The sequence below is a fragment of the Burkholderia sp. AcTa6-5 genome (assembly GCF_017815075.1).
In the GTDB taxonomy this organism is placed as follows: Bacteria; Pseudomonadota; Gammaproteobacteria; order Burkholderiales; family Burkholderiaceae; genus Burkholderia; species Burkholderia sola.
Map to the genome: position 1 here is coordinate 228,224 of NZ_JAGIQE010000002.1, position 55,208 is coordinate 283,431.

Consider the following 55,208-nt stretch of genomic DNA (forward strand, 5'->3'; position numbering starts at 1 on the left):
GCGGGCGTCACGCCGAAGGACACGCGTCGGTTGCGCGCGCAACTCGAACAGGTGCTCGGCGCGCGCGAAGACTGGGATGTCACGCTCGCGCGCGAACTGTTCGACGCATTGCTCGCGCGGGTGCGGCGGCGGCGGCGCTCGGCCGATCACGAGCGCGCGTGGCTGAATCTCGCCGGGTATTGCCTGCGTCCGGGTTTCGGCCATCCGCTCGACGCATGGCGCATCGAGCAGCTGTGGCCGCTGTTCGACGACGGCATTCAGTATGTGACCGATGCACAGGTGTGGTCCGAGTGGTGGACGCTGTGGCGGCGCGTGGCCGGCGGCCTCGACGACGATGCGCAGACGCAGGTGCGCGACGCGATCGCGTTCCTCGAGCCGTCCGACGACAAGCGGCGCAAGTTGCCGTTCGATCCGGCTAAGGTCGGGCCGGCCGACATGACGCGATTGTCCGCGTCGCTCGAACGGCTGCCCGTCGCGCGCAAGGTCGAGCTGGCCGAGCGCCTGATCGCGCAATTGCAGAAGCCGGCCGATCGCGCGTTGTGCGCGTGGGCGCTCGGGCGGATCGGTGCAAGGCGGCCGTTCTATGGCAGCGCGCATAGCGTCGTGCCGGCGGAAATCGTCAACGGCTGGCTCGATGCGCTGTTCGCGCTCGACTGGAAGCAGGTCGAACCGGCTGCGTTCGCGGCCGCACAGATCGCGCGGATGACGGGCGACCGCTCGCGCGATTTGCCGGACGACACGCGCGAGGCCGTCATCAAGCGCCTGTCGGCCGCCAACGTGTCGGCGGCGTGGATCGACATGGTCCGTGAAGCGATCGCGTTCGACGAAGCCGATACGGTGCGCGTGTTCGGCGAAACGCTGCCGGCCGGATTGAAGCTGCTGGGTGATTGAGAGCAGTACGGGGTGCTTCGATCTCGTTCGCAGGTCGAAGCGTCCGTTCCCGGTCGACGTCGCGCCACCCATGGCACGACGTTGAAGCCGGCTTCATTCAGGCATGCGACACTCCTTCGCGACGCTTTTCCGCTGATCCGGTTTCTGCGCCATCGCGCGCGGTTACCGAACGGGAATCGCCAACACCGAGACGAGCATTTTGTTGTCGACGCACAAGGCGTGACGCGGCACGGCCGCGCCACGTTCCTGCGTGCGGTCAGGCGCCCGCCGCCGATTCCGGGAACACCGGCTCGCCAAGCGTCAGCATCAGCCGGTTCGCCCACGCGAAGATCGCGATCGCGTGCGACAGGTCGAGAATCTCCTCATGCGTGAGCCCTTCGGCTTCGAGCGCGGCGATATCGCTGTCGTCGATCGCGTCGGGCCGTTCGGTCAATGCAATCGCATAGCGGACGATCGCGCGTTCGCGCGCCGTCGTGCCGGCCGTCGCCGGATCGTCGAACACCTGCTCGATCGCATCGGTGCGTTTCGCGAGCTGCGTGAAGCGCTGCGCATGCACCGACGCGCAGTACACGCAGCCGTTCACGCGCGACACCGCCGTGCTCGCCAGTTCGCGCTCGGCGCGCGACAGCCCGCCGGGGCCGTACATGATCGCGTTGAACACGCCCGAGCGCTGCAGCAGGATCTCGGGCAGATGGACGAGCAGCAGGTAATAGTCGGATGTTTTCGCTTGCGGGTGGCTCGCTTCGAGCACCGCGAGCTGATCGGGTCTCGCCGCGTCGAGCGATACCGTGTCGAGCCATGCGCGCCAGCCGAGCGTGTCGAACGTGAAGCCGTGGGCCGTAGTCGTCATGCGGCCTCCTTGGCGGCGCGCGCTTGAAGTGCCCGCGCGGCGGCGGCCACGCGCAACTGATACGCGACGAACGCGATGAGCTGCGACAACGCGACGATCGCGGATGTCGTGAGTCCGGCCGATTTCAACGCGGCGAGATCGGCCGCGCGTGCGTCGACCGGCGCGTGCGTCAGGCGCTTCGCGTGCAACAGGATCGCGCCGAGGCGGCGAGGCAGCGCGTCGAACGCATCGGCATCGGCTCGTTCGATATCGTCGAGCGTGCCGCCTGCGTCGAGCAGTCGCGTGCGATAGATGTCGGTCAGCGCGTGTGCGTTCGACTGTCGCGCGACATAGCGTGCCGCATGCAGCCGCTCGACCGGCGAAAGATCGGGCAGGGGGGGATCGAACAGCGCGGCTTCGCTCAGTTGCGTATGCAACAGCACCTTGCCGCGTGCGCGGCGCAGCGCGGCGACGGCGTCGCCTTCGCGCAGGCCGGCTGCCGCATCGATCGTATCCGGCGCGGCGGCCGGCGTGAGAGAGTCAGTCATCGTTTCGGTTTTCCTTCGTCGTCAAAGTGACCGATGGCGTCGGCGTCGCGCCATTCGTCGCCTTGCAGTTCGGCATTCGCGTACGCGACGAGCGCGTCGTAGTGGCGGTCGCGATCGGCATCGAACAGCCGGCTCGCAATGCCGCGCGCGAGCCGCTGCGCGCCTGCGCTGATGGCCGGAATGTCGCCGGACAGCTTGCCGTGGCTCAGGCTCGCCGCATGATTGAAGCAATGGATGCGCGTGACGGCCGGGCACGCACCGCGCTCGCGCTCCTGGAACGCGAACGCTGGGCCGAGATCGGGCGACTCGGCGAGCTCGTCGAGCCATCGCGCCGGTTCCGGCCGATAGCGATCCTTCCAGCGCCGCACGTGCGCGCCGAACGACGCGAATTCGTCGCGCGTCGTCCAGTCCGAATGAAAGCCCGTCGCGAAGATCAGGAAGTCGACCGTGTAGCGGCCGCGCGGCGTCGTCACGTCGAGGCCGTCCGCGTGGTCGGCGAGCGTCTCGATCGGGCTGCCCGCATGGAAATGCGCATGATCGTGACGCGACACGCGCAGCACGCTGTCGCGCGGCGGCGGCGTCTGCGACGTCAGCGCGTAGTGCATGAAGCGCCATTTCGTCGCGTCGTCGAGATCGGCGTAGCCGTGCACGAGGCCCGGGCTGCCGATGCCGGTCAGCTTGTTGATGCGTGGAATGTCCGCGCGGCGGAAGAACAGGTCGACGCGTGCGGCGCCCGCTTCGAGCGCGGTGCCCGCGTTGTCGAACGCGGACGCGCCCGCGCCGACCACGCCGACGCGCTTGCCCGCGAGCGCGGCGAAATCGATCGGCTCCGACGAGTGGGCCCAGCGCGTGCGCGGCGCGCGTTGCGCGACGGGCGGCACGTACGGGCCGCCGAGGCCGTCGCGGCCGGTCGCGAGCACGACGTGCCGCGCGAGCAGCGTCTGCGCTTCGCCGTTGCCGCGCACGTCGAGCGCGAGCAGCCCGTCCTCGCGCGGGCGCAGCGCGACGAGCGTCGTGTCGTTGCGCACCTGCAGGTCGAGCACGCGCCGATACCAGCGCAGATAGTCCATCCATTGCGCGCGCGGGATCTTGTACAGCGCATCCCACGCGTCGCGGCCGTATTGCGCTTCGAACCACGCGCGGAACGTCAGCGCGGGCAGGCCGAGCGCGGGGCCCGCAAGCTGCTTCGGCGAACGCAGCGTTTCCATCCGCGCGAACGTGACCCACGGGCCTTCGTAGCCGGCCGGCGCGCGATCGATCACGCACTGGTTGTCGATGCCGAGCAGGCGCAGTTCGGCGGATGCCGCGAGCCCGGCCATCCCCCCGCCGACGATCGCGACGTCGAGCACGCGCGCGCCGTCCACGTCACGTGGCGGCACCCACGACGGCGCGGGCAGGTCGAGCCAGCGCAGGTCCTGCGCGAGCCGTGCTTCGAGTGCGTCGAGCGGCGTCGTCATGCGGCCTCCGAGCGCGCGCGGCGGGTTCGTGTCGGGCGAGGCGGGCGCGCCGTGCGTTCGGTGCGCAGCCGGTCGCCGCGCAGCAGCGCATCGTGCGCGGCGGCGTCGTGAAAAATCACATCGTCGAGCAGCGTGCGCGTCGTGCGGCGCAGCGCGTCGAGCAGCGCATCGACGGCCGCCGTGCGCGCCTTGCCGGCCGGCGTCGCGACGCCGAACGCGAACGGGATGTCGACGTCGAGCGGGCGTGCGACGACCCCGTCCACCGGCAGCGCGACGCCGGTTGCCGGATCGACGATGCCGATCCCGAGGCCCGCGCGCGCGGCCATCACCGCATTCAGCGACGCATTGGTTTCGATGAACACGCGCGCCTCGACACGCGCGGCCGCGAACGCCGCGTCGATCCGCTGGCGCAGCCGATGCCGGTTCGCGACCGTCACGATGCGGCGCCGCGCGAGGTCGCGCAACGCAATGCAAGGTTTCGCCGCGAGCGGATCGCCGGCCGGCAGCACGGCGACGCACGGCGTCTGCGCGATCCAGTGCACGTCGAGCCCGGCATGCGCCATCGGCAGCGTGACGACGCCGACATCGGCCGTGCCGGCCAGCACCTCGTGCACCACATGCTCGGCCGATTCGCTGCGCAACTGGTAGTGCGGCGCATGCGTATCGTCGGGCAGCGCGGCGAGCGCGGTCGGCACGAGCGTGGCCGCGAGCGACGGCGTGGCCGCGATGCGCACGGGTTCGGCGGTGTCGTCGCCGAGCGCGCGGGCCCGCGCCTCGATCGCGCGCAGGCCGACCAGCGAGCGTTCGACTTCCTCGTACAGCAGGAACGCGCGCCGCGTCGGCGTGACGCGCGGGCCGTGCCGGTCGAACAGCGCGTAGCCGAGATCGGCTTCGAGTTCCTGGATCTGCCGCGTGACGGCCGGCTGCGAGCGGCCGAGCAGTTCGCCCGCGCCGGTGACGCTGCCGGCCGACATGACCGCGGAAAAGGCTTCGAGTTGATGCAACTCCATGACGCGTTCCGATGATGCGATTTGCGCATTGTAGGAGTGCAAGCATGCGCGATTCATATAATGATTTTTGCTATCGACAGCGGGAAAACTGCGAAGCGCGCGATCGTCGCGGCGGCCGGCCATGCGCGCATGCGCGCCGGTTGCGCGGGGTGACAAAAACGAAAGGCCAATCGAATCAACGCGATGCGACGCATGCCGGCATGTCGATCGAGGCAGCGGGTAGCCTGGATCGATCATGAGCGTCATCCGCTTCGCGCCGCGTGCGATATCGATATGCGCAAAACTTCGTTGGATCGTCCTGAACCCGATGGTTACATGCCCTCACTCTTTTCGATTGACTGAAGCAGGGGGACGCATGAACGTTTCGGGGAACGACGCGCGCGGCGCATGGTGGCGCGTGCTGGGCACGGTGGCGGCGCTCGCCGCCGCATGGGGCTTGTCGACAGGCGGTGCGCTCGCGGCCGGCGTGTCGGGCGAGCCGGTGGTGATCGGCGCGAGCGGGCCGCTCACGGGCCAGGACGCGCAATACGGCGAGCAGTGGAAGCGCGGCTTCGATCTCGCGCTCGACGAGATCAACGGCAGCGGCGGCATTCACGGCCGGCCGCTCGCGATCGACTTCCAGGACAGTCGCAGCGACCCGCGCCAGGCGGTGGCGATCGCGCAGAAGTTCGTCGCCGATCCGCGCATCGCGATCGAACTCGGCGACTTCTCGAGCGCGACGTCGATGGCCGCGTCGCCGATCTACCAGCGCGGGCAACTGATCCAGTTCGGCTTCACGAATTCGCATCCGGATTTCACGAAGGGCGGCGACTATCTGTGGAGCACCGCGCTGAGCCAGGCGGAGGAACAGCCGCTGCTCGCGCGCTATGCGGTGAGGGAACTCGGCTTCAAGCGGATCGCGGTGCTGTACCTGAACACGGACTGGGGCCGCACCAGCAAGGACATCTTCGCGAAGGCGGTGACGGGGTTCGGCGCGCAGGTCGTCGCGGCCGAAGGCTACCAACCGGCGGAGAAGGATTTCCGCTCGACGCTCGTGCGCATCGGCGAATCGAAGCCGGATTCGATCGTGCTGATCTCGTACTACGCGGACGGCGCGCAGATCGTGCGCCAGGCGCGCACGTCGGGCGTCGCGCTGCCGATCGCGGCGGTGGGCTCCGTGTATTCGCCGAAGTTCCTCGAACTGGGCGGTACGGCCGTCGAAGGCGTCTATACGGAATCGAACTTCTTCCCGGCCGAACCGCGCCCCGAGGTGCAGGCGTTCGTGCAGCGCTATCGCGCGAAATTCCACGCCGATCCCGATTCGTTCGTCGCGCGCGCGTACGACGCGCTGATCCTGTCGGCGGAAGTGCTGCGCCGCTACGGCACGACGCGCCAGGCCGCGCACGACGGCTTCGCGAAGATCAGCGACGTGCCGAGCGTGATCTTCGGCAAGGTGCGCTTCGATCCGCAGACGCGCCGCGTCGCCGGCGCGCGCACCGTGTATCTGGTCGTGAAGCAGGGGCAGTGGGCGCTGTGGGACGGCGCGAAGCCGCAGCTCGCGGCGCGCTGAACCCGAACCGCACGCACATGACGGACGCATCCTGATGGCTTCCTGGCTCGACTACACGCTCAACGGCCTCATCGTCGGCAACATCTACGCGCTGCTCGCGGTCGGGCTCGCGCTGATCTTCGGCGTGTCGCACCTGATCAACTTCGCGCACGGCTCGGTGTACATGGTCGGCGCGTTCATCGGCTGGCTGTGCCTGACGCGCCTCGGGCTGCCGCTGCCGGTTGCGCTCGCGGCGGTCGTGGTCGGGTGCGGCGCGCTCGGCATCGCGATCGACCGGATCGGGTTGCGGCCGCTGCGCCACGCCGCGCGCATCGCGCCGCTGCTCGCGACGATCGGCATCAGCTTCATCCTCGATCAGCTCGCGCAGCTCGCGTTCGGCGCGGACCCGCGCGCGGTGCCGACGCCGCTGCCCGACTGGCACGTGCGGATCGCCGGCGCGACGCTCGGCTCGCTCGACCTGCTGATCGCGGGTATCGGCATCGCGGCGGCCGCGCTGCTGTACGGCTTCCTGCGCTTCACGCGGCTCGGCTGGGCCGTGCGCGCGACCGCGCAGGATCGCGACGCCGCGTTGCAGATGGGCGTCGACGTCGATCGCGTGAACCAGACCGTGTTCGCGATCGCGTGCGCGCTCGGTGGCGTGAGCGGGCTGCTGGTCGGCATGTACTACAACAGCATCGATCCGGCGATGGGCTTCCAGGCGACGCTGAAGGGCGTCGTCGCGCTGCTGATCGGCGGGCTCGGCAACGTGCCGGGTGCGATCGCGGGCAGCCTGCTGCTCGGTCTCGTCGAAAGCTACGGCGTCGCGCTGTTCGGCACCAGCTATCGCGACCTGTTCGCGTTCGGACTGCTGATCGTCTTCCTCGTGTGGCGGCCGAACGGCTTGTTCAGTGCGAACCGTGCGCTGCCGCCGGAGCCGATGACGGGCACCTTCCTCGCTGCCGCGAAAGCCGTGCGCGTGCCGCGCCCGGTGCTCGTCGCGCTGATCGCGGCGGCGGCCGTGCTGCCGTGGCTCGGGGCATCGCCTTACGTGCTGCAGACGCTGACCAACGCGTGGCTGTACGGGCTGCTCGCGCTGAGTCTCACGCTCGTCGCGGGTACGGTCGGGCAGATCTCGCTCGGCCACGCCGCGCTGCTCGTGATCGGCGCGTATGCGTCGGCGCTGCTGTCGTCGGATCTCGGCTGGTCGCCGGCCGTGACGATTCCGTGCGCGGGCGCGATCACCGCCGTGTTCGGCACGCTGCTCGTCTATCCGGCGTTCCGCTTGCGTGGGCACTACGTGTCGATCGCGACGCTCGGGATCGGCGAAGTGGTGAGCCTCGTGATCCTGAACTGGGACAGCCTGACGCGCGGCCCGCTCGGCATCACCGGCATCGCGCCGCTGCCGTGGGCGACGACCGCGCGCGCCGCGTACTGGTTCACGTTCGCGGTGCTCGTCGTGTTCGCGCTCGTACAGGTGCGGCTGCTGCGTTCGCATCTGGGCCGCACGCTACGCGCGGTGCGCGAGGACGACGTCGCCGCGCGTGCGCACGGCATCGCGCCGAACCGCTACAAGGCGATCGCGTTCGCGGTCGGCGGCGTCGCGGCGGGCGTGAGCGGCGGGATCGCCGCGCATCTGTACAGCTACATCAATCACCAGACCTTCGATTCGCAGGTGTCGATCCTCGCGCTGACGATGGTGATCCTGGGCGGGCTCGGCAACGTGCTCGGCGGCATCGTCGGCGCGATCGCGCTGATCGGGCTGCCCGAGCTGTTCCGCTGGGCGGCTGACTACCGGATGCTGATCTACGGCCTCGTGCTGCTGCTGCTCGTCCGGTTCCGGCCGCAGGGCCTGCTCGGCACGGTGTGAGGAGGAATGCGATGACGACCACCCGATCCCTGCTCGACGTGCAGGGCCTGACGCGCCGCTTCGACGGCGTGACCGCGCTCGACGGCGCGAGCCTGACGCTCGCCGACGGCGAACTGCTGAGCGTGATCGGCCCGAACGGCGCGGGCAAGTCGACGCTGTTCAACCTGATCACGGGCGCCGACCGGCCCGATGCCGGCCGCGTGACGTTCGACGGCCGCGACATCACCGGCACCGCGCCCGAACGGCTCGCGGCGCTCGGCATCGCGCGCACGTTCCAGCACGGCCGCGTGTTCGGCAACCTGAGCGTGCTCGACAACGTGCTGATTGGCGCGCATGCGCGGCTGCGCGCGGCGCGGCCCGGCTGGCCGGCGCTCGGCGCGGCCGCCGAGGTGTGGCGCGCGCTCGTGCGGCCCGCGTCGGTACGCCGCGAAGAGACCGCGTTGCGCGAAGAAGCGCGCGCGATCGTCGCCGGCTTCGGCGAACGGCTCACGCCGCGCATCGATCATCCGGCGCACAGCCTGTCGTATGCGAACCGGCGGCGTGTGGAGATCGGCCGCGCGCTTGCGCTGCATCCGCGCCTGCTGCTGCTCGACGAGCCGACGGCCGGGATGAACGAGACGGAGACGGCCGAGATGCTGCAACTGATCCAGTCGCTGAAGGCGCGCGGGCTGACGATCCTGCTGATCGAGCACAAGCTCGAGCTCGTGATGCGCGTGTCCGACCGCGTGATGGTGCTCGACAACGGCGTGAAGATCGCCGAAGGTGCGCCGCGCGACGTGCGGCACGATCCGCGCGTGATCGAGGCTTATCTCGGCCGCCGCCATGCGGGCGGCACGCCGGCCGAGCGCGCCGCGCAGGCGGCCGCATGAGCTTGCAATCTTCCGGACCCGATACGACCATGACCGACGCGCTGCTGAAACTCGAACACCTCGACACGTTCTACGGGCCCGTGCAGGTGCATTTCGACGTGAATTTCGAAGTCGGCCGCGGGCAGATCGTCAGCCTGCTCGGCGGCAACGCGAGCGGCAAGTCGACGACGATGAAGCTGATTCTCGGGCTGATGCGTCCGCGTCGCGGCGTCGTGCGTTTCGACGGCGACGATGTGACCGCGCTCGCGACGCCGCAGCGCGTGCGGCGCGGGATCGCGGCCGTGCCGGAAGCGCGGCGGCTGTTCGGCGACATGAGCGTGCGCGAGAACCTGCTGATGGGCGCTTACACGCGCGGCGATCGTGCGGCGGTGGCCGACGACTACGCGCGTGTGCTCGATTTGTTTCCGCGGGTGCGCGAACGGCTCGCTCAGCGCGCGGGCACGCTGTCGGGCGGCGAGCAGCAGATGCTCGCGATGGCGCGTGCGCTGATGGCGCGGCCGAAACTGATCTGCATGGACGAGCCGACGATGGGGTTGTCGCCGCTGTACGTCGACAAGGTGCTGGAGCTGATCGACGCGATCAACAAGCAAGGCGTGACGGTGTTCATGGTTGAGCAGAACGCGAGCCTCGCGCTGGAGATCGCGCATTACGGGTATGTGCTGCAGACGGGGCGCGTCGTGCTCGAAGGGCCCGCAAAAACGCTGCTCGACGATGAGCGCGTGCGCGATGCGTATCTCGGTGGGGAGGCGGTGGCGGCGTAGGCGGCGCAAGCAGGCGCTGCCAGGCGCCGCGAAATGTGGAGTAGATTGGCGTTCTGTCGCGATCGATACCACGGAGAGCACCGCGCCATGTTGACCTATTCCATCCAGAAAGTCGGTTACGACTTCAATCAGCTCGATCAGCAGGGCGCGACCGACTATGCGTCGTTCGTTCATGCGTTCGATGCGTTCCCTTGGGCTGCTCAGCACGTCGAATGGAACGAGACGCAGGACGGCCCGCTGCCGGCGCTCGTGCTGCAGCATGCCGACGATCAGCGCGAGCTGTGGGTGACCGCGTTGACGGATGCGCATTCGGACGGCTTCCAGTTGAATGCGGTGTCCATGCGGATGAAGAAGGGGCTCTTCGGCATCGGCAAGGGCAAGCTGGAGCAGCACGTCGACACGATCGACGTGAGAAAGCGCGTCGATGTCGATGCGTTGTGCCGGTTGTTCTGCGAGCGCCAGTATGACGAGCTGGATCAATTGGTTGCGCGACACGCGCAGCGCAACGCCGACGACGATCGCGACAGCGACGACTGAACGCGTGTCGCGCGGCGGCGTTCGATCGAACGTGCGTGTGCCGGATCTGCGGTTGCCTAAGCGACGCTTGCGGCGTGCGTCGCCGCCGCGCGCGGAAACGTCAGCACCACCGCGAACCCGCCCGCATCGGGAAACGCAAACCCCACGCGCCCGCCGTGCGCCTTCATCACTTCCTGCACGATCGCGAGCCCGAGGCCGGACCCGGTACGCCGCTCGCTGCCGTCCGGCGCGATTCGCACGAAGGGCTGCAACGCCGCGTCCCAGTGCTCGCGCGGTATCCCGCGCCCGTTGTCGGTGACGGTCAGCGTCACCGTGCCCTCTGCATTGCCGGTGGTCGCGACCGACACGACGATGTCGTCCGCGTGGCCGTGCAGCAGCGCGTTGTGCAGCACGTTCGACAGCGCTTCCTGAAGACTGATCGCATCGCCGTCGATCCATGCGTGCGGCGCGTCGCTCGCGAACGCAACGGCCACGTCGCGTTCGCCGGCGAGCGGAATCGTGCGGCCCAGGACCTCTTTCGCGAGCGTGACGAGTTCGACCGGTTGCAGTGGCACGGCCTCGGTGCGATGAATCACCATCGCATGATTGAGCAACTGGCCGGTGAGCCGGCCGACGTCCGAAGAAGTCGCACGCAACGCATCGAGCCGCGCCGCATGACGCGCGGGATCCGATTCGCCGTCGAGCAGCTCGATCTGCGCATCGAGCCGCGCGAGCGGCGTGCGCATCTGGTGCGCGGCGTCGGCGATGAAGCGCTGCATCGCGTTGATCCGCTCGGCGAGGCGGTGCATCAAGCCGTTGATCGACCCGATGATCGCGTCGATCTCGCTCGGCGTATCGACGGCCACCGGCCGCAGGTCGGCCGGGTCGCGCGCGGCGATGATCGTGCCGATCTGCGCGAGCGGGCGCAGGCCACGCCGGATCGCGAGGCCGCTCGCGCCGATCGCGAGTACGCTCATCAGCAGGATCAGCGTCCATACCTTGATGCTCATGTCGTTCGTCAGCTGCTGGCGCGCGTTGGTTGTCTGCGCAACCGTCACGAGCGCCCAGCCCGGCGTGCTTTCCTCGGGCATGAAGCGCGCGATCGTCGCGGTGCGCACCCGATGCCCCTGGTAGACGGCGTTCGCGAACGCGGGGCCCTGCTTCGCGGCGGCGAGCGTCGCGGGGCTCGCGAGATCGTGGTACCCAGCCACGACCACGCCGCGCGAATCGACCACCTTGTAGTAGACGAGGTCGTAGCGCGACAGCGTCGACAGCGCGGCCACCGGCGGATTCAGCGCGAGCACGCCGCCTTGCACGTAGAGGTTTTCGGCGACCTGGATCGATGCGCCGGCGAGCAATTGGTCGTACGCGCGTTCGGCCGCGACGCCCGCGTAGTAGCGCGCGATCGCCGCGAGCGCGAGCGCGCCGGTCGCGACGACGAGCGCGATGAACAGCAGCGTGCGCCCGAACAGCGTCTTCGGGAACCAGTCAATGCGCGGCAATCTGATACCCCATCCCGCGTGCGGTGCGGATCTCGACCGAGCTGCCCTGCAGCTTCTTGCGCACGCGCGTCACGTACTGCTCGACCGCGTTCGCGGTCGGCTCGTTGCCGAAGCTGAACAACTGGTTCAGCAGTTCTTCCTTCGAGAAGATGCGTTGCGGGCGACTCGCGAGGATTTCGAGCAGCGCGAATTCCTGGCGCGACAGCGACAGCGGCTGGCCGTCGAGTTCCGCGAGACGGCTGCTGCGGTCGATCACGAGGCCGCCGAGCGTCAGCACGTCGTTCGCATGGCCGCTGTTGCGGCGCAGGAGCGCCTGCACGCGTGCGTCGAGTTCGCGGTAGTCGAACGGCTTCACGAGGTAGTCGTCGGCGCCGAGGCCGAGGCCGCTCACGCGGTCGTCGATCGCCGAGCGCGCGGTGACGAGCAGCACGGGCGTCGTGCTGCCCGTCGCGCGCAGGTTGCGCAGTACCGTGAAGCCGTCCATGCCGGGCAGGTTCGCATCGAGCACGACGAGATCGAAGCGCTCGACGCGCAGCAGCCCGTTCGCGGTCGCGCCGTCGGTTTCGAGATCGACGGCGTGGCCGAGCCGGGCCAGACGGCTGCGGATCGCCGCGCCGATTTCGGCATCGTCCTCCACGACGAGAATGCGCATGGTGCCGTTTGAAGGTAGGTGGGTTAGGGGTTTTCCCGGGGCCGGGATGTCAGCATTTTCTCAGACTCGGCCGATAACCTGTGTCGAGCCGGAAGCAGGATGCAAGGACGGCATTAATACCAGAAATATTCATGGAGACGGCAACATGCAGCATGTCACGGGCACGACGAACGCGCGCCGCGGCGCCACGCCGGCCTGCGCGTGGCCGCAGGCCGTCCGCTGCACGGCGGCGCGCGCATGACGACGTCGCCGCGCCGCCGCGCGTTGATCGCAGCCGGCCTCGGCGTGCTGGGCGTGCTCGGGGCGCCGGCGCGGGTGCGCGCGAAGCCGCGCACCGTGCGGATCTCGAAAGGCTATGGCGTGCTGTACCTGCCGCTGCTCGTGATGGAGAAGCAGCGGCTGTTCGAGCGGCATGCGGCGCGCCGCGGCGTGCGCGACGTCGCGGTCGAATGGGTGCTGCTCGACGGCGGCAATTCCGTCAACGACGCGATGATGGCCGGCACGCTCGATTTCGCGGCCGCCGGCGCGCCGGGTTTCATCGAGCTGTGGGCGCGGGCGCGCGGCATTCCGAACGTCGAGGTGATCGGCGTCAGCGGGCTGTCGACCACGTCGCTGTCGCTGAACGCGAACCGCGCGGGCCTCGTGTCGCTGCGCGACTTCACGCCGTCCGACCGGATCGCGGTGCCGGGCATCCGCACGTCGCTGTCGGCGGTCGTGCTGCAGATGGTCGCGAGCCGGCAACTCGGCCCGACGCATTTCGCGCAACTCGATTCGATCACCGTGAACCTGCCGCATCCGCAGGCGATGCAGGCGCTGATCCGCCGCGAGAACGGCGTGACCGCGCACTTCACGTCGCCGCCGTTCTCGACGCTCGAATTGCGGCAGCCGGGCATCCATCGCGTGGTGAATTCGGTCGACGTGCTCGGCCCGCTGACGCTCGACGTCGTGTTCGCGCCGAAGCGGCTCGTCGATGCGGAGCCGGCGCTCGCCGCCGCGTTTCTGGGCGCGCTCGACGAGGCGAATCGAATGATCGCGCAGGACCCGCGCGCGGCGGCCGCGCTCTATGCGTCGTCGTCGGGCGTCGGCGTGTCGCACGACGACGTGATGCGGATGCTCGCCGCGCCCGACACGCGCTTCTCGGTGTTGCCGAACCAGCTGATGGACTACGTCGAATTCCTGTACCTCGCCGGCACGATCAAGGCGAAGCCGCGCGCGTGGCACGAGATGTTCGCGCCGATGCTCGACGACTACCGGGCGGGTTGAGCCACGCGGGCCGCGATCCGAGTCCGTTTATCGAACCACGTGACGCCCGCGCGTTCATCAAGCGCGGCGCCGATTCAACCGACAAGCAACCGATATGCAACCGATTCACCCAAGGAGCCTGAAGTGAACGCTACCGACACTCTGGACCCCGCGTCCGCCGAAGAACAGCGCATCATGTCGAAGATGGCGCGGCGCCTGCTGCCCATCCTCGTCGTGATGTTCCTGATCGCGTTCATCGACCGGCAGAACGTCGGTTTCGCGAAACTGCAGATGGTGCACAGCCTCGGGATGACGGAAGCCGCGTTCGGGCTCGCGTCGTCGCTGTTCTTCATCGGCTACCTGCTGTTCGAGGTGCCGAGCACCCTTGCGCTGCATCGTTACGGCGCGCGCGTGTGGCTCGCGCGGATCATGCTGACGTGGGGGCTCATCACGGTGCTGATGGGCTTCACGACGTCGATGCCCGCGTTCTGCTCGCTGCGCTTCCTGCTCGGCATCGCCGAGGCCGGCTTCTATCCGGGCGTGATCTATTACCTGACGCTGTGGTTTCCGCAGAGCTACCGCGCGAAGGTGCTCGGCATCTTCACGCTCGGCAGCGCGCTCGCGAACATGCTCGGCTCGCTGGTCGGCGGCGTGCTGCTGAGCCTGAACGGCGTGTGGGGGCTCGCGGGCTGGCAGTGGGTGTTCGTCGCGACGGGCATTCCGGCCGTGGTCGTCGCGATCGTCGTGTTTCGCGTGCTGCCCGCGTCGTTCCGAGAAGCGCCGTTCCTCGACGCGCGCGAGAAGCAGATCGTCGCGGCCGCGCTGGAGCGCGAGAAGCCGGCGCAGGCCGAGCACGGTCAGCCGTGGAAGGCGCTGCTCGATCCGCGCGTGATGCTGTTCGCGGCGACCTACATGCTGATGTCGACGTCGCTGTACGGCGTCACGTACTGGCTGCCGACGCTCGTGAAATCGTTCGGCGTGTCGAGCACCACGAATGGCTTCTTGAGCATGCTGCCGTGGGCGCTCGCGGTGGTGCTGCTGGTGTGGCTGCCGGCGAAGCTGCGTCGCGCGAAGAGCATCCTCCGCACGATCGCGATCGTCGCGGCGCTCGGCGCGCTCGGCTTCCTGCTGAGCCTCGTGCTGCCGTCGACGCCGCTGCGCTTCATCGCGCTCGTGCTGGGCGGCGCGTGCATCCCGCTGCTGTATCCGTGCTTCTGGTCGATGCCGCCGCGTTACTTCACCGGCGCGCGGGCGGCCGCGAGCGTCGCCGCGATCAACTCGATCGGCAACCTCGGCGGCTTCTTCAGCCAGAACCTGATGCCGTTCGCGGGCAAGGTGACGGGCACCGCGTTCGGGCCGATGATCGTGCCGATCGTGTGCCTCGCGTTGCTCGGCGTCGGTGCGCTGGTCGCGTGGACGCGCTCGGAGCGGGGGATGGTCGCGGCGCGGGCGTGATGGCGTGCGGCGCTATCGCAGCGTCGGCCGGTTTTCGATGATCCTGAAACAGGACGACGCATGCCGGTTCGACGGCAAGTACTCGAGCGCATGCTGAAAGCGGCGCGCTCGACGAAGGCGGTCGACCAGGCCATCGTTGTCCGGCGTCTCCCGCCGCCCGTCTAGCCCCGCGAAACCCCGTGCCCGCCATGCGCGAGCGCCACGGGCGCCGGCACCCGCGGAATCTCGACCTCCACCGTCGTGCCTTCGCCGAGCGTCGTCGCGATCCGCAGCGTGCCGCCGACCAGATACGCACGCTCGCGCAACCCCACCAGCCCGAACGAAGCCGACTTGCGCGGCACCGCGGGATCGAAGCCCGCGCCGTCGTCGCGTATCGTCAGCGCGATCGCTTCGCTGCCGCACACGAGCTCGACGTCCGCGTGCGACGCGGCCGCGTGCCGGGCGACGTTCGCGAGCGCTTCCTGCGCGATGCGGAACACGGCCGTCGCATACGGTTCGTCGAGTTGCAGTTCGGGCGGCTCGACGTGCAGCGAACAGGCGATCCCGTGACGGTGCCGGAAATCCTCCACGAGCCATTGCATCGCCGCCGCGAAGCCGAGATCGTCCAGCATCAGCGGGCGCAGGTCCGACGCGATGCGGCGCGTCGCGGCCACCGCGCCGCGCGCGAGCGCATGCATCGCCGCGATCTTGCGTGCGAGCGACGCGTCGTCCTGCGGCACGCGGTCGATCAGCGATTCGAGATCGTTTTTCAGCGCCGCGAGCGACTGCGCGAGTTCATCGTGCAGTTCGCGCGCGATGCGGCGCTGCTCGGCTTCGCGCGCGCTGGCGCTGATCGCGGCGATCTCGCGCAGCTCCTCGCGCGACGCCTGCAACGCCCGCTCCGCGCGCACGCGCTCCTCGACTTCGCGTCGCAGGTCGCGGTTCGACGCGCTCAGCTGCGCGGTGCGCGCGGCGACGCGTTGTTCGAGCCGTTCGTTCGCGTCGTTCAGCTGCGCGCTTTTCTGCACGACGAGCAGATGCTGGAAGCGTGCGCCGGCCAGCGCGCGCACCGTCTGCGCGTGCAGCCGGCCGTTCTCGAACAGCATCGCGAACAGCACGACGCCCGACGCGACGAGGCCGTACGCGCGCCCGGCGTAGAAGCCGAGATCGAAGCGCCCGTGGTTCAGCATCGACGACAGCGCGATGTCGAACAGCCACGCGACGAGTACCGTCATCACCCAGAGGTCGAGCACCGAATGGCGGCGCCGCTGCCGCCACATCAGCATCAGCGCGACGAGATTCAACCCCCAGACGACCGTGATCGCTTTCGTCATCGTCGCGGTCATCCGGTTGCCGCTCATGATGCGCGGCAGCAGGTCGTGGCCGGCGGTCGCGAGCAGCGCGAGCGCGACCGTCGCGCCGATCGCGGCGGCGATGCAGAGGCCGACCGGAATCGCCGCGCGGTGCTGCGGGGCCGGGCCCGGGGCCGGATGCCCGCGCGACGTCGCGCGCAGCAGCGCGTACGCGGCGACCGACAGCGGAAAGCCGCCATGCCAGAACAGGTATAGCCATGCGGTGGTCTGTTCGCCGGCGCCGAGCAGGCCGGTCCGCGCGAACAGCCCGGGGAAGGTCAGCATGTGCGTGCCGGCCATGAACGCCGTGAACAGGTAGCCGCCCGCCAGCACGAGCAGCGGCTTCTCGCGCAGGATCGCGTACTGACCGAGCAGCAGGCCGGCCGTCACCATGTCGTTGATGACGATCGCCGACTGGTAAACGGGAATGAACGCCCAGCCCGGCGCGAGCGGCATCGCCGCGAACGGCGCGAGCGCGGCGAAGATCACGGCCGACACGAGTACCGTCGCGAGCGCGAGCCGCCTTTCGCGCCGGCCCGGCGGCAGCGACGACATGAACAGGCGCGACGTGTCCGGATCGTCGTTGTCCGACGGCGGCGACGGCGGTGCGGGCGGGAAGCGGAAGGCGGCCATCATGCGTCGTCGGCCCCGAGGTCGAGATCGTGGCGCACCGTGTAGCGGACCAGTGCGGCTTCGTGCGGCAGCCCCATCTTCTCGAGGATCCGCGTCTTGTACGTGCTGACCGTCTTCGCGCTTAGTGCGAGTTCGGACGCGATCCGCGTGACGGTCTGACCGGCGACGATGCGGCGCATCACGTCGAACTCGCGCGCGGACAGTCGCTCGTGCGGCAGCGCCTGAGCCGGTGCGCGCAGCGTGTGCGCGAGGCTTTCCGCCGCGGACGGGCTCACGTAGACGCCGCCCGCCGCCACCTTGCCGACGGCCTCGACGAGTTCGGCGGTCGCACTGTCCTTCGTCAGGTAGCCGGTGGCGCCGGCCTTGAACGCGCGCGCCGCGTACTGCGCTTCCGCGTGCATCGTCAACACCAGCGTGCGCAGCGACGGCGCCTGGCGCTTGACCAGCCGGATCAGCTCGATGCCGGTCGGCGCGGGCATCGACAGGTCGAGCAGCAGCACGTCGGCGGCCATGCGTTCGGCCAGCGCGAGCGTGCCCGAGCCGTCGCTCGCCTCGCCGACGATCTCGAAACCGCCGGCCATCTCCAGAATGTGACGCAGTCCGTCCCGCATGACTGCGTGATCGTCAGCCAGAATTACCCTGATCATCTTCCAGCGGTCCTCTTCGGGATGACGCCGCGCGTTGCCGTCGTGGCTGTCCGGTTGTCGCCGCGGCCGTTCTTCTGACCAATATATGCCCCCGAACCCGAAAACGGTACTCGTTCGAGAAATTTTCAACGAGAGTGATCGCGGAATGCGCACTGCGACGAAATAATTTATCGGCAAGCGTATCGTGCGCAGCGCACGCGAATCAGGGTATTCCCGGGTGATCGTTGTACCGGACGCGGGCCGGCGCGGCATCGACGGCTCGCCCCGCGAACCGCTCCGATTCGGGACTAAACTGGTGCCCGATGCCATCTGCGCGAACCGAGGAGTCCTGCAATGATCGAGCTGGCCGATATCCTGCCGTCCGCCCTGCCTGCCGCCGTTGCCTGGGCCGAAGCGGAGGCAGCGCGCGGGCTCGCGCAGGGCGCGCCGCTGACCCTCGGGCAGGCCGACGACGCGCGCACGGTGGGCGTCGCGCAGCCGGAGCGGATTCGCGTGATGACGGTCGAGCGCATGCCGTTTCCGGACACGCCGACGCTTGCCGCGATCGCCCGCGACACGGGGCTGCTGTCGCCCGGGACGATCGGCCTCACGCTCGGTCATGCGGTGTACGTGCTGCGCGGGCAGGACACGCGCCGGCTGCTGACCCACGAGTTCCGTCACGTGCATCAATACGAGGCCGCCGGCTCGATCGGCGCGTTTCTTGCGCGCTATCTGCACGAGATCGCGACGGTCGGCTACCACGACGCACCGCTCGAGGCCGACGCGCGGCAACACGAGTTCGATTGACCCCTGACCTCGACGCCGGCGCGAGCGTGCGCATGTCGCGATGAACGTATCCAATGCCCCTCCCGGCCCGCTGTTCGCGCATCGGGCCGCACCGTTCGGGAGTGTGCGATGAGCGACACGATCCATGCGTGGATCGGCGCGATCGGCGCGCATCCGCTTCTCGTGCTGGCGGTCGTGTTCGTGGCCGCGTGCGCCGAGGCGATCGCGCTGATCGGCACGGTCGTGCCGGCGGGCGCCGTGATGTTCGCGGCCGGCGCGCTGATCGGCGCGGGTGCGCTCGACGCATGGGCGACGATCGGCGTCGCGGCCGTCGGCGCGGTGATCGGCGACGGGATCAGCTACGAACTCGGCCGACGTTACCGCGGGATGATCCGCACTGCGTGGGCGCGCTTCGGCTCGGCGAACGCGTACGCACGCGGCGAGGAATTCGTGCTGCGTCACGGCATGAAGAGCATCGTGCTCGCGCGCTTTCTCGCGCCGGTGCGTGCGGTCGTACCGGTCGTCGTCGGTTGCGCGACGCTGCCGCGCCGGTTGTTCTATCCGGTCAACGTGATCTCGGCGCTCGTGTGGGCGCCCGTGCACGTCGCGCCCGGCATCCTGTTCGGCGCGTCGGCCGCGCTGGCCGCGGCGATCAGCGTGCGAGTCGCCGCGATCCTGCTGGTCGTGGCCGCGCTGGTCGCGCTCGTGTGGATCGGCGTGCGCGTCGCGCTGCGGCGCGGCTGGCCGTTGTTGTGTCGTGCGCTCGCCGAAGCCGTGCACGCATGCGTGCGCCGCTGGCCGCGGTTCGGCGCGCGGCTGCACGACGGGATCGCGTACCTGCGCGGGCTGCCGGGCGCGGTGCCCGTGCTCGCGCTGTTGTTCGTCGGCTGCGTGTGGCTGTTCGCGGGGATCGTGCAGGACGTCGTCGCGAACGATCCGCTGATGCACGCGGACATCGCGCTGTACGCGTTCCTGCAGCACCTGCGCACGCCGCCCGCCGACGCCGCGATGAGCGCGCTCGCCGTGCTGCACGGACACGACACGGGGCTGATCGTCGCGGCCGCGTTTCTCGTCTGGCTGATGATCCATCGCTGCTGGCTGACGGCCGCATGGTGGCTCGCGACGATCGGCGTCGCCGTCGTGCTCGTGCCGGTGTTCGGCGCGGGCGCGCCCGGCGCGACGCCTGCGAGCCTGCCGCCCGGCGCGCTGCACGTGCCGCTGCCGGACGGCGACGCCGCGTTCGCGATTCTCGCAAGCAGCGGCCTTGGCTGGGTGCTGGCGCGCGACCGGCCCGCGCGGTGGCGCATTCCGGTCGTGACGGCGGTCGTGCTGTGGATCGTGCTCGGCGGCTTCGCGCGGCTGTACGTCGGCGATACCTGGTTGTCGGGCTTGCTGGGCGGATGGAGCCTCGGGCTCACCTGGTTCGCATTGCTCGCCGGCGCCTATGCGTACTGGCGCGTGCGCGAGCACGTGCAGCCGCGCGGCGCGCTCGTCGCGGTCGTCGTCGTGCTCGCGACGGCCGGCGTATGGACGGTGCCCGCGCAGTGGCAGCTCGATCGCGCGGCGCGTCCGCATGTCGGCGACGTGGTCGCGATGACCGTCGACCAGTGGCTGCGCGGCGGGTGGCAGCGCGTGCCGGCGCGGCGCACCGAGATCGGCGGCGACCGCGAGGAATATCTGCCGCTGCAATGGAGCGCGACGTCGGACACGCTCGACCGCCATCTCGCGCAGGCCGGCTGGCAGCGCGCGACGCCGTGGTCGCCGGCCACCGCGCTGCGTTGGCTATTGCCGCAGGCGCCCGCCGATACGCTGCCCGTGCTGCCGCGTTATACGCACGGCGAGAGCACGCGACGCGTGTTCGTCCGCGTCGATCCCGCCCACCCGGAAAGCCGCTTCGTGCTGCGGCTGTGGCGTTATCCGTACGTGTTGCAGGATGCGCTCGGCATGCGGCCGCTGTGGTATGGCGCGTTGTATCGCGAAACGCTGCGCCGGCCGGCGCGGCTGATGACGATCGTGCACACGACGACGATCGACGATGCGGCGACGATCGCACACGCGTTGGCGGTCGAGCCGACGATCGCGCATCCGCCGGCGGGGATGACGGCCGCGCCGGATCAGATGCTGCTGGTGTGGATGGTTCAGCCGTGACGGGGCAGGTGTGACGCGCGCCCTTACGCGTGCGACGGCTGCGCGGGAACGACGGACAGGCGCAGGCCGACGGTCTTGAGTACCGCGAGCAGGGTTTTCAGCGTCGGGTTGCCGTTCGGAGACAGCGTGCGATACAGCGATTCGCGGCTGATGCCGGCTTCGGCCGCGACGGCGCCGAGCCCGCCGTACGCTTCCGCGACCGTGCGCAGCGCGAGCAGACCGGCCGCGCGGTTGTCGGGATCGTCGAGCGATTCCATCGCGACGCGCAGATAGGCGACCGCGAGCTCGCGGTCGGCGCCGAGTTCGGCGACTTCCGCATCGTGGTGCGATACCGCGCCTTTGAGCTTGTTCATGTTTGCCTCCGTTTCCAGTTCGACCAGTGTTCCTTGGCGCGCCTGATGTCGTCGGATCGACTCGCCTTGTCGCCGCCGGACAGCAGCAGCACCACGGCGCCGCCGTGCCGGCCGAAGTACACGCGATAGCCGGTGCCGACATGGACGCGCAGTTCGATCACGCCTTCGCCGACCGGCTCGCAATCGCCGAAGTTGCCGGTCTGCACGCGGCGCAGCCGCTCGCGGATTCGCGCCTGCGCGGGCTTGTCACGGACGGCGTTCAGCCATTCGGTGAACGGCTCGCGACCGTCGTCGCGTTGATAGCGAAGAAGTTCGAACTTGGAGAGCATTGTAACTTATAAGCTACAAAAAGGTAAATGGAGCGGGGCGGTTCACATCGCAATGGCTGGGCGGCCGATGAGCATGCGGCGTCTTCATCGTTCGGGATTCGAGGGCGTGGAGCGGGCTTCCCGGACGACGATCATTTTTTCATCCGGGATGGCGCGTGACGATTCGGCCAAATGGCCGCTACGGATGGTGCGACGGGACGCGCGTATCGCAGCGCAGCGCGGCGATAACGGCGACCGTCGATGAATCGCGGTACGATCGCTCGTTCGCCCGTCTGGCCTGCCGACATCACCTCACGAGAGACCCCGCATGATCACGATTCGCCCGATGACCGACGACGATTTCGCGCGCTTCTGGCCGACTTACCGCGCGATCGTCGCTGCTCAGGAAACCTATGCATTCGATCCCGAGCCGACCCAGGAAGCGGCGCGCGCACAGTGGCTCGACGCGCCGCTCTGCACGTGGATCGCCGAAGAGGACGGCGTGGTGCTCGGCTCGTATTTCCTGAAGGCGAACGCGGCCGGGCCCGGCAAGCACGTGAGCAACTGCGGCTACATGGTGAGCGAGGCCGCGCGCGGACGCGGCGTCGCGCGCCTGATGTGCGAACACTCGCAGCAGATGGCGCGCGAGCGCGGTTTCCTCGCGATGCAGTTCAATTCGGTGGTCGCGACGAACGCGGTCGCGGTCGCGCTGTGGCAGAAGCTGGGATTCGAGATCGTCGGCCGGGTGCCGCGCGCATACCGTCACGCGCGGCTCGGCTTCGTCGACTGCTTCGTGATGTTCAAGTGGCTCGGCGACGCGGCGGCCGCCGAAGCCTGAGCAACCCGCCGCCGCGTCAGACGGCGAACGCGCCGTCGAACACGATCCGTTCGTCGAGCGCGAGCGTGCCGCGCGCGAAGATCAGGTCGAGATGGTGGCTGCCGTTTTCGCCGCCGCCGAGCCCGAGATGCAGGCCCGGATGGCGTTCCTCGAACCCCGCGTTGCGGCCGTACAGGCCGCGAATGCCGAGGTTCGTGCCGATGCCGAATTCCTCGATCCGCCGATGATTCGCGTGCCGGTCGAGATAGGTCGCGAAATCGCGCCGGAAGCCCGCATCGTCGGTGTCGAAATCGACGATCGTGCTGTGCTCGACATGCAGCGTCGCGAGCTGCTCGGCCACCTTGTACTTGATCGCGAACGGCACGGTGCCGAGAAACGTGCCGCTGAACACGACGGTGCCGTTCAGGTCCGTCACGTGCGTCGCGATCTCGCCGGGCACGACGTCGAGGTTGCCCATGCCGTCCACGCTCGTCCATTTCTGGTCCGGCGCGAGCGAGCCCGTCAGCGTGTTGCCGGCTTCGTCGATGAAGCGGATCTGCGACGCGCGTGCTGCGGCCTCGATCAGCCGGCCGTTGCGCGCGGCGATGTCGTCGAGCGATTCGGCGAACGCCTCGTCGAGGTGCGGGCCGTAATCCTTGAATAAAACCGATTTGCCCCAGTGTTCGACGATCGCGGGGCGGATCGCGGCGAGAAATGGCGGCCCGCTCGGCGACGGCGTCGGCAGGCACGACGAGTCGTACAGCAGCACGAACAGGTCGGCGTCGTCGAGTGCGGCGGCGATATCGGCGGGTGCGGTGCTTTCGAGGCAGAGGGTGGTCGCGTCGAGCGAATCGGGCAGGGCGGAAAAGGCGCGCAACGCGGTGTCGCGGTTGCGGGTGTCATAGCCGACCAGCAGTTTCCCCGATTCGCCGCGTGCCAGCTTGTCGCGCAGCGCCGGGTGAAAACCGAGCGCGCGGTGCAGGTTCAGCATGCGTATCTCCGGAAGCGGCGGAAGGGCCGAGGCCCTTCCGCGAGAACGGGTGGCCCGCTCAGACCGGCCAGAGCGCGGTGCCGAACGGCACCACGGCGTCCTCGACCATCATGTCGACGGCCTCGGGGTGCGTGTCTTCCTGCATCCAGTCAAGCAATTCGATCTGCTGGGTTTCCTGCATGTCAATTCTCCTGTGGTGAACATGAGTGATTCAACATGAAAGCGCGGCAAAAACATGGCCGCTCCTCGTTCGGAATTTTTTGAATGCCGGGCGAGTGGCGTCGATATTAGTCTGATGAATTTACGAATGCAATGCGTCGCATTGTTTTTAGCTGAGGTGCGCTAAACACGGGCGTTTTCGATTCACATATTGGAAAAATGGATAAAACGAGCGACAGATCGCGCATCTTTTTTTAGTGAATTCAAATCCAGAACGCCGAATTGAATTCGGTAATTTTTAATTTGAGTTCAATTGAAATGATTGCTGCACTTTATGTCGTTAAAGAAAGCCGCATGCGAACGTCATCCGAGCAGCGCCTTTCCGATCGCCTTCGTCGGTTCCGAGCGCAGCACCAGCGAAGTCGTGACCGCGCCGAAGCGGGCAATCGCGTCGATCAGGGTTTCGAGCTGGCCCGGCGTCGGCACCAGCACCTTCAGCAGAAAGCAGTCCTCGCCGGTCATGCGGTGGACTTCGATGACATGCGGCATCTCGGCAAACGTGCGCAGCGCCGGTTTGATGTGCTCGTGAGTCGTTTTGAGCCGGATGATCGCCATCATGCCCAACCCGAGCGCGGCCGGATCGATCCGCGCGCCGTAGCCGGCGATGATCCCGCGTTCTTCCAGCCGCTTCACGCGCTCCGACGTGGCCGGCTGCGACAGCCCGATGCGCCTGCCGACTTCCGACAGCGGCGTCCGCGCGTTGTCCTGCAGCGCTTCGAGGATCGCAAGATCCAGGCGATCCAGTGCTTCTTCCGGCATGACGGTCCTCCGGTACCGTTGATTCATCGGCATTTTGTCCCAATAACCGATGACTTGCCATTCCATGCCGACTGATGCGTGGTCACACTCTGGGCTTTCGTCGATGGAGGGAGTGATGAATCGAGCGATCGTGATCGTGCCGGGTATCGGCAATTCGGGACCGGATCATTGGCAAAGCCACTGGGAGGCGGCGTTGCCCGGCGCCGCGCGCATCGCGCCGGCTTCATGGGACGCGCCCGACCTGGCCGACTGGACGGCGGCGCTGGACGAGGCCGTCGCGAACGCCGGGGTGCCTCCGATCGTGGTGTGTCATTCGCTGGGTTGTCTGTTGTTCGCGCATTGGCATGCCGTGTCGGCTCGGGCGGTGCGCGGCGCGTTTCTCGTGGCCGTGCCCGACCCGGCAGGGCCGCGCTTTCCCGTTGCCGCCGCCGCGTTCGCGAACCTGCCGAACAGTGGGTTCGGGCGCGTGCCTGTGCTGGCGATCGCGAGCGAGGACGATCCGTACGATCCGTCGGGGCGCGCGCTCGAATGGGCAACGGAACAGGGTGCGACGCCGCTTCTGCTCGGCGCGCGCGGCCATCTGAACGCGGCGTCCGGGCTGGCTGGATGGCCCGAAGGGCGCGCGCTGCTGGCGGCGTTTGCGGCCGGACTCGGGCGATAGCGCGCGCCCGCGCCGGCTGGTTTCCCGCGGTGTTCGGCCGTCGTGTCGGGGAGCGGGAACCGGGCGCGGCGGCCGTCGCGGTTGTGCCGCTGCCGCGCGTGCCGATTTCGTGGCGGCTCCAGTATGATCGACCGACGGCGGCGCAAGCCCCGGAATCGAACAACGAAGGAGACACCCCGATGCGTGCAGTGCCGCAACCGGAGCGTGACGGTCGCTCGCGGCCGGACGCCGGCGCCACCGATCCCGGCCGCATGGCCGCGTGGCGGCTCGCGATCTGCCTGTCGCTCGGCAGCGCGATCGCGCTCGGCCTCGCACGCTTTTCGTATGCGTTGCTGCTGCCGCCGATGAAGGCCGATCTCGGCTGGACGTTCGCGCAGGCCGGCGCGCTGAATACGGCGAACGCGGCCGGCTACCTGATCGGCGCGCTTGCCTTCCCGCTGCTGTCGCGGCGCCGGCGCGCGGGCACGCTGCTCGCGGCCGGCTGCGCGCTGACCGCCGTGCTGATGGCCGCGGGCGGGCTCACGCCGGACATGCACGCGTTGCTCGCGCAGCGGCTGGCGACGGGTGTCGGCAGCGCGTTGATCTTCATCAGCGGCGGCGTACTGGCCGCGCGGCTCGCCTCCGCGTCGCCGCGCGATGCGGGGCTGCTGCTCGGCCTTTACTACGGCGGCACCGGATGGGGCATCGTCGCGTCGTCGCTGCTCGTGCCGGCCACGCTCGTGTCACGCGTGCACGGCTGGCAGCCCGCGTGGTTCGCACTCGCGACGGCGTGCGTGCTGTTCTCGGCAGTCGCCGTGTCGGCCGCGCGCCGCATCGAGCATGCCCATGCGGCACCGGCCACGCGGGCCGACGGTGCGAAACCGGCGGCTGCCGCGAGCCCGGCCCGCTTCGCACTCGCGCTGGCCGGCTACGCGCTGTTCGGCGTCGGCTATATCGGCTACATGACGTTCATCGTCGCGTTGCTGCGCGGCGCGGGGATGAGCGGCTCGGTCGTCGCCGCGTTCTACGTGATGCTCGGCGTCGCGACCGTCGTGTCGGCGCGGCTGTGGTCGGGGCTGCTCGACCGGATGCGCGGCGGCCAGGCGCTCGCGGTGCTCAACGCGCTGCTCGGCGTCGCGACGCTGATGCCCGCGCTGTTCGTGCATCCGGCCGCCGCATTCGCATCGGGCTTGCTGTTCGGCGCGACGTTCCTGTCGGCGGTCGCGTCGACGACGGCCTTCGTGCGGCACAACCTGCCGCCCGACGGCTGGGCCAAGGGGATCAGCGCATTCACGACCGTCTTCGCATTCGGACAGATCGCGGGGCCGGTCGCGATCGGCTGGGTGTCGGACAGCGCGGGGCTCGCGCGCGGGCTCGTGTATTCGGCGCTCACGCTGTTCGCGGGCGCGGCATTCGCGGCCGGGCAGCGCGCGCTGCGCAGCACGTCCGCGTAGCCAAGCACCCGTCACCGCACGCATGCGGTGCGCGACACGCGATGAAACGCGCGGCTGAAGTAGATCAGGCTGTCGCCGTCGTCGCGCACGCGGATCGACGTCGCCTCGATGAACATCACCGAATGCGAGCCGACTTCCTTCATCTCGGCGATCGTGCCCTGCAGGCTCGCGAGCGCATCGCGCAGCACCGGCACGTCCCGTTCGCCGCGATCCCACACGGGGAGAGCGAAGCGCTGTTCCATCGGCAGGTCGGTGAGCCCCGCGAAGTGTCGCGCGAGCAGCTCGTGCTCGGCCGGCAGCACGTTGATGCAGACCTGACGGTTGCGCTCGAAGGTCGCATGCATCGCGCTCGACCGGTTCAGGCACACGAGCAGCGTCGGCGGCGCGTCGGTGACCGAGCACACGGCGCTCGCGGTGATCCCGCAACGGCCGTGCGGCCCCGCGGTGGTGATCACGTTGACGGCCGCGCCGAGATGGGCCATCGCCTGGCGGAAGGCCTTTTGCGCGTCGGTCGGTTCGACGCGCGCCGGTTGCGGGGTATCGATCGTGGCGGACATGGGCGCTCCTGGTTGGATGAAGGCGGCGATCGCGGGTGCTGTCGATGCAGCATCGCTCGGCCGACGATGACCCAAGCGTACGCCGCGAAAATGCGGCCGACCATTCGCACGAACGATGACGAAGATGGCGTTCGCGCCAACGCATCTAAAGGTTCTACCTAGATGCGCGGCACGCTGCGCGAAAAAATGAGCGGTTGTGCGTTCACGCGGTACGTGAAGGGGTATTCAGCGGATTTTCGGCTCGCTATGATGTGCCGCATACCCCCGACGAACGACGCGGGCTTCACCTCTGCGTCGCGCGTGATACCGATACCGATATTTTGCGAGACACCCCGATGACGTCACCCGCACCGATCGTATACATCGTCGACGACGACGGCGGCATGCGGACGTCCCTCGCGTGGCTGCTCGAATCGGTCGGCATCGCGTCCGAAGGGTTCGCGAACGCGGCCGATTTTCTCGCGCGCTTCGACGTGAACCTGCCTGCGTGCCTCGTGCTCGACGTGCGGATGCCGGAGAAAAGCGGCTTCGACGTGCAGGCCGAACTGAATGCGCGCGGCGCGACGCTGCCGGTGATCTTCGTCAGCGGACACGGCGACATTCCGATGTCGGTGCGCGCACTGCAGAACGGCGCGATCGATTTCGTCGAGAAGCCGTATAACTCGCAGCAGATGCTCGAGCGCGTGCAGCGCGCGCTGCGGCTCGCGCAGCAGCGGCATGCGGTGAGCCAGCGCCACCGCGAGCTACGCCAGCGGCTCGATGCGCTGACCGCGCGCGAGAAGGAAGTGCTGCGCGGCGTCGTGGACGGCAAGGGCAGCAAGCAGATCGCGTCGGACCTGTCGATCAGCGTGAAGACCGTCGACGTGCATCGCGCGAGCATCAAGGAGAAGCTCGGCGCGACGTCGATCGCCGCGCTCGTGCGCGACGTGATGGTCGTGTGGGGCGACGATGGGGAGGCGTCTCGATAGCGGTCGGGGCTGTGCGCGGATCGGCTTGCGCATCCGGGCCACGAGAAGCATGCAACGCACGCGACGCAGCCGATGTGCACGCACACCGCGCACACGCACCGCGCGTCCGATGCGTGCGTACCGTTCAGCGCATGTACAACCCGCCGTTGATGTCCCAGCATGCGCCGTTCGCGAAATGCGCGTCGCCCGACGCGAGCAGCACGGCCGCATCCGCGACGAAACCGGCCGACCCGAGCTTGCCGCCCGGCAGGCTCGCGAGCACCTGACGCAGCTTTTCCGGCGCGACGCTTTCGTACACGATCGGCAGATCGAGCGGCCCCGGCGAGATCGCGTTGACGGTCACGCCCTGCGCGGCGAGATCGCGGGCGAACACCTTGGTCAGCGTCAGCGTGCCGCCTTTCGCGGCCGCATAGTGCGCGCCCGTCGCCGAGCCGCCGTTCTGCCCGGCGAGCGACGCGATGTTGACGATGCGGCCCGCGCCGCGCTGCGCGAAATACTGGCCGAACACCTGGCAGCCGAACAGCACGCTGCGCAGGTTCACGTCGATCACCTGGTCGAACTGCTCGGCCGTGATCTCCATCGCCGGCACGACCTTCGATGCGCCCGCGTTGTTGACGAGCACGTCGATCGTGCCCCAGCGCGCGACGAGCGCATCGCGCGCGGCTTCGAAATCGCTTTTCGACGTGACGTCGAGCGGCAGCGCGATCGCGCGTTCGCCGCTCGGATCGAGCTCGCGTGCATGCGCGTGAATCGCGTTGGCGGCGATGTCGGCCAGCGCGACGCGATAGCCGGCCGCATGGAAGCGTTCGGCGATGACGGCGCCGAGCCCGCGCGCGGCGCCGGTGACGAGAACGACTCTGTCTGACATGGTATGGAGTTCCGTGGTTCGCGGGCGCACGCCGAGGGAAGCGGCGCCCGTATCGTGGTTCATGCGGCGAGCGCGGCTTCGAAGTGTGCCGCGATTGCGCAGACCCGTTCGTCCGCGCCCTTGCGTCCGACGATCTGCAAGCCGGCCTTCAACGGCGAACCGGCGAGCGGCAGCGGCAGGCTGAGCGCCGGATGGCCGCTCAGGTTGAACGGGCGGATCAGCGACGACATCGCGATTACCGAGACGCCGTCGCGTGCCTGCTGCAGCGTGATCGGCAGCGCGGGCAGCGTCGGCAGCACCAGCACGTCCGCGTGTTCGAGCGCGGCGTCGATCTGTGCGGTGAAGCGTGCGCGCACGGCTTCGGCTTCCTTCAATGCCGCAGGCGCGGTCGTTGCGGCCGCACGCAATCGCGCATCGAGGTCGGCACCGAGCTTGCCGGTCGCGACCAGGTGACCGAACGCGCGCGACGTTTCCGCGTTGATCACGGTGAGCCCCGCCGGGAACGCGGCCGGCATTGCATCGAGCACGATCGTATGCGAACGCAGGCCCGACGCGCGAACGGCCGCATCGAGCGCGGCGGCGATCGCCGGATCGGTTTCGACGGCGAGTTGGGCGACCGTGCCGCCTTCAACGGAAGCGGTCGCCCGCGCGCGATCGAAGTCCGGCGCGATCGCGGCCATCACCGCGACGAGCGTGCGGATCTCGCGCGCGAACGGCCCGACGCAATCGAGCGTGGTGTCCGCGGGCGCGACGCCGCGCCGCGACACGCGGCCGAACGTCGGTTTCAGCCCGGCCACGCCGCAGCACGCGGCCGGCCCGCGGATCGAGCCGCCGGTATCGGTGCCGAGCGCCGCGTCGACGGCGCCGAGGCCGACGAGCGACGCGGAGCCGCTCGACGAGCCGCCGGGAATGCGCGCGGCATCCTGCGGATTGACGGGCGTGCCCGTGTAGTCGTTGATGCCGGTCATGCCGAACGCGAGTTCGTGCATGTTCGCCTTGCCGGCGATCTGCCAGCCGGCGTCGAGCAGCAGGCGGACCACGTCCGCGTGTCGGACGGCCGGCGGCGCATCGGCGAGCGCGCGGCTTGCCGCGCGGGTCGGATAGCCCGCGATGTCGATCGTGTCCTTGATCGCGATCGTCGGGCCGGGGCCGCCGAGCGTGAAGGTGTCGATGAAGCCTGTCATGGTGCGATGGCGTGCGAATACGGTGGAAGGGTTCAGGACCGTGGCGCGGCGGCGAGCGGCCACGGGCCGTCGAGCACGCGTTCGGTGCGGAAATGGCGGATCAGCCAGGCGGCGCCGTCGGCGGCCGGCGCGAAATCGATCGTGAGCCGCGCGGCGATCAGCTCGGCCGAATCGTCTGCGTAGCGCGACGCCTGGAGCATGATCCAGCGGCCGCGTGCGCTTGCATGGTCGACACCGATCTCGATCGACTCCGACGTCAGGAAGTGCAGGTTCGCCGAGAAATGCGGATCGGGCGGAAGATAGCGGCCGAGCATCGCGACGATCGCGGCCGGGCCTTCGAGACGGCCGAACTTGCGCGCGTACAGCGGGCCGATGCCTTCCCACACGGCGTCGGACGTGAACAGTTCGGCCAGCGACGGGCCTTCGCCCGCATCTTCGGGTACGTCGCACAGCGCCATGTAGCGCGTGATCGTCGCGCGCACCGCGCGCTCGGCGTCGAGCGCCGCGACGCGCTGTGCGAGCGCGTCGATCGCGGCCGCAGACAGATCGGTCATCGCGCGCCTCACGCCGCGGGCTTCGTGGCCGGCGGCACGGTCAGCGCGCGGCCGACGCGTGCCTCGATCTTGCCGTAGCGCCACAGGTTGTATTCGCCGACGGGCGTCGTGCGGTACAGGTTGCACACGGCGACCGTCGTGTCGAAATCGGCGACGTCGGCCATGATGTAGAAGGTCCACGGTGCGCCGTCGGCCTGGCCGACCACGAGGCGGTCGTCGTCCATCACGCCGAGCACGCGCACGCCGGGCATCGCTTCGACGGCCGCGAGCATCGCGCCGTACGCCTGCCATACTTCGCCGATCTTTTCGCGCGGCAGGTCGAAGAAATTCTGCGACACGCCGCAGCAGAACAGCACGCGCAGCGGCAGCGGATTCGAATCGGACATAGTGGGTTCTCCAGAGGAATCGGTCGGGCGCATGAGCCGGCCGGCGACGGTGCGGCGGCTTCATGCGCGTTCATCGAAAGTTTCGGGCGATGCAGGTTACAGATAGCCGGGAAACGGCGTGACGCCGGTGAAGACCGCGCCCGCGCCGTCGAAGTTGCCTTCGGCGAGGAACGCGTGCTGCGTGACGACCATCGCATCGCGCAGCAGCCGCTGCAGCGGATGCGACCGGTAGATCGCGGCCGTGCCGCCGAGGCGGTACGCGCGTTCGACGACGCTCGCGCCTTCGCGCGCGATCTGCGTGGCCGCGAGCCGCAGCAGGCTGACCTGGTCGGGCGTCACCGGGTTGCCCGCGAGAATCGATTGCCACACCGAATCGGTCGCATCGTAGAAAAACGCGCGCGCCGAGCGCAGTTGCGCCTCGGCCTTCGCGAGCTCGATGCGGAAATACGCGCGATCGGCGAGACGCGGCGCGCCGGTCGTCGTCTGGCGGCCGCCCGACATCCGGTTCACGACGTCGAGCGCCGCGCGCGCGAGGCCGAGGTTGACGACGGCCAGCACCTGCGCCGCATACGCGACGGTCGGATAGCGGTACAGCGGCTCGTCGACGGTCGCCTCGCCGCCGCGCACGAAGGTCCACGCCTCCGGCACGAAGCGGTCGTTCACGCGCAGGTCGTGGCTGCCGGTGCCCTGCATGCCGACCACGCTCCAGTTCTCGACGATCTCGACGTCCGCGGCGCGGAACACGGCGGTGCGCGGCTTGTTCGGCGCGGCGTCCTGCGCGCCCGGCACGGCGATGCCGACGCCGAGCCAGTCGGCGCCCTTGCAGCCGCTCGCGAATTTCCACGTGCCATTTACGCGCCAGCCGCCCGGCGCGGCCTGCGCAGGCTGCACCGGGAACAGGCCGCCCGCGAACACCTGGTCGGGGCCGCTCGCGTACAGCTCGGCCTGCGTGTCGAGCGGCAGCGCGGCGAGATAGACGTTCGCGGAGCCAAAGCTTGCGACCCACGCGGCCGAGCCGTCGGCGGTCGCGATCCGTTCGATCATGTCGAGGAACGCGGTCGGCGCGAGCGCATCGCCGCCGAAGCGGCGCGGCGTGCCCGCGCGATAGATGCCGGCCTGCTTGAACAGCGCGATCACGTCGCGCGGTACGTGCGACAGCCGGTCGAATTCGTCGCGGCGCGCGGCGACGGTTTCGATCACCGCGTCGAGCGGCGACAACGGCGCGGCCGCGGGACGGGCCGCGGGCGGCGAGGTCGGCGCGGATTCGATGGCGAGGGCGGCTTGCGGCATGAAAGTCTCCTGGGGATGGGGCGATTCCGGCATTCGCATGTGCGTTTCATATGCAAACAGACCCTAGTCTAGAAACGCCGAAAACACGCAGCAATTGGTGCGTTGGGCCGCGCGACTGGTGACGCTCCGTGCCGGCCTAAAGAAATCTTCAGATGCGATCGGCGCGCGCCGGTGCTATGTTGGGTTTCCGGCCGCGCGATGCCGCGCGCCTTCCTCCGAATCCGATCATGAGTTTTCCCGACGAAGACGATTTCCACCGGCTGCTCGACGCGCTGACCACGTGCGTGCTGCTGCACGACGCGCGCACCCGGGCGATCGTGTGGGCGAATCGCGCCGCGTGCATCGCGCTCGGCTTTTCCGTCGAGGAATTGCTGCCGCTGAAGGCGCCGGACATGACGCGCCCCGAGCCGAAGTACCGGCGCGAGATCGCGGTGAGCGCGTGGGATCGTGCACTCGTCGACGGCCCGCAGGTGTACGAATGGTGCTATCGCTCGCGCACGGGGGTCGACATGCTGTCCGAGGCCACCGCGACCTACGTGCCGCTGCGCGGGCGCGACGTCGTGATGGTGCAGTTCCGCGACATCAGCGCGGAAGAGGCGGTCCGCCAGCAGTTGCGCCGCTACGAGGCGCGGCTGCGCGAGTTCATGCAGGATCTCGACGAAGGGATCGCGGTCGTGACGCCGCACGGCGGCGTGCAGTTCATCAGCGAGTCGGGCCGCCGCGTGCTGGGGCTCGCGCCCGACGAGCCGCTCGGCGAGGTGCTCGACTACTGCTCGGCGGCCGATCGCGACCGGCTCGTCGCGCAGTTGCGCGACGCGCCGTCCGCATGCCCGTCCGCGCCGCAGCGCTACCGGATCGTGCGGCGCGACGGCTCCGCCTGCTGGCTGCGCATCCTGTGCCGGCAGGTCGAGATCGAAGGCGATCTCGACGGGCTGCTCGTGCAGTTTCGCGACGTGAGCGACGAAGTCGCGATCGAGGACGCGCGGCGCGCCGAGGCGCGGATGCTCGAATACGCGGGCCGCTACAACGCGATGGGCGAGATGGCGACCGTGATCGCGCACGAACTGAGCCAGCCGCTCGCGGCCGTGCGCAATTTCATCGAAGGCGCGGTGCGGCGGCTGAACGGCAACGGCGCCGTCGACGACGCGATCTGGGGGCTGCGCAGCGCGGATCGGCAGGCCGAGCATGCGGCGCTGATCATCAAGAGCGTGCGCGAATTCATCGTGAAGCGCGAGCCGGTCGTCGCGCGCGCCGACCTGCGCGACATTCTCGCGGACGTCGCGTACTTCATCGAGCTGCGTGCGAAGGAGGCCGGCGTGACGGTCGCGATCGTGCAGGCCGACGCGCCGCTGCCGATCCGCTGCGAGCGCGTGCTGATCGGGCAGGTGATCCTGAATCTCGCGTTCAATGCGATCGAGGCGTTCGCCAGTTGCGAGCGCGCGCCGCGCACGCTGACGCTCGGCACCGCGAACGTGGCCGGCCATGCGGAGTTGCGTGCGATCGACAATGGCCCGGGCATCGATGCCGGCGCGCACGACCGGCTGTTCGATGGCTTCTCGTCGTCGAAGGCGGGCGGCAACGGGATCGGGTTGTCGCTGTGCAAGAGCATCGTCGCGCGCCACGGCGGGCGGATCGCCGCGAGCCCGGCCGCGGGCGGCGGGCTCGACTGCCGCGTGACGCTGCCGCTCGCCGACGGGTGAGCGCAACCGCGTCGGCGCATTGCGGCGGGGCGGCGACGCGCGACGCATGGTCAGCGCCCCAGCGCCCGCGCGGTCTGGCCGCCAATGCCGAAGTCGGTGTTCGGAATGTCCTTGATGATCACGCGCGTCGCCTGCAGCGGCGCGTCGAGCACGTTCGCGCCCGCATCGGACAGCGCGGCGATCAGCGCGCGCTTCTGTGTGTCGGTGCGCCCGGCGATCAGGATCGCGACGATCACCGGCAGCGACGGCGGCGCGCCGTCCGCGGCGCTGCGGCCGCCGAGGCCGATATGCGTCGCGGGCAGTTCGGTGAGCAGTACGCGCACGGATTCGAGCGGTGCGCCGATCGCGTCGACGGTCGCGTGGCTGAGGCGCGCGATCAGCTCGGCCTTGCGCGCGTCGTCATGGCCGGCCGGCAGGAAAACTTCGAGTGTGGGCATGGTCGTCCGGAAAGGTGAAGGTGACTGGCTCACCGTTGCGCGAGCGACGGCGAAGCGGTCGCCGCTGAAAGGTGAAGGTGACCGGTTCACCTTTGCGCGGGCGACGGCGAACCGGCAGCCGCTCACCGGTGAAGGTGCCCGGCTCACCATTGCGCTGGCGACGGTGAACCGGTCGCGGCTTACAGCAGGAAGCCGATCGCGCTGAGCGCTTCGGTCGAGTCGATCAGGCGCACGACCTTCTCCGCAATCCGCATCTCGCCTTCGGCATCGACGTGCAGGTTGTGCGTGACGTCGGCCGCGAACAGCGTCGCGACGCCGCGCTTGTATGCGACCACCACCTGCGCCGATTTCAGCTCGACGGTATCGGCGCTGCCGCTTTCCAGCGTGAAGCGCGATACGGTGCGCACCGTGCGCGCCGCGTCGGTGGCCGACGCCGAATAGCCGGACACCATCCGCTGCACGCGCTTCTCGCGCATGTCCTGGTCGTCGAACACGTAGTTCAGCGTCGCCGCGAAATCGGTCGCGTCGGGATCGATCGGCACCACGTAGTGGCCGGTCGGATCCCACAGGTCGAGCCACGCGCGATAGTCGCGGCGGTCGAGCATCTCGGCTTCGCGCCACACGAATTCGACCGCGCGGGCGAAGGTCTGCTCGGAAAAGAGGGCGTTGCGGTCGTCCATCATTGCTGCTCCATCATGTTGCGCCATTGCCGGTAGGCTTCGCGCATGCCGGTCTCGTCGGTCGCATGCGCGGTCTTTTCGCCGTTCGCGGCGGTCGTCTCGCGGTTCAGCCCGCGATTCACGAGGATCGGCACGTCGGGCCCCGCCTGCGCGCCGCGCTGCACGCGCTCCCACGCTTCCGCATCGTCGGGGCTGCCGAAGCCGAACGGGCCCTGGAAGTGCTCGTGGATGCGCAGCCGCTCGCGGTTCGCTTCGTCGGGGCCGCCGTCCATCGCGAGCGCGACGTGGCGGATCTCGGTTTCGTTCGCGGAGATCGGCCGCAGCACGCGGAAGAAGGCCATCGACAGCGCGAGGTTCGGGAACAGGTTCAGGTTGAAGCCGACGCCCATCAGCGAGCGCACGATGCGGCGCACTTCGTCGGGCGAGTGACGTTCGGCGAGTTTCGCCGCGAGCGGCGCGAAGCGTTCGGCCAGCGGTGCGCCGTCGTCATCGTCGAGATCGATCAGCTCGGGCATCAGCACCGCGAGGCTGTGGCCGTTGCCGAGCGCGCGGCAGAACGCGTGCTCGCTCGTCATGAAGCTCGTGATCGCGGCGGCCGTCTCGTCGTCGATCGACTTCATCCACGACTTGTGCACGACCGGGAAGTGATAGAGGTCGGTCGTGTTCTCGAGCTGGATCTTCCAGTTGCCCTTGAACTTGAACTTGTGCTCGCCGTTCGCCTTGATCGGGTAGCCGGCGCCCTGTTTCATGAACAGGTCGATCCACGGCTTCGCGCCGCCGAGGAAATCCTCGAGCGGTTCGATGTCATCGTTGAAGCTCGCGAAGATCAGCCCCTGGTACACGCCGACGCGCAGCTTCACGAGCGGCAGGTCGCCTTTCTCGCACACGCCTTCGTAGCCGTCGCCGTACGGCAGCGCGCGCAGCGTGCCGTTGAGCGCGTACGACCAGCTGTGATACGGGCACGTGAAGCCCTTCGCGTTGCCCTTGTGCGATTCGCACACGGTCGCGCCGCGATGGCGGCAGCGGTTCTGCAGCACGTTCACCTCGCCGGTCTTGTCGCGCACGACGATTACTGGCTGGCGGCCGATCGTCGTCGTGATGAAGTCGCCCGGGTTCGGCAGTTCGCTGTCGTGCGCGACCCAGATCCAGGTGCGGTAGAAGATGCGGTCGAGCTCGGCTTCGAACAGCGCGGGATCGTGATACATCGCGGGCGCGATGCGGTCGGGCTGCGCGAGACCATGCAACGCGCGGGTGTCGATCGTCTGGTAGGGAATGTCGCTCATCGTCGTCGTGGGGAAAGAGTCGCGAAAATCGGGCCGCGCTGGGCGCAGCGTCCGGAGATCAGTCTCGTCTTCTGCCGCATATCGGTCAAATTGATCTAAAATTGATAATCAAATAAATGTGGCAAATGATGGAGGTCACGATGACGTCGGTCGATCATCTCGATCTGAACCTGTTGCGCGTATTCCAGGCGATCGTCGAGGAACGCAGCCTGACGAAGGCCGGCGAGCGGCTCGCGCTGTCGCAGCCGGCCGTCAGCTATTCGCTCGGCCGGCTGCGCACGCTGTTCGACGATCCGCTGTTCGTGCGGACGCGCTCGGGCATGCAGCCGACGCCGGTCGCGCTCGAACTTGCGGGCATCGTCGGCAAGGCGCTCGACATGGTGCGCGTCGCGCTGCGCTATGCGGAGCGCTTCGATCCGGCCACCAGCACGCGCACGTTCCGGGTGTCGCTGTCGGATGCGGGCGAGATGGCATACCTGCCGGCGATCTGCCAGGCGCTGCGCGAGCGCGCGCCGCGCGTGACGTTGAGCGTGCAGCCGCTGCCGGTGGAGGAGATCGAGGAGGCGCTGCGCGCGAGCCGGCTCGATTTCGCGATCGGCAACCTGCCTGAGCTGATGCCGCGCACGCGCCACCAGGTGCTGTTCGAGGAAACCTACGTGTGCATGACGGGGCGCCGGCGCGGGCTGCCGACGACCGCCGCGCTGAGTCTCGAGCAGTTCGTGCGCGCCGCGCACGTCAACGTGAAATCGGTCGAGCACAGCCACCACGCGCTCGACGACGCGTTGCGCGCGCAGGGCGTGGGTCGCAACATCGCGCTGGAGGTGCCGCACTTCGTCGCGCTGCCGAGCGTGCTGTCGGTCACCGATCTGTATGCGACGCTGCCGAAGCGGCTCGCGCAGATCCTGAACCGCGACAACGCGTTCCGCCTGTATGCGCTGCCGGTCACGCTGCCGCCCGCGCCGGTGACGATGCATTGGCACGAGCACTTTCACGAGGACGAGGGCAATGCGTGGATGCGCGCGCTGCTCGCCGAGATCGTCGAGCGTTTCGACGAATGACGGTCGGGCGGCTCGTGCCCGACGCAACCGCGGTGGCGGAGTGTCCGTCGGCCGCGCATCTTTACATGAGTCGATCAGTAGATCGGCGCGGCAATACGGTGGCGCGTTCGGCGCATCAGAGATCGAGTACGAGCACCGCCGAGCGCGCGCGCGACACGCAGCAGCAGATCACCGTGTTGCTCGCGCGCTCGGCCTTGCTGAGGCAGTGATCGCGATGATCGGGTTCGCCGTCGATGACGGGCACCATGCAGGTGCCGCACACGCCTTCGCCGCATGACGTATCGACCTCGATGCCGATCTTCGCGAGTGCGTCGACGATCGACGTATCGGGCGCGACGCGCACCGATTGGCCGCTGCGTTGCAGGCGCACTTCGAAGTCTTCCGCTGGAGCGGCATCCGCAGTGACCGTCGCGGAGGGTTCCGCCGCGAAGCGTTCGAGATGAATCGCGTCTTCCGGGATTCGCTTGGCCGCGGCTGCGACAACGGCATCCATGAACGGCCCGGGGCCGCACGTATAGACATGCGCTTCCAGATCAATCGACTCGATGCAGCGGCCGAGTTCGGCCGCGAGCGCATCGGGCTCGACACCGTAATGGAACGTCACGTGCGACGCGAACGGTTCGGCCGACAGTTCGTCGACGAACGCCGCATGGTCGCGGCTGCGCGCGAAATAGTGCAGTCGATAACGCGCGCCGCGCTGGTGCAGCGCATACGCCATCGACAGCAGCGGCGTGATGCCGATGCCGGCCGCGATCAGCACGTGCTCGCTCGCGTCATCGGTCAGACGAAACAGGTTGCGCGGCGTGCCGATCCACAATTCGGCGCCGACGCTCACGTCGTCGTGCAGCGAACGCGAGCCGCCGCGCGACTGCGCTTCCTTCTTCACCGCGAACAGATAGCTGCCGCGCTCGTCGGGGTTGCCGCACAGCGAATATTGCCGCGTGATGCCGGACGGCGCGGTGACGTCGATATGGGCGCCCGGTTCGTACGCGTCGAACGGCTGGCCGTCGACGCGCGAGACCCGGAAACAGCGGATGTCCTGCGCCGCGTCGATCAGCGTGTCGATCCGGACCTGGTGGCGGTTCGCTTGCATGGGAAATTCCGTGGGGTAGAGAAACGCGGCGCGGCGGAGCCCCGCGCCGTCATGCGATCGAGAATAGGGACGGTCATCGCATAAATCAAATCGATTAAAAATCGATGCCGGAATAAGCGGGATGGATGATGGTGGGCGTGTCGATCGTCGCCGGTCAGCGGTGCGGCAATCGCGCGGCCGGTGCGCCGACCACGCGATCGGTGAACCGCGCGACCTCAGCGGGCGGCAATGGCGTTGCCGCCGTCGACGGCCGCATCGGCCGAAGCCGATGCCGACGCGTGGCCGCGTTCGCGCTCGAGGCTGCGGCGATAGTGGCGGCAGCCGGCGGCGAGCAGCAGCGCGGCGAGCGTCGCCGCCGCGACGTTGACGATCGACATCGAGTGCCCGACCGCGGCCGGCGCGCCGAACACGCGATCGGTAAACAGCGCGACGACGGTCGTGCCGATCCCGAGCGCGATCAGGTTCGACACGAGCAGGAACAGCGCGGAGATCTGCGCACGCATCTGGTTCGGCGCGAGCGTCTGCATCGCGGCGGTCGACGTCGGCATCGGGAACGACGCGAAGAACATCGCGACGACCAGCATCGCGAGCGACGCCGGCAGGCTGTCGAGCTGCGTGAACAGCGTCGCGGGAATCACCATGCAGGCGGCGCCGATCGCGCCGGCGCGCATCGGCGCATCGCCGCGGCCGCGCCGCAGCAGCCAGTCGTTGAGCCAGCCGCCGCAGAACACGCCGGCCGTGTTCGCGACCAGCAGCACGATGCCGAGCGTGTAGCCGGCTTCGACGGCCGTCATTCCGAAGCGGCGGATATAGAACGCGGGCGTCCAGCTCAGCAGGCAATACAGCGTCATCGCGTAGAACGAGAAGCCGAGATAGTGGCATGAGAAGGTCGCGCGGTGCATGCCGACGAAGCGCAGCGAATCGCGCATCGACACGCGCCGCACCGCGCCCGAGCGATCCTGCGCGAGCCCCTTGCGCTGCGGGTCGCGCACGGTCGCGGCGAACAGCAGCGCGACGAGGATGCCCGGCAGCCCGACGATCAGGAACGTGACCTGCCACGCATGCACCTGCCCGACCACCGGCAGCGTGAATGCGCTCGCATGCTTGAGCAGCGCGATCACGTAGCCGCCGATCAGGAACGCGATGCCGCCGCCGATGAACGAGCCGAGCGAATACACGGCGATCGCGCGGCCGAGCTTCTCCTTCGGGAAGTAGTCGGCGAGCATCGAATACGCGCCGGGGGACAGCGCGGCCTCGCCGACGCCGACGCCCATCCGCGCAACGAACATCTGCACGAAGTGCTGGCTGAGCCCGCACGCGGCGGTCGCGATGCTCCACAGCGCGATGCCGAGCGAGATGATGCGCGGGCGCGCATAGCGGTCGGCGAGATACGCGACGGGCAGCCCCATCACCGCATAGAACAGCGAAAACGCGAAGCCGTTGAGCAGGCTGAACTGCGTATCGGACAGGTGCAGGTCGCGCTTGATCGGCTCGATCATCAGCACGAGGACCTGGCGGTCGACGAACGAAAAGACGTACGCGAGCATGCAGATGACGACGACATACCATTCGTACGTATAGCGCTTGCCGTCGGCAGCGCGGGCCGTGGATGCGGACATGCGGGTTCTCCAGGAGCGGGCGGTGGAAAAGCGCGGCATCGGCCTCGCGGGCCGGGCGCCGTCGCAGCGCGAAAGCGTGCGGATGACACGATCGGTGACGCAGCGTAGTCGGCCAAATTCGGCCGCCATAGCCGGAGTGACAGCCGCGCCACACGGATATTTACCGACCCGGATAAAGAAAACACCGAGGCCGTGCGCGCGGGCCGCCGCGCAGCGCGCGCGCGGCGGGGCCCGTGCGCGTCATGCGGCGCGTCTATAAGCGTTATAGAGCGCATTGCGTCGACGTCCGAAATTGTCGTTCCTAGACTCGGGCCGGTTTTGATCGGCAGCGTTCGCATCCGAAAGCGAGCGCGCTTCACATCAAGCGGCGCGATGCCGACAGGCGCCGCAACTTCTACGGGACGACGCAGATGAACCATTCGAACCGGCGAGCCTTCCGGCTTGCCGTACCGCTCGCCGCGCTGCTCGCGTGCAACGCGCTGCCTGCCGTCGCGCAATCGAGCGTGACGCTCTACGGCCGCATCGACACCGCGATCGAATACGCGAACGCCGGGCCGAACCACGTGACGCGCATGGGCAGCGGCAACCTGTGGGCGTCGCAGTGGGGGCTGAAGGGTGTCGAGGATCTCGGCGGCGGCTACGCGACGATTTTCAAGCTCGAGGACGGCTTCAACGCGGCGAGCGGCGCGCTGTCGAACAGCAGCGCGCTGTTCGGCCGCGAAGCGTGGGTCGGCATCACGGGGCCGTTCGGCGGCGTGCAGTTCGGCGAGCTCTACACGATCCTGCATACGACACTCGTCACATACAGCCTGCCCGGCCTCGGCGCGGGGCTCGCATGGGGCAACGCGACCAACAACTTCGTCGGGCCCGCATTCCTGCGCGTGCGCAACTCGATGCGCTACACGTCGCCGCGCTACGCGGGCTTCCTGTTGCGCGCGATGGCCGCGCGCGGCGCCAACGGCGCGGCCGGGCAGCCGGCGACGCTCGGCGATACGTATGGCGCCGGCATCAACTACGTGCGCGGCGGATTGTCGGTCGACGTCGACATCATGCAGCAGAAGTTCAGCCCGGTCGCCGCATCGACGCTCGGTGCAGCGAGCACGGCCGCGAACGGCAACTACACGCTCGGCGCGATTTCGTACGACTTCAGCGTCGTGAAGGTGGCCGCGCTGTACCTGCGCCATCGCGGCGGTCCCGACGTCGCGACCGCGATCGACGGCCAGAGCGCGTATCCGCACAGCGACATCATGGAGCTCAGCGCGACGGTGCCGATCGGGCGCGCGTCGCTGCTGCTGAGTGTCGGCCATTACCGGAAGGTCGCCGACAGCGACGGCAACGCCGATTCGTACGGCATCCGCTTCGACTATCCGCTGTCGAAGCGCACGGTGCTGTACACGGGCGCCGCGATGGTGCGCAACGGCGCGCATGCGCGCTTCGTCGTCAACGGCGCGGCGGGCGGCGGCGTCGCGGTGGCGAAGCCGGGCGCGACCGCGAGTTCGCTCGTCGCGGGCATCCTCACGTCGTTCTGAGCGTGCCGGCGGGCCCGTGCCCATGCTTGCTCGAGCCGCTACGCGCAAGCAGGCGGCTGCGGCGCGAGCCATGCATCGAACGGCGCCTGCTCGCCGATATTGAACAGTTCGAGCAGCAGCGCACGCAGCCAGCGATGGCCGGGGTCCGCATCGAAGCGCCGATGCCAGTACGCGTTGACGGCCCATTCGCCGGCGCCGGCGATCTCGTACAGCACGCACGGCTGGCGCGCCGCGAACGTGATCGCGATCGTCTTCGGCAGGATCAGCGCGTAATCGCCGTCCTGCAGCAACGCGGGCACCACCATGAAATCGGGCAGCGCGGCGCGCACGCGCGGCATCAGTTCGTGCCGTTCGAGCAGTTGCATCGACTGCGGATGCGACGTGACCGCGACGAAGCGCAGCGCGTCGGGCGCCGTGCCGTCGAGCACGAAATCGTCGGGCAGCCCGACGCGTTGGGCGGTGCGGCGCGGCATCAACAGCACGCAGCGCTCGTGCAGCAGCGCGGTGCGCTGGAAGTGGCTCGACGCATCGGCGAAATGCCCGAGCGCGAAGTCGATGCGCCCGGATTCGAGCGCGACGTTGAGCTGGCACTCGTCGACGTGCAGCGTCTCGATCACCGCGCCCGGCGCACGCCGGTCGAATGCGGCGAGCAGCGTCGGCAGGAACGCGCTCGCCGCGAAATCGCTCATGTGCAGACGAAACACGCGCTGCGTGCTGTCGGGCGTGAAGCGCGAGCCTTCGTCGAGCACGTGCTGCAGGATCGCGAGCGCCTTGTCGACCGAGATCGCGAGCCGTTGCGCGCGCGGGGTCGGCTCGACGCCGGTGCCGGTACGCACGAACAGCGCGTCGCGAAACATCAGCCGCAGCCGGCCGAGCGCATAGCTGACGGACGGCTGCGTGACGCCGAGCCGCAGCGCCGCGCGGCCGACGTGCCGCTCTTCATACACCGCGCGAAACGTCTTCAACAGGTTGAGATCGAGATCCTGCACACGCAGGCCGTCGGCGGCGTCGCTGTCGTGCGGCGCGGGTTCGGGGCGGGCCGTCGGCCGACCGGGGGCGGAGTGCGTCATCGAGCTTGCCTCGCGGTGACGGAAGGCGCGTGGCCGTAACGCTGCGCATACGCCTTCGCGAAATGGCCGAAGCCATGGATGCCGTGCGCGAGCAGCACGTCGGTCACGCTGCGCGCGTCGCCGCGTTGCAGCGCCGCGTGCACGGCGGCGAGCCGGCGCTCGCGCACGTACGCGGCCGGCGTGGTGTGCAGGAACGCGCGGAATGCATGCTGCAGCGTGCGCGGCGCGACGCCCGCGACGGCCGCCAGCGCGGCGAGCGCGAGCGGTTCGTCGAGGTGCGCATCGACGTGAGCGCACGCACGCCGCACATGGGCCGGCAGCGGCGGCGTGCCGCGCAGCAGCGTGTCGCTGTACGAATGCGGCAGGTGCGTGAGCAGCAGTGACATCAGCCACGCGGTGAGGTCGGTGCCGAACATCGGCGACGCGGTGCCGATGCCCGGCTGCGCGCCGATCCGGCACAGGTACTCGAAGGTCGGCAGCACGAGCGCGGCGCCCGTGCCGGCGCCGCCGGCTGCCACGTCGAATTGCAGCGGCCGCGCGAGCGGCGCGCGAAGCATGTCCTGCAGCTTGCGTTCGAGCGCGCCGCGTTCGAGCCGCAGCACGAGATTGCGGCAATCGGGGCTCGTGCGCAGGCGGCTCGCGAGCGCGGGCGACGACACGGTCAGCGCGCCGGGGCCGGCGTACGCGACGACGCTGCCGGCCTGCAGCTCGCACGCACCGGCGAGCGTCAGCCGGAACAGGAAGTGATCGGCGTCTTCGCCGAACTCGATGCGCGTTTCGCGGCCGTAGCTGAGTTCGAGCAGCGCGCCGTGATGCAGTGGCACCTCGTACAGCTCCGCGCGAAACGGATCGCGGCCGGACGCGGCCATCCGGTGCGGTCCGAGCCGATGCGCGACCGCGCGTTCGACTTCGTCGGGGGCGTGCAGCGTGCCGAGCCGGTTCGGTGCATGGCGGGAAAGGGCGATGTCCATTGATAGACCTCGTAGCGGATGCAGGGGCGCGTGGGCTTGCGCAGCGTCGCGAATGCGTTGCGCGAACGGGCGCGTCGTTGCGTGTTTTGAAGCGACGCGGCGCAGGCGGCCGCGTAGTCTCGGGCGTACTCGATCACCAGGAGAAGACGATGAAGGTATGTGTTCTGGGCGGCGGCCACGGCTGCCATGCGGCGGCCATCGACCTGCTCGAAAAAGGTCACGACGTGACGTGGTGGCGGCGCGATCGCGAGCCGCACGCGCGGCTGCGCGCGCTTGGCGTGTTGAACGTCACCGACTATCGCGGCAAGCGCGCGGTGCCGCTCGGCGATGCGCCGGGCGCGATCCGCCTGACCGACGATCTGGCCGTCGCGCTGCACGGCGCGCAACTCGTCGTGGTGCCGTTGCCGGCCACGTCGCACGACGCGCTTGCCGCGCAGGTCGCGCCGCTGCTGGAGGACGGCCAGGTCGTGTTCCTGCCGCCCGGCACGTTCGGCAGCGCCGTGTTCGCCCGCGCGGCGGCCGATGCCGGCAACCGTTCGCGCGTCGCGTTCGCCGAAACGGGCACGCTGCCGTACCTGGTGCGCAAGTATCGCGACAACGACGTCGTGATCAGCGCGTACGCGACGCGCCTGCCGACCGGCGTGTGGCCGGTGAATGCAGCCGGCTGGGCGTTCGACGTGTTGCGCGCCGGCTATCCGTCGGTCGAGCCGGTCGAGGATGCGTTGTCCGGCGCGCTGATGAATGCGGGCCCGGTGATCCATCCGCCGCTGATCCTGATGAACGCCGGGCCGCTCGAACACTTCGACGCGTGGGACATCCACAACGAAGGCACGCAGCCGTCGATCCGCCGCGTGACGAACGCGCTCGATGCCGAACGCATCGCGGTGCGAGAAGCGCTCGGCTATCGCGCGCCGCATTTCCCGCTCGCCGATCACTACGCGACCGACGGCGACGAGTGGATGTACGGGCGCGGCGCGCACGGCAAGCTGACCGATAGCGGCGACTGGCGCGAGAAGATCGATCTGCGCACGCATCGCTACATGCTCGAGGATACCCGGCTCGGGCTGTCGTTCATCGTGTCGTGCGGGCGCTGGGCCGGCGTGCCGACGCCCGTCGCGCAGGGGCTGCTGAGCATCGCGAGCGCGGTCGCGGGGCGCGACCTGTATGCGGAAGGCCGCACGCTGGAGCGGCTCGGGCTCGCGGCGCTGTCGAAGGACGCGCTGCGCGCGCTGGTCGATGCGGGGTACGCGGCATGAAGGCGGCCGACGATGTGACGCGCATCCACGTGCTCGGCGCGGGACGGATGGGGCAGGGCATCGCGCTCGTGTTCGCGTTTGCCGGCCTCGACGTGACGCTGATCGACTTCAAGCCGCGCGATGCGGCTGGCCGTCGCGCGTTCGACGCGCGCACGCGCGACGAGATCGCCCGGCCGCTGCATGCGCAGCTCGCGCTCGGCCGCATCGATGCCGCGCAGGCCGGCGCCGTCGCCGCGCGCATCGCACTGGTGGCGCGGGACGGCGCGGCCGACGCGGTGCGCGATGCCGATATCGTGTTCGAAGCACTGCCCGAAGTGCTCGATGCAAAGGTCGACGCGCTGCGGTGGCTCGGCGAACACGTCGATGCGCACGCAACGATCGCGTCGACCACGTCGACGTTCGTCGTCACCGAATTGCAGCGCCACGTTGCGCACCCGGCACGAATGCTGAACGCACACTGGCTGAATCCCGCGCTGCTGATGCCGCTCGTCGAGGTCAGCCGCAGCGACGCGACCGATCAGGCCGTTGTCGACACCGTCGCAGCGCTGCTCGAATGCGTGGGCAAGAAGCCGGTGATCTGCGGGCCGGCGCCCGGCTACATCGTGCCGCGCATTCAGGCGCTCGCGATGAACGAGGCCGCGCGGATGGTCGAGGAAGGCGTGGCCAGCGCCGAGGACATCGATATCGCGATCCGCACCGGCTTCGGTCCGCGCTTCGCGGTGCTCGGGCTGCTCGAATTCATCGACTGGGGCGGCTGCGACATCCTGTACTACGCGTCGCGGTACCTGGCCGGCGAGATCGGCCCGCGCTTCGCGCCGGCCGCGAGCGTCGTGCACAACATGGAAACCGGGCGCGACGGTGTGCGCACGGGCGCCGGCTTCCACGACTATGCGGCGGTCGACGTGCCCGCGTACATGCGCCAGCGGCTCGGCGAATTCGCGCGGCTGCTCGACCATCTCGGGCTGGCGCCGGCGTTCGACAGCGCGCGGCGCGGCCGGGACGCGTAGCCTGAACATTGCGGCTGCGTGCGCTTGCGGCGCCGCGCAAGCGCGCACGTGGCGCCGTGGACCGGTGCGCCAATCGCCCACCGGCAACGCGGGTGCGGCGGCCGGCGCGGGCCGCGCGCTCATGCCGTGTCGCCGCGCGTGCCGGCTGCCGGCACGGCACGCGTCTCGCGCATCACGCACAGCGTCGCGACCGTGACGAGGCCGAGCGCAATGAGGAACAGCGACACGGGCCACGACGCGTGATAGCGCGCGAGCAGCGCGGTCGCAATCAGCGGCGACATCCCGCCCGCGAAGATCGACGCGACCTCATGACCGAGCGCGACGCCCGAGTAGCGCACTTCGGTGCTGAACAGTTCGCCGACGAGTGCCGGCAGCGTGCCGATCATCGCGCCGTGGCTTACCGCCGTGCCGACCGTCAGCGCGAGCCACACGAGCGGCGTCACGCGCGTGTCGAGCAGCCAGAAGAACGGAAACGCGCATGCGACGAGGCTCAGCGCACCGATCAGGTACACGGGCTTGCGGCCGATCCGGTCGGACAGGCGGCCCCAGGCGAGCATCGCGCCCATCTCCACGACCATCGCGATCATCACACCGGTCAGCATCGTGCCGTTCGGAATCCAGACGTATTTTCCATAGACGAGCGAGAACGCGAGGAAGATGTACGCGCCGCCGTTCTCGGCCACGCGCAGCCCCATCGCGAGCAGGATTTCCTTCGGATGACGGCGGATGCACTCGACGATCGGCAAGTGCGTGTGCGCGCCGCGCTTGCCGGCCTGCTCGAAGTCGCGGCTTTCCGGCAGATGGCGGCGGATATAGATGCCGATCGCGAAGATCGCGATGCTCGCGAGGAACGGCAGCCGCCAGCCCCATGTGCGGAACATGTCGTCCGGCAGCGCCTGCGCGGCGAGAAACGCGGCCGACGACAGCACGAAGCCGCCGCCCACGCCGAGCTGGCTCCACGCCGCGTAATAGCCGCGCTGCTCGGGCGGCGCGTTCTCGCTGATCATCAGCACGCCGCCGCCCCATTCTCCGCCGGACGCGATGCCCTGCAGCAGGCGCAGCACGACGAGTGCGGCCGGCGCCCACAGGCCGACCTGCGCATAGGTCGGCAGCAGGCCGATCGCGAACGTCGACGCACCCATGATCAGCAGCGTCCATACGAGCGACGCCTTGCGCCCGTAGCGATCGCCGACGTGGCCGAACACGATCCCGCCGAGCGGACGCGCGACGAAGCCGAGCGCGAACGCCGCGAACGCGGCGAGACTGCCTGCGAGCGGCGATGCGCCGGGCGGAAAGAACACGTGGCCGAACACCAGTGCGGCGGCCGTGCCGTACACGAAGAAGTCGTACCATTCCATCGCGTTGCCGGCGACGGAGGCGATGACGATCCGGCGTAGCTGCCGGTCGGCGAGCGGCCGGGCGGCGCTCGGGGATTGCACGGTGTCGGTCGGGTACATGGCGGACTCTGAAGGGGGAGGCAGGCGCGTGCCGTCTGTTGCAGCACTGCGGGCTAGTGTTGTCGGCCCCGCCGGCCCCGGTCAAATCCGCAGAAAAAGGGGAGTGTCATCACTCCGGCAAATGATGGGTGCGTACCAGCCGTGCGATCAGGACCGGAAAAATCGTATTCATCCTATAGGCGACACAGCATTTCCACGTTATCAATCTCGATCCACGTGAGATGTGAGATCGCTGATGAAGAATGCACAAGGCCACGAAATGGTTCGCCTGGGAGACGCCACCGATCATGGCGGCGAAGTCATCGAATGCGCGAACGACCTGAAACATCTCGGAGTCGGCGTCGCGCTTGACGGCCATAGTGTTCGTTGTCGGAAATGCGGCGGTGTTTTCCCGCTGCTGGCAACCGGTTTGCGCACACATCGCGGCCGGCGCGTCGGCTATCGCGGCGACAAGACCGGCTGCGGTGCGATCGTTATCGGTCCGCTAACGACGGGGGCCGTGTAAATGACGATGTTTGCGCAAGCTCGCACGCTGTCACTCGCGGGTGCGGCGCTGCCGACCTATGGCATGGATGCGCTGCCGGTCTTCGTTCCCGTACGCTTGCAAGGGTCCGAAACGATCGGTCGAATCGATGAATGCCGCTACCTCGTCACGTTGCGAACCGATGACGCCTATGCGTTCTCCCCCAGTCGCACAGCTGATGTTGATCTGGACAAACTAGTCGGTACGGAAGTCACCGTGTCGATCCAGCTTGAAGGCAAGGGGCAGTTCATTCCGGGGCTCGCGGGTGCCGAGGGGCTCGGCAACATCGGCGCGGGCACGCGCGAGATAACGGGGCTGGTCGAAGCGGCCCGAATGACCGGTCAGGATCGCGATGCAATCCTGTACGAACTGGAGCTGCGCCCGTGGCTCTATCGCGCGACCCTCACGCGGGATTGCCGTTTGTTCCAGGATATGACCGTCGTTGAAATCACCGACGCGGTGCTCTCGAAATATCCGTATCCCGTCGACAAACGTCTGGGTGCATTCCGGGGCGTTTATCCGAAACGCGACGTGCAGCGACAGGCGTTCGAATCGGACTGGGCGTTCCTGCAACGTCTCTGGGAAGAATGGGGAATCTGGTGGTGGTTCGAGCATGACGACGGTCGTCACCGTCTGGTCTTGTCTGACGCGATGGGCGGTCACCGCCCGCACGGGGCCGCCTATGAGACGCTGCGCTATCTGCCGCCCGGTGGTCGGCGTATCGATGAGGAACACATTCACACGCTGTCCGTGACCAGCCGCCTCACACCGGGCCGGGTGAGCCTGACGGATTACGACTACACACGCCCGCGCGCCGATCTGGCGGCCGTGGTGGACAACCCTCGCCCGAGCGCAAGCGCCGACGGCGAGCTATACGGTTGGGGCGATTACAGCCAGCCGCTCGCGAGCGCGCAAGGGCTCACGGGCCAACCGAACGACACGGCTCGTGAAGCGCACCACTTCGCATACGTTCAACTGGACGCGCAGCGCTGCGCGGGGCGACGCGCGAACGGGAAAGGGAATCTGCGCGGCCTGACGGTCGGGCGCACTTTTACCCTCACCGGCTACCCGCAACTGGCGGCAAACCGTGAATACCTCGTTGTATCGTGCGCGCTCGACATCGAGGAAGTCGCGGGACGGACCAGCGGAGCGCAGGACTATCGCGTTGACGCACGGTTCGAATTGCTGCCGACGAACGAACCGTTCCGTCTGCAACGCAGCGTTCGCAAGCCCGTCATGGGCGGCCCCGAGAAAGCCATCGTCGTCGGCCCGGCCGGGCAGGAAATCTGGACCGACCAATACGGCCGGGTCAAGGTGCAGTTTCAATGGGACCGCGAGGGTCAGCACGACGAGCATTCGGGTATCTGGCTGCGCGTGCTGTCGCCGTGGCAAGGCGTGGACATGGGCGCGACGTTCGTTCCGCGTATCGGCCATGAAGTGGCGGTGTCGCACTACTACGGCGACCCCGACTTGCCGGTGATCATCGGTAGCGCCGTCAACGAGCTCCGCCAGCCCGCGCTGGACTTGCCGAACAATCACGCGGTATCGGTCATTCGCGGCCGGGAACTCGGCGGCATTGCATCCGGCCATCTGGCGATCGACGATACGCGGGAGCAAATCCAGACGCAGCTTGCGAGCGACGCAGGCGCGTCGATGTTGAGTCTCGGCAACCTTCGGCGCATCACCCGGAAGAAAGGCCGCGACGACGCGCGCGGCAAAGGCTTCGATCTGCGCACCGACGACTGGGGTGTCGTTCGGGCGTTGAAGGGACTGTTCATATCAACGGACGGTCAATCGGGTGGCCCCGGCCACGCGAAGGACGCCAGGGAGGCGATCGGCCGGCTGACGCGAGCACGCGAACTGCAGGAAAGCCTTACGAATCTGGCGCAACAGCACGACGCACAACAACGTGATGCCGACCAAAGCGACATCACCCGTGCGATCAAGGCGCGTCACGATGCGATTCGGGGAACACCATCCCGCGGTGCGGATGACTTCCCGGAACTGACGGAACCCGACATTGTGATGGCCGGGTCGGCGGGCATCAGTCTGGCGGCCGAACGTAGCGCGCATATTGCAAGCGCAGAGGATGTGGCGGTCACGAGCGGCCGGCATGTCGGGATTGCCGTGGGGCGATCGCTGTTCGCGAGCGTGTCGAATGCGTTCTCGCTGTTCGTGCACAAGGCGGGCGTGGCGCTCATTGCCGCCGCGGGGAAAGTGCGGATCGAGGCGCGGACCGATGGTGTCGACGTGAGCGCCAGGAAGGCGATCCAGATCACGAGCACGACCGACAGTATCCACCTGCATGCGGCAGAGGAAATCGTGTTGCACGCCGGCAGTACGGAGGTTCGCATCAGCGAACAGGGTTACGTGGTGCGAACGGCCGGCGAGCACACGGTCTATGCCGGCAGTCACCAGACGGACGATGCGCAGGTGCGGCCCATGCGGGTGCCGGTCACCCTCGACAATCCCGGGCAGTATGCGGCGCATTTCGTGCTGTTGGAGCATGACAGCGGGTTCGCACTGCCAAACCAGCCGTACCGGATCACGCTCGACAACGGACGCGTGATGGAGGGGGTGAGTAACGAACTGGGCGAAACGGATGTGGTGACGAGCCACGACATCGCGTTCGGCACGGTGGAACTGCTGGCGGCGAGCGATCCGGACAAGGTGATTGCGGTGAACCGGGCCGCCATCGTGCGCGACAACACGACGCCCTACACCGCGCAAGCGCCGAACGCCGACAAACGCACCACGACGATCAAGGGCAAGAAGGTCAGCACCCCGGAACAGGGGGCGACGTCCGAGCGTCAGCCGGCCGCGTTCGCGACCTGTGATCCGCTGAACTTCGGGTTGCGCTTTCATCACTTCATCGACGGGGCGAAACAGGGCGATGCACCTCCAGACATGCCGGTGCGCAGGGATGTCGAGTATCCGGTGGCGAAGGCCTATGCGGTAGCGATCAAGAAGGCGCTCACCGGGATCGAGTGGGGCAGGTTCGATACGTTGAGTGGCGAGATATCGGACGAGGCAAGAGAAAGTATTGCGCTTGCGGTCGAAAATATATTGAGCACCGCCCTTACGACGGGTCCGTTTGGATTACCAAGTGGTTCGTCAACGGACCGGATGAGGTCAAATGGGGCGACTCCCAAGATCGATATTGTTAATGAAAAGGAAGGTGCAGCCAGATACAACATGCGCCCGGATGTCAGTGCGTCATTTGTTGGAAGATCCTGGGTAATATCTATCCAGGAAAGAGAAGTCGCTAAAATCATTAGATCATCGAATAATGCAGCAGCATTGGATGGCACCCTGAAGGCCTTCGCGGACCTGCTTTATCACGAAGCACGACATTGCCAGCAAACATTTTGGATGATGGCCTTGCTTCAGCAACATCCGAGCGACTACGCGATTTTCTCTCAGGCAACACAAGTGTATGAAGATAGTACGCGCAAAGATGTTTTTTACGCAGCCGAAAAGACGCGAATCCCAGATGACGTGCGGGTAATGACTGGGCTACATCGCATGTTGGTTTTTCACTATTACTGGATGATTTCGCACATGCAAAATCAGACGGGCGGAGCCTATATGAAACCGGATGTGCCGATCGCACAGGCCGAGGTGTGCAAGCTGTTGAGAGTGTCGCCGGAAACGGCGGCGAAGATGGTGAGTTTCGAAGAGGGATACCGGAGCCAGTTACATGAAGAAGATGCTTATGCGTGTGCGGAAGTGGTGCAAACCTATTGGGACCGTCCTGATCGTGTTTTCGTGCGTAACCCCGGTACATGCACAGGAGGATACGATGCTTCACTTGACGCCATTGAGGGAGGGATTTGAAATGCACACGACAGCCGAAGAGCAGCGCGTCGCACTGCGCACCATCCTTAAAACAGCAATGGCAATCCTGCGCGATGATGCGCCGTACGATCCGAAGAATATTATCTTTGGGACAAACTACACGACGTGGACGCACCCTCCTGCAAAAGGGTTTCTTTATAAATACAAAAATCGTGCGCTGTGGGGTACGAAGATTGAATTTTCCACTGGCGATGATCCGGAGGACTACAGTGAGGATCGCGATAAAGTGAAAATCGTTCCGGCTGGGGTAAGAATTGTCGTTGACGCAAGGGTTGCCAATCTGCCTGATACGGAAATCAAATCACTCCTCCAGTTAGAGGACTATTGGATTGACTCTCGAGGGAATCGTCGGTATGGGAATGAAATAACGACGCGCACCCCAGATGCCCCCAACTTGCAGTCCTTTCGCTATCGCTCAAAAGACGTCGCCGGGAGCAAATTTCCTATCGACGTCGATCTTGGTTACATCAACCCGATGGATGGATCCTTTCCGCAGCGACTGTGGATAGTTGAGATAAGCCGCATATACAGGATTTTGACACCGGAGGAACGCGAACAGCGCCGCTTGGAAGAGCAACAAGCGAAGCGCCACAAATACGGGTTGATGAATCTGTGTACGGGGATGCTGTGTCCTGAAACGGGGATCTGGCAGGGATACACGAAGACTTCCAGTTCGGATATTCATATGATCCGGAAGGGACATGAATTCCCCGATGTCCGCACGCTGACCCCTCGGGAGCAAGCGGAACGGAAGCAATACACGAACTTGTTTGAGCCGGGTCAGTGGATGTGGGTAAAGGAATATGTGGAGCCGGAGTGGATGAAGGAAGGCTGACCTGAAAATTGCAGCACGGGCGGCGGGGCTTCCGACAACAATCTCGCGTTGCGGGACGTCCCCGCCCGCATCCCGGCGTATCGATTCTGGCCTTCATGCGACGTGGCATGGCGCGCTCAGCGCCACGTCGCCCGTACGCCGTCCCGCGTTACCGCTCGATCTGCCGGTTCCACCGCGTATCCCACTGCGCACGGCGCGCGTTGATCGCGGTCCAGTCGACCACGGTCACCTTGCGCACCAGGTCGTCGACGTTGCCGAGACTCTGCTGCATCGCGGCCGGCATCTTCGCGAGACGGTTGGTCGGGATCTGCTTGCCGGCCTCGGCCGCCTTCGTCTGCGCGGGCGCGGACAGCAGGAACTGAGCGAGCTTCTGCGCGAGTTGCGGGTCGGGATTGTTCGCGACCACGCACAGGTCGACGAGCAGCAGCACCGGACCTTCCTTCGGGTTCGCATACGCGACCGGGATGCCCTTGTCCTGCAGGTCGCCGACGCCGGTCGGCGTCAGCGGGAACAGGCCGGCCTCGCCGGTCTGCACCATCTCCGAGATCTTCGCCGAGTTCGGGATGTACTCGACGACGTTCGGCCCGACCGTGCTCGCCCACTTGCCGAAGCCGGGCTCGACGTTCTGTTCGTTGCCGCCGAGCAGCCGGTTGATCGCGAGGAAGCCGTGCAGCCCGAACGTGCTGCTCGACGCCGACTGGAACACGACCTTGCCCTTGTATTTCGGATCGGCGAAATCCATCCACGACGTCGGCGGCGCCCAGCCTTTCTCGGCGAACAGCTTCTTGTTGTACGCGATGCCGGTCATCCCGAGCTGCACGCCCGCGCCGACGTCGTCCTTCATCCGCGCGAACGGGTACAGCTCCTTCAGCACCGGCGAATCGTCGAGCTTCTGGCACACGCCAAGGCTCACCGCGCGCGCCATCACGCCGTCGTCGAGGAACGCGACGTGGATCTGCGGCTTGTTGCGGTTCGCGAGCAGCTTCGCGAGCACGTCCGACGACGTGCCGGGCACGATCACCACCTTCACGTTGTTCGCCTTCTCGAAGTCGGGCAGCACCTGGCTCGTATAGGCCTTTTCCATCGGCCCGCCGTTCATGCCGACGTAGATCGTCTTCGTTTGCGCGTACGCGGGCGCGCCGACGCCTGCGATGCAGAGGGCGGCGGCGGCCGCGATCGTTCCGAGCAGTTTCATCTTTGTGTTTCCTCTTGACGGAAAGGGGCGGCCGGCATGGCTTGGGGGAAGAAGCGGCCGATCGAGAATGCATCGAGTGGCGTGGCGGTTTCGCCGGTCGTGACGAGATCGGCGAGCACGTCGCCGACGCCCGGCGCGAGCAGGAAGCCGCCGCCGGAAAAGCCGAACGCATGCAGCAGGTTCGGCGTGGTACGGCTCGCGCCGATGATCGGGTTGTGGTCGGGCGTACAGCCTTCGACGCCGCTCCACGTGCGGATCAGCAGCGCGTCGCGCAATGCGGGCAGCAATGCGCAGGCGTCGCGCATCACCGCGCGCGTCGTGTCGACCGACGGCTGGCCGAACTCGCCGTCGCCGCGGCCGCGGCCGCCGCCGATCACGCAGTTGCCGCGCGCGACCTGGCGCGCGTACACGCCGCCGCCATACACGCCGAGGTTGTGCGCGATGAACGGCGGCAGCGGCTCGGTCACCCACATGTTCGGGTAGATCGGCTCCATCGGGACAGCTTCGCCGAAGCGTTCGGCGATCGTGTTCGCCCATGCGCCGGCCGAATTGATCAGCCACGTCGCGGTGTGCGCGCGACCGCCCGCCTGCAAGTGAAAACGTGCGCCATCGTGATGAACCGCGTCGACGGGCGTGTGCTCGAACACGTCGGCGCCCGCTGCGCGGGCCGCGCGCGCGAACGCGGGCGACACGAGGCGCGGGTTCGCATGGCCGTCGGTCTCGCACAGCGAGCCGCCGAGCGCCGCGCGGCCGAGCCACGGGTAGCGGCGGCGGAACGCGTCGCCGCGCATTACCTGCAGCGGCAAGCCGTGTTCGCCGGCGAGCACGGCGTATGCGTCGAGCGCGTCGAGATCGGCATCGCTGCGCGCGAGCCGCAAGTGGCCGGACACGACGAATTCGCCGTCGATGCCGATCAGTTCGGGCAGGTGATTCCAGATGCGCCGCGCCCGCAGCGCGAGCGGCAATTGCTCGGCCGGGCGGCCCTGGCAGCGCACGCCGCCGTAGTTCACGCCGCTCGCCTGCGCGCCGCAGTCGCGCCGCTCGAACAGCCCGACGCGCAGTCCGCGGTGCGTGAGCGCAAGTGCGGCCGACGCGCCGACGAGGCCGCCGCCGACGATCGCGACGTCGTAATGCCGGATCTCACTCATCGCGCGCCTCGTCGGGAATCGCCGCGACGTCGTCGCCCGCGAGCGCGGCCGAGATCGGGAACGGCTTCACGGGTGGTTGCGCACGCAACCGCCCGACGTCGGCGAGCGGCCGGCCGGTTTCGGCGGCCAGCACGAGCGCGGCCGCGTCGCCGCACATGCGGCCCTGGCAGCGGCCCATGCCGACGCGGGTCAGCGCCTTCAGCCGGTTCAATTCGGTCGCCGCGCCTTCGCGCACGCAGCGGCGCAGCGTGCCCGCGTCGATCTCCTCGCAGCGGCACACGATCGTGTCGTCGGGGCAGCGGGCAGCCTGGTCGGCCGGCAGCGCGAACGCCGCCTCGAGGCCCGCGCGGAATGCGCCGATGCGGGCGAGCGTGCGCTCGAGCGCCGCCGCATCGGGCTGGCCGGGCGGCGAGCGCGATGCGACGCCGGCATCGTCGAGCAGCGCGAGCGCCGCACGCCGGCCCGACGCTTCGGCCGCGTCGGCGCCTGC

The 55,208-nt window shown here is 68.2% G+C and carries 52 protein-coding genes (2 of these 52 running past the window's edge); 22 read left to right on the top strand and 30 right to left on the bottom strand.

Features of this window, described 5'->3' with window-relative positions; all coding sequences use genetic code 11:
* On the top strand, window positions 1-891 hold the 3' portion of the coding sequence (locus tag J8I33_RS03905) for an Hsp70 family protein (RefSeq protein ID WP_209924604.1). It extends 1,872 nt beyond the left edge of the window; 891 of the gene's 2,763 nt are visible here — the last part of the coding sequence; its start codon lies off the left edge, out of view; the stop codon is at window positions 889-891.
* A gap of 256 nt (window positions 892-1,147) precedes the next feature.
* On the opposite strand, the gene J8I33_RS03910 is transcribed toward J8I33_RS03905, so the two are convergent.
* Genes J8I33_RS03910 through J8I33_RS03925 form a run of 4 tightly spaced genes read right to left on the bottom strand, consistent with a single transcriptional unit; the run spans window position 1,148 to window position 4,735 of the window.
* Window positions 1,148-1,741 carry a peroxidase-related enzyme gene (locus J8I33_RS03910; RefSeq protein ID WP_209924605.1) on the bottom strand — a complete coding sequence of 198 codons (594 nt, stop codon included), beginning with the start codon at window positions 1,739-1,741 and terminating at the stop codon, window positions 1,148-1,150.
* Entirely contained in the window at window positions 1,738-2,268 is a 531-nt protein-coding gene (locus J8I33_RS03915) for a hypothetical protein (RefSeq protein ID WP_209924606.1), read from the bottom strand. The genes J8I33_RS03910 and J8I33_RS03915 overlap by 4 nt, the downstream gene beginning before the upstream one ends.
* Window positions 2,265-3,725 (bottom strand): NAD(P)/FAD-dependent oxidoreductase, encoded by a 1,461-nt coding sequence (locus J8I33_RS03920; RefSeq protein WP_209924607.1) that lies wholly within the window; start codon window positions 3,723-3,725, stop codon window positions 2,265-2,267. The genes J8I33_RS03915 and J8I33_RS03920 overlap by 4 nt, the downstream gene beginning before the upstream one ends.
* A complete protein-coding gene (locus J8I33_RS03925; RefSeq protein ID WP_209924608.1) occupies window positions 3,722-4,735 on the bottom strand; it encodes a LysR family transcriptional regulator in 1,014 nt (337 codons plus the stop codon). Before J8I33_RS03925 ends, J8I33_RS03920 begins: the two co-directional genes overlap by 4 nt.
* 355 nt (window positions 4,736-5,090) lie before the next feature.
* Here J8I33_RS03925 and J8I33_RS03930 point away from each other — a divergent pair, with 355 nt between their 5' ends.
* The 5 genes from J8I33_RS03930 to J8I33_RS03950 all read left to right on the top strand — a co-directional run bounded on the left by J8I33_RS03930 (window position 5,091) and on the right by J8I33_RS03950 (window position 10,297).
* On the top strand, window positions 5,091-6,284 hold the full coding sequence (locus J8I33_RS03930) for an ABC transporter substrate-binding protein (protein WP_050014373.1): 1,194 nt from the start codon (window positions 5,091-5,093) through the stop codon (window positions 6,282-6,284).
* A 34-nt stretch (window positions 6,285-6,318) separates the two neighbouring features.
* Complete coding sequence (locus J8I33_RS03935; protein WP_209933220.1) at window positions 6,319-8,130, top strand: ABC transporter permease; 1,812 nt, start codon at window positions 6,319-6,321, stop codon at window positions 8,128-8,130.
* 11 nt (window positions 8,131-8,141) lie between these two features.
* On the top strand, window positions 8,142-8,999 hold the full coding sequence (locus J8I33_RS03940; protein ID WP_209924610.1) for an ABC transporter ATP-binding protein: 858 nt from the start codon (window positions 8,142-8,144) through the stop codon (window positions 8,997-8,999).
* A complete protein-coding gene (locus J8I33_RS03945) occupies window positions 8,996-9,760 on the top strand; it encodes an ABC transporter ATP-binding protein (RefSeq protein WP_050014377.1) in 765 nt (254 codons plus the stop codon). The genes J8I33_RS03940 and J8I33_RS03945 overlap by 4 nt, the downstream gene beginning before the upstream one ends.
* Window positions 9,761-9,847: 87 nt before the next feature.
* Complete coding sequence (locus tag J8I33_RS03950; RefSeq protein WP_124554427.1) at window positions 9,848-10,297, top strand: hypothetical protein; 450 nt, start codon at window positions 9,848-9,850, stop codon at window positions 10,295-10,297.
* A 56-nt stretch (window positions 10,298-10,353) separates the two neighbouring features.
* On the opposite strand, the gene J8I33_RS03955 is transcribed toward J8I33_RS03950, so the two are convergent.
* Together J8I33_RS03955 and J8I33_RS03960 are read right to left on the bottom strand one after the other, a co-directional pair.
* Window positions 10,354-11,778 carry a sensor histidine kinase gene (locus J8I33_RS03955; RefSeq protein ID WP_209933226.1) on the bottom strand — a complete coding sequence of 475 codons (1,425 nt, stop codon included), beginning with the start codon at window positions 11,776-11,778 and terminating at the stop codon, window positions 10,354-10,356.
* Window positions 11,765-12,430, bottom strand: a complete 666-nt coding sequence (locus J8I33_RS03960; RefSeq protein WP_050014383.1) for a response regulator transcription factor — start codon at window positions 12,428-12,430, stop codon at window positions 11,765-11,767. The genes J8I33_RS03955 and J8I33_RS03960 overlap by 14 nt, the downstream gene beginning before the upstream one ends.
* A gap of 237 nt (window positions 12,431-12,667) precedes the next feature.
* Between J8I33_RS03960 and J8I33_RS03965 the strand changes: the two genes are divergently transcribed.
* Window positions 12,668-13,693, top strand: a complete 1,026-nt coding sequence (locus tag J8I33_RS03965; RefSeq protein ID WP_089489029.1) for an ABC transporter substrate-binding protein — start codon at window positions 12,668-12,670, stop codon at window positions 13,691-13,693.
* Between the two features lie 123 nt (window positions 13,694-13,816).
* On the top strand, window positions 13,817-15,127 hold the full coding sequence (locus tag J8I33_RS03970) for an MFS transporter (RefSeq protein ID WP_050014384.1): 1,311 nt from the start codon (window positions 13,817-13,819) through the stop codon (window positions 15,125-15,127).
* A gap of 161 nt (window positions 15,128-15,288) precedes the next feature.
* Here J8I33_RS03970 and J8I33_RS03975 read toward each other — a convergent pair whose 3' ends face one another.
* Window positions 15,289-17,094: a sensor histidine kinase gene (locus J8I33_RS03975; protein WP_209933228.1), complete on the bottom strand. Its 1,806-nt coding sequence runs from the start codon at window positions 17,092-17,094 to the stop codon at window positions 15,289-15,291.
* A complete protein-coding gene (locus J8I33_RS03980) occupies window positions 17,091-17,738 on the bottom strand; it encodes a response regulator transcription factor (RefSeq protein WP_050014388.1) in 648 nt (215 codons plus the stop codon). Before J8I33_RS03980 ends, J8I33_RS03975 begins: the two co-directional genes overlap by 4 nt.
* Window positions 17,739-18,071: 333 nt before the next feature.
* On the opposite strand from J8I33_RS03980, the gene J8I33_RS03985 reads away from it, so the two are divergent.
* Both J8I33_RS03985 and J8I33_RS03990 read left to right on the top strand, forming a co-directional pair.
* Window positions 18,072-18,524: a hypothetical protein gene (locus J8I33_RS03985; RefSeq protein WP_124630851.1), complete on the top strand. Its 453-nt coding sequence runs from the start codon at window positions 18,072-18,074 to the stop codon at window positions 18,522-18,524.
* A gap of 108 nt (window positions 18,525-18,632) precedes the next feature.
* Complete coding sequence (locus J8I33_RS03990; protein WP_209933230.1) at window positions 18,633-20,651, top strand: LssY C-terminal domain-containing protein; 2,019 nt, start codon at window positions 18,633-18,635, stop codon at window positions 20,649-20,651.
* A 23-nt stretch (window positions 20,652-20,674) separates the two neighbouring features.
* Here the strand turns inward: J8I33_RS03990 and J8I33_RS03995 are convergent, their stop codons facing one another.
* The gene (locus J8I33_RS03995) at window positions 20,675-21,004 is read right to left on the bottom strand and encodes a transcriptional regulator (RefSeq protein WP_006479699.1); all 330 of its coding nucleotides are present in this window, start codon (window positions 21,002-21,004) and stop codon (window positions 20,675-20,677) included.
* Window positions 21,001-21,333, bottom strand: a complete 333-nt coding sequence (locus tag J8I33_RS04000) for a type II toxin-antitoxin system RelE/ParE family toxin (protein WP_209933232.1) — start codon at window positions 21,331-21,333, stop codon at window positions 21,001-21,003. Before J8I33_RS04000 ends, J8I33_RS03995 begins: the two co-directional genes overlap by 4 nt.
* A 307-nt stretch (window positions 21,334-21,640) precedes the next feature.
* Between J8I33_RS04000 and J8I33_RS04005 the strand changes: the two genes are divergently transcribed.
* Window positions 21,641-22,150, top strand: a complete 510-nt coding sequence (locus J8I33_RS04005) for a GNAT family N-acetyltransferase (RefSeq protein WP_050014396.1) — start codon at window positions 21,641-21,643, stop codon at window positions 22,148-22,150.
* A gap of 16 nt (window positions 22,151-22,166) precedes the next feature.
* On the opposite strand, the gene J8I33_RS04010 is transcribed toward J8I33_RS04005, so the two are convergent.
* From J8I33_RS04010 to J8I33_RS04015, 3 genes are all read right to left on the bottom strand, one after another.
* Window positions 22,167-23,120, bottom strand: a complete 954-nt coding sequence (locus J8I33_RS04010) for a leucyl aminopeptidase (protein ID WP_124679476.1) — start codon at window positions 23,118-23,120, stop codon at window positions 22,167-22,169.
* A gap of 58 nt (window positions 23,121-23,178) precedes the next feature.
* Window positions 23,179-23,301, bottom strand: a complete 123-nt coding sequence (locus J8I33_RS34730) for a hypothetical protein (RefSeq protein WP_006479692.1) — start codon at window positions 23,299-23,301, stop codon at window positions 23,179-23,181.
* A 341-nt stretch (window positions 23,302-23,642) separates the two neighbouring features.
* Window positions 23,643-24,098: an Lrp/AsnC family transcriptional regulator gene (locus J8I33_RS04015; protein WP_050014512.1), complete on the bottom strand. Its 456-nt coding sequence runs from the start codon at window positions 24,096-24,098 to the stop codon at window positions 23,643-23,645.
* A gap of 115 nt (window positions 24,099-24,213) precedes the next feature.
* Between J8I33_RS04015 and J8I33_RS04020 the strand changes: the two genes are divergently transcribed.
* Both J8I33_RS04020 and J8I33_RS04025 read left to right on the top strand, forming a co-directional pair.
* Window positions 24,214-24,759: an alpha/beta hydrolase gene (locus tag J8I33_RS04020; protein WP_209933711.1), complete on the top strand. Its 546-nt coding sequence runs from the start codon at window positions 24,214-24,216 to the stop codon at window positions 24,757-24,759.
* 179 nt (window positions 24,760-24,938) lie between these two features.
* Entirely contained in the window at window positions 24,939-26,192 is a 1,254-nt protein-coding gene (locus J8I33_RS04025) for a YbfB/YjiJ family MFS transporter (RefSeq protein WP_209933234.1), read from the top strand.
* Between the two features lie 11 nt (window positions 26,193-26,203).
* Here the strand turns inward: J8I33_RS04025 and hpaC are convergent, their stop codons facing one another.
* Window positions 26,204-26,749: a 4-hydroxyphenylacetate 3-monooxygenase, reductase component gene (gene hpaC / locus J8I33_RS04030; RefSeq protein ID WP_124714549.1), complete on the bottom strand. Its 546-nt coding sequence runs from the start codon at window positions 26,747-26,749 to the stop codon at window positions 26,204-26,206.
* Between the two features lie 335 nt (window positions 26,750-27,084).
* Between hpaC and J8I33_RS04035 the strand changes: the two genes are divergently transcribed.
* Entirely contained in the window at window positions 27,085-27,717 is a 633-nt protein-coding gene (locus J8I33_RS04035) for a response regulator (protein ID WP_050014407.1), read from the top strand.
* A gap of 124 nt (window positions 27,718-27,841) precedes the next feature.
* On the opposite strand, the gene J8I33_RS04040 is transcribed toward J8I33_RS04035, so the two are convergent.
* From J8I33_RS04040 to J8I33_RS04060, 5 genes are all read right to left on the bottom strand, one after another.
* The gene (locus tag J8I33_RS04040; protein ID WP_209924617.1) at window positions 27,842-28,585 is read right to left on the bottom strand and encodes an SDR family oxidoreductase; all 744 of its coding nucleotides are present in this window, start codon (window positions 28,583-28,585) and stop codon (window positions 27,842-27,844) included.
* Between the two features lie 59 nt (window positions 28,586-28,644).
* Window positions 28,645-29,769 (bottom strand): amidase, encoded by a 1,125-nt coding sequence (locus tag J8I33_RS04045; RefSeq protein WP_209933236.1) that lies wholly within the window; start codon window positions 29,767-29,769, stop codon window positions 28,645-28,647.
* A gap of 32 nt (window positions 29,770-29,801) precedes the next feature.
* A complete protein-coding gene (locus tag J8I33_RS04050) occupies window positions 29,802-30,323 on the bottom strand; it encodes a nuclear transport factor 2 family protein (protein WP_209933238.1) in 522 nt (173 codons plus the stop codon).
* A gap of 8 nt (window positions 30,324-30,331) precedes the next feature.
* On the bottom strand, window positions 30,332-30,709 hold the full coding sequence (locus J8I33_RS04055) for a hypothetical protein (RefSeq protein ID WP_050014413.1): 378 nt from the start codon (window positions 30,707-30,709) through the stop codon (window positions 30,332-30,334).
* A 96-nt stretch (window positions 30,710-30,805) separates the two neighbouring features.
* Window positions 30,806-31,999 (bottom strand): acyl-CoA dehydrogenase family protein, encoded by a 1,194-nt coding sequence (locus tag J8I33_RS04060; protein WP_089489036.1) that lies wholly within the window; start codon window positions 31,997-31,999, stop codon window positions 30,806-30,808.
* 152 nt (window positions 32,000-32,151) lie between these two features.
* Between J8I33_RS04060 and J8I33_RS04065 the strand changes: the two genes are divergently transcribed.
* A complete protein-coding gene (locus tag J8I33_RS04065; RefSeq protein ID WP_209933240.1) occupies window positions 32,152-33,699 on the top strand; it encodes an ATP-binding protein in 1,548 nt (515 codons plus the stop codon).
* Between the two features lie 50 nt (window positions 33,700-33,749).
* On the opposite strand, the gene J8I33_RS04070 is transcribed toward J8I33_RS04065, so the two are convergent.
* From J8I33_RS04070 to J8I33_RS04080, 3 genes are all read right to left on the bottom strand, one after another.
* On the bottom strand, window positions 33,750-34,136 hold the full coding sequence (locus J8I33_RS04070) for a tautomerase family protein (RefSeq protein ID WP_209933242.1): 387 nt from the start codon (window positions 34,134-34,136) through the stop codon (window positions 33,750-33,752).
* A 179-nt stretch (window positions 34,137-34,315) separates the two neighbouring features.
* On the bottom strand, window positions 34,316-34,819 hold the full coding sequence (locus J8I33_RS04075) for an aromatic-ring-hydroxylating dioxygenase subunit beta (protein ID WP_209924623.1): 504 nt from the start codon (window positions 34,817-34,819) through the stop codon (window positions 34,316-34,318).
* A complete protein-coding gene (locus J8I33_RS04080) occupies window positions 34,816-36,099 on the bottom strand; it encodes an aromatic ring-hydroxylating dioxygenase subunit alpha (protein ID WP_209933244.1) in 1,284 nt (427 codons plus the stop codon). The genes J8I33_RS04075 and J8I33_RS04080 overlap by 4 nt, the downstream gene beginning before the upstream one ends.
* 140 nt (window positions 36,100-36,239) lie before the next feature.
* Between J8I33_RS04080 and J8I33_RS04085 the strand changes: the two genes are divergently transcribed.
* Window positions 36,240-37,157 (top strand): LysR family transcriptional regulator, encoded by a 918-nt coding sequence (locus tag J8I33_RS04085; protein WP_209933246.1) that lies wholly within the window; start codon window positions 36,240-36,242, stop codon window positions 37,155-37,157.
* Window positions 37,158-37,272: 115 nt separating this feature from the next.
* On the opposite strand, the gene J8I33_RS04090 is transcribed toward J8I33_RS04085, so the two are convergent.
* Entirely contained in the window at window positions 37,273-38,250 is a 978-nt protein-coding gene (locus J8I33_RS04090) for a PDR/VanB family oxidoreductase (RefSeq protein WP_209933252.1), read from the bottom strand.
* 215 nt (window positions 38,251-38,465) lie between these two features.
* A complete protein-coding gene (locus tag J8I33_RS04095; protein ID WP_209924626.1) occupies window positions 38,466-39,869 on the bottom strand; it encodes an MFS transporter in 1,404 nt (467 codons plus the stop codon).
* A 410-nt stretch (window positions 39,870-40,279) separates the two neighbouring features.
* On the opposite strand from J8I33_RS04095, the gene J8I33_RS04100 reads away from it, so the two are divergent.
* Window positions 40,280-41,398 (top strand): porin, encoded by a 1,119-nt coding sequence (locus tag J8I33_RS04100; protein WP_209933259.1) that lies wholly within the window; start codon window positions 40,280-40,282, stop codon window positions 41,396-41,398.
* 38 nt (window positions 41,399-41,436) lie between these two features.
* Here the strand turns inward: J8I33_RS04100 and J8I33_RS04105 are convergent, their stop codons facing one another.
* Both J8I33_RS04105 and J8I33_RS04110 read right to left on the bottom strand, forming a co-directional pair.
* On the bottom strand, window positions 41,437-42,468 hold the full coding sequence (locus J8I33_RS04105; protein WP_209933265.1) for a LysR family transcriptional regulator: 1,032 nt from the start codon (window positions 42,466-42,468) through the stop codon (window positions 41,437-41,439).
* On the bottom strand, window positions 42,465-43,439 hold the full coding sequence (locus tag J8I33_RS04110) for an AraC family transcriptional regulator (protein ID WP_209933272.1): 975 nt from the start codon (window positions 43,437-43,439) through the stop codon (window positions 42,465-42,467). Before J8I33_RS04110 ends, J8I33_RS04105 begins: the two co-directional genes overlap by 4 nt.
* A 149-nt stretch (window positions 43,440-43,588) precedes the next feature.
* Between J8I33_RS04110 and J8I33_RS04115 the strand changes: the two genes are divergently transcribed.
* Both J8I33_RS04115 and J8I33_RS04120 read left to right on the top strand, forming a co-directional pair.
* Window positions 43,589-44,695: an NAD/NADP-dependent octopine/nopaline dehydrogenase family protein gene (locus J8I33_RS04115; protein ID WP_209933275.1), complete on the top strand. Its 1,107-nt coding sequence runs from the start codon at window positions 43,589-43,591 to the stop codon at window positions 44,693-44,695.
* Window positions 44,692-45,702, top strand: coding sequence for a 3-hydroxybutyryl-CoA dehydrogenase (locus J8I33_RS04120; protein WP_209933281.1), 1,011 nt, complete (start codon window positions 44,692-44,694; stop codon window positions 45,700-45,702). The genes J8I33_RS04115 and J8I33_RS04120 overlap by 4 nt, the downstream gene beginning before the upstream one ends.
* A 119-nt stretch (window positions 45,703-45,821) precedes the next feature.
* Here J8I33_RS04120 and J8I33_RS04125 read toward each other — a convergent pair whose 3' ends face one another.
* Window positions 45,822-47,159 carry an MFS transporter gene (locus J8I33_RS04125; protein ID WP_209933288.1) on the bottom strand — a complete coding sequence of 446 codons (1,338 nt, stop codon included), beginning with the start codon at window positions 47,157-47,159 and terminating at the stop codon, window positions 45,822-45,824.
* Between the two features lie 235 nt (window positions 47,160-47,394).
* Between J8I33_RS04125 and J8I33_RS04130 the strand changes: the two genes are divergently transcribed.
* From J8I33_RS04130 to J8I33_RS04140, 3 genes are read left to right on the top strand one after another with little or no spacing between them, the layout of a single operon-like run.
* Entirely contained in the window at window positions 47,395-47,664 is a 270-nt protein-coding gene (locus J8I33_RS04130) for a PAAR domain-containing protein (RefSeq protein ID WP_209924631.1), read from the top strand.
* Complete coding sequence (gene tssI / locus J8I33_RS04135) at window positions 47,665-51,519, top strand: type VI secretion system Vgr family protein (RefSeq protein WP_209933289.1); 3,855 nt, start codon at window positions 47,665-47,667, stop codon at window positions 51,517-51,519.
* Complete coding sequence (locus J8I33_RS04140) at window positions 51,485-52,375, top strand: hypothetical protein (RefSeq protein ID WP_245171442.1); 891 nt, start codon at window positions 51,485-51,487, stop codon at window positions 52,373-52,375. The genes tssI and J8I33_RS04140 overlap by 35 nt, the downstream gene beginning before the upstream one ends.
* Window positions 52,376-52,523: 148 nt before the next feature.
* Here the strand turns inward: J8I33_RS04140 and J8I33_RS04145 are convergent, their stop codons facing one another.
* The 3 genes in view from J8I33_RS04145 to J8I33_RS04155 are tightly spaced (each overlapping or abutting the next) and all read right to left on the bottom strand, a layout consistent with a single transcriptional unit that may run on beyond the window.
* The gene (locus J8I33_RS04145) at window positions 52,524-53,570 is read right to left on the bottom strand and encodes an ABC transporter substrate-binding protein (protein WP_124554454.1); all 1,047 of its coding nucleotides are present in this window, start codon (window positions 53,568-53,570) and stop codon (window positions 52,524-52,526) included.
* Window positions 53,567-54,718, bottom strand: coding sequence for an FAD-binding oxidoreductase (locus J8I33_RS04150; protein ID WP_050014434.1), 1,152 nt, complete (start codon window positions 54,716-54,718; stop codon window positions 53,567-53,569). Before J8I33_RS04150 ends, J8I33_RS04145 begins: the two co-directional genes overlap by 4 nt.
* Window positions 54,711-55,208, bottom strand: the 3' end of a protein-coding gene (locus tag J8I33_RS04155; RefSeq protein WP_209933295.1) for an NAD(P)/FAD-dependent oxidoreductase. It continues 945 nt past the right edge of the window; 498 of the gene's 1,443 nt are visible here — the last part of the coding sequence; its start codon lies off the right edge, out of view; its stop codon occupies window positions 54,711-54,713. Before J8I33_RS04155 ends, J8I33_RS04150 begins: the two co-directional genes overlap by 8 nt.

What these genes read in the sequence shown, in the direction of transcription:
- J8I33_RS03940 (WP_209924610.1), top strand. Translation starts at nt 8,142, where the DNA reads ATGACGACCACCCGATCCCTGCTCGACGTGCAGGGCCTGACGCGCCGC.
- J8I33_RS03965 (WP_089489029.1), top strand. Translation starts at nt 12,668, where the DNA reads ATGACGACGTCGCCGCGCCGCCGCGCGTTGATCGCAGCCGGCCTCGGC.
- J8I33_RS04000 (WP_209933232.1), bottom strand. Translation starts at nt 21,333, where the DNA reads ATGCTCTCCAAGTTCGAACTTCTTCGCTATCAACGCGACGACGGTCGC.
- J8I33_RS03925 (WP_209924608.1), bottom strand. Translation starts at nt 4,735, where the DNA reads ATGGAGTTGCATCAACTCGAAGCCTTTTCCGCGGTCATGTCGGCCGGC.
- hpaC (WP_124714549.1), bottom strand. Translation starts at nt 26,749, where the DNA reads ATGTCCGCCACGATCGATACCCCGCAACCGGCGCGCGTCGAACCGACC.
- J8I33_RS04060 (WP_089489036.1), bottom strand. Translation starts at nt 31,999, where the DNA reads ATGCCGCAAGCCGCCCTCGCCATCGAATCCGCGCCGACCTCGCCGCCC.
- J8I33_RS03915 (WP_209924606.1), bottom strand. Translation starts at nt 2,268, where the DNA reads ATGACTGACTCTCTCACGCCGGCCGCCGCGCCGGATACGATCGATGCG.
- J8I33_RS04050 (WP_209933238.1), bottom strand. Translation starts at nt 30,323, where the DNA reads ATGACCGATCTGTCTGCGGCCGCGATCGACGCGCTCGCACAGCGCGTC.
- J8I33_RS04080 (WP_209933244.1), bottom strand. Translation starts at nt 36,099, where the DNA reads ATGAGCGACATTCCCTACCAGACGATCGACACCCGCGCGTTGCATGGT.
- J8I33_RS04015 (WP_050014512.1), bottom strand. Translation starts at nt 24,098, where the DNA reads ATGCCGGAAGAAGCACTGGATCGCCTGGATCTTGCGATCCTCGAAGCG.
- J8I33_RS03980 (WP_050014388.1), bottom strand. Translation starts at nt 17,738, where the DNA reads ATGATCAGGGTAATTCTGGCTGACGATCACGCAGTCATGCGGGACGGA.
- J8I33_RS03910 (WP_209924605.1), bottom strand. Translation starts at nt 1,741, where the DNA reads ATGACGACTACGGCCCACGGCTTCACGTTCGACACGCTCGGCTGGCGC.
- J8I33_RS04090 (WP_209933252.1), bottom strand. Translation starts at nt 38,250, where the DNA reads ATGCAAGCGAACCGCCACCAGGTCCGGATCGACACGCTGATCGACGCG.
- J8I33_RS04045 (WP_209933236.1), bottom strand. Translation starts at nt 29,769, where the DNA reads ATGACAGGCTTCATCGACACCTTCACGCTCGGCGGCCCCGGCCCGACG.
- J8I33_RS04105 (WP_209933265.1), bottom strand. Translation starts at nt 42,468, where the DNA reads ATGACGCACTCCGCCCCCGGTCGGCCGACGGCCCGCCCCGAACCCGCG.
- J8I33_RS03920 (WP_209924607.1), bottom strand. Translation starts at nt 3,725, where the DNA reads ATGACGACGCCGCTCGACGCACTCGAAGCACGGCTCGCGCAGGACCTG.
- J8I33_RS34730 (WP_006479692.1), bottom strand. Translation starts at nt 23,301, where the DNA reads ATGCAGGAAACCCAGCAGATCGAATTGCTTGACTGGATGCAGGAAGAC.
- J8I33_RS03930 (WP_050014373.1), top strand. Translation starts at nt 5,091, where the DNA reads ATGAACGTTTCGGGGAACGACGCGCGCGGCGCATGGTGGCGCGTGCTG.
- J8I33_RS04150 (WP_050014434.1), bottom strand. Translation starts at nt 54,718, where the DNA reads ATGAGTGAGATCCGGCATTACGACGTCGCGATCGTCGGCGGCGGCCTC.
- J8I33_RS04140 (WP_245171442.1), top strand. Translation starts at nt 51,485, where the DNA reads ATGCTTCACTTGACGCCATTGAGGGAGGGATTTGAAATGCACACGACA.
- J8I33_RS04065 (WP_209933240.1), top strand. Translation starts at nt 32,152, where the DNA reads ATGCGATCGGCGCGCGCCGGTGCTATGTTGGGTTTCCGGCCGCGCGAT.
- tssI (WP_209933289.1), top strand. Translation starts at nt 47,665, where the DNA reads ATGACGATGTTTGCGCAAGCTCGCACGCTGTCACTCGCGGGTGCGGCG.
- J8I33_RS04125 (WP_209933288.1), bottom strand. Translation starts at nt 47,159, where the DNA reads ATGTACCCGACCGACACCGTGCAATCCCCGAGCGCCGCCCGGCCGCTC.
- J8I33_RS04020 (WP_209933711.1), top strand. Translation starts at nt 24,214, where the DNA reads ATGAATCGAGCGATCGTGATCGTGCCGGGTATCGGCAATTCGGGACCG.
- J8I33_RS04070 (WP_209933242.1), bottom strand. Translation starts at nt 34,136, where the DNA reads ATGCCCACACTCGAAGTTTTCCTGCCGGCCGGCCATGACGACGCGCGC.
- J8I33_RS04145 (WP_124554454.1), bottom strand. Translation starts at nt 53,570, where the DNA reads ATGAAACTGCTCGGAACGATCGCGGCCGCCGCCGCCCTCTGCATCGCA.
- J8I33_RS03975 (WP_209933228.1), bottom strand. Translation starts at nt 17,094, where the DNA reads ATGATGGCCGCCTTCCGCTTCCCGCCCGCACCGCCGTCGCCGCCGTCG.
- J8I33_RS04110 (WP_209933272.1), bottom strand. Translation starts at nt 43,439, where the DNA reads ATGGACATCGCCCTTTCCCGCCATGCACCGAACCGGCTCGGCACGCTG.
- J8I33_RS04035 (WP_050014407.1), top strand. Translation starts at nt 27,085, where the DNA reads ATGACGTCACCCGCACCGATCGTATACATCGTCGACGACGACGGCGGC.
- J8I33_RS03985 (WP_124630851.1), top strand. Translation starts at nt 18,072, where the DNA reads ATGATCGAGCTGGCCGATATCCTGCCGTCCGCCCTGCCTGCCGCCGTT.
- J8I33_RS04115 (WP_209933275.1), top strand. Translation starts at nt 43,589, where the DNA reads ATGAAGGTATGTGTTCTGGGCGGCGGCCACGGCTGCCATGCGGCGGCC.
- J8I33_RS04120 (WP_209933281.1), top strand. Translation starts at nt 44,692, where the DNA reads ATGAAGGCGGCCGACGATGTGACGCGCATCCACGTGCTCGGCGCGGGA.
- J8I33_RS04130 (WP_209924631.1), top strand. Translation starts at nt 47,395, where the DNA reads ATGAAGAATGCACAAGGCCACGAAATGGTTCGCCTGGGAGACGCCACC.
- J8I33_RS03950 (WP_124554427.1), top strand. Translation starts at nt 9,848, where the DNA reads ATGTTGACCTATTCCATCCAGAAAGTCGGTTACGACTTCAATCAGCTC.
- J8I33_RS03990 (WP_209933230.1), top strand. Translation starts at nt 18,633, where the DNA reads ATGAGCGACACGATCCATGCGTGGATCGGCGCGATCGGCGCGCATCCG.
- J8I33_RS03935 (WP_209933220.1), top strand. Translation starts at nt 6,319, where the DNA reads ATGGCTTCCTGGCTCGACTACACGCTCAACGGCCTCATCGTCGGCAAC.
- J8I33_RS04085 (WP_209933246.1), top strand. Translation starts at nt 36,240, where the DNA reads ATGACGTCGGTCGATCATCTCGATCTGAACCTGTTGCGCGTATTCCAG.
- J8I33_RS04025 (WP_209933234.1), top strand. Translation starts at nt 24,939, where the DNA reads ATGCGTGCAGTGCCGCAACCGGAGCGTGACGGTCGCTCGCGGCCGGAC.
- J8I33_RS04095 (WP_209924626.1), bottom strand. Translation starts at nt 39,869, where the DNA reads ATGTCCGCATCCACGGCCCGCGCTGCCGACGGCAAGCGCTATACGTAC.
- J8I33_RS04040 (WP_209924617.1), bottom strand. Translation starts at nt 28,585, where the DNA reads ATGTCAGACAGAGTCGTTCTCGTCACCGGCGCCGCGCGCGGGCTCGGC.
- J8I33_RS03960 (WP_050014383.1), bottom strand. Translation starts at nt 12,430, where the DNA reads ATGCGCATTCTCGTCGTGGAGGACGATGCCGAAATCGGCGCGGCGATC.
- J8I33_RS04075 (WP_209924623.1), bottom strand. Translation starts at nt 34,819, where the DNA reads ATGATGGACGACCGCAACGCCCTCTTTTCCGAGCAGACCTTCGCCCGC.
- J8I33_RS03945 (WP_050014377.1), top strand. Translation starts at nt 8,996, where the DNA reads ATGAGCTTGCAATCTTCCGGACCCGATACGACCATGACCGACGCGCTG.
- J8I33_RS04010 (WP_124679476.1), bottom strand. Translation starts at nt 23,120, where the DNA reads ATGCTGAACCTGCACCGCGCGCTCGGTTTTCACCCGGCGCTGCGCGAC.
- J8I33_RS03995 (WP_006479699.1), bottom strand. Translation starts at nt 21,004, where the DNA reads ATGAACAAGCTCAAAGGCGCGGTATCGCACCACGATGCGGAAGTCGCC.
- J8I33_RS04005 (WP_050014396.1), top strand. Translation starts at nt 21,641, where the DNA reads ATGATCACGATTCGCCCGATGACCGACGACGATTTCGCGCGCTTCTGG.
- J8I33_RS04100 (WP_209933259.1), top strand. Translation starts at nt 40,280, where the DNA reads ATGAACCATTCGAACCGGCGAGCCTTCCGGCTTGCCGTACCGCTCGCC.
- J8I33_RS04055 (WP_050014413.1), bottom strand. Translation starts at nt 30,709, where the DNA reads ATGTCCGATTCGAATCCGCTGCCGCTGCGCGTGCTGTTCTGCTGCGGC.